This window comes from Treponema sp. R80B11-R83G3 (genome assembly GCF_054786115.1).
This window is the reverse complement of record NZ_BDHF01000609.1, coordinates 1-57,671: the sequence shown is the minus strand read 5'-3', so window position 1 is coordinate 57,671 and position 57,671 is coordinate 1. Positions and strand designations below refer to the sequence as shown.

Sequence of the window (57,671 nt, the reverse complement as noted above, 5' to 3'; positions counted from 1 at the left end):
GGAAGAAACTGTTGTTATCTGTCATTGTTTGGGCATTACGGATAAGGATATAGAAGACGCTTTTCATAACGGGGCGAGAAACTGGGAACAGCTTCAACAGGCGACAAAAATCGGCACTGTTTGCGGAAGCTGTAAAGAAAAAGCCGTGGATCTTCTCCACGGCTTTGAACACATTTATGGCAATTGAGGAAACCTCTAAAAACTGAAGTTTTTAAAGGTTTCCTTGTTATTTAGCCGCCGTTGCCGCCGGCGCCGCCGCATCTTTAGGTTTAAATTCCGTTAAATCCGCCGGGTTCAGTAATAAAGCAGAGCCGTCTTCACGCTCAGTTAAAAGCTGTCCCTGCTGGATTGTTACGGTACTTTCAGGATGCACTGCTACGCTTGATACTGCCTGTACTTCAAGATTTGAGTTAAAGCGCCCGATGTAGCATTTATTTTTTTCAAGATCAATTACTATCGCGTAAAGATCGTTTCCGTTTACCCATAACAGGCTTCCCGCTTTAATGTCGTCATTGCCCTGTCTTGCCATTTCAAGGCTTGATGGATTTATTTCGACAAGGCGTACCGCGCCCTGGCCTTTATTCTCACCTGCTATGGCGAGGACTCTTCCGCCTACAAACACGACCGATCTTGCATGAACTAAATTAAGAGGCGATCTTTTTATTTCTTTTCCGTCAGTTGGATTAATGCGGACAATACGCCCCATCGCAACCGGAGTTGTTCTTTCTATTGTTATGCCGTAAACGCCGCTTGTATCCTGGGCTATGGCAGCCTGTTGATCTTTTGCAATTTCCTGACGCTGTACTTGCGCTTCTTCAGTTTTCTTCTCGGCGACTTGTTCAAGTTTTGCAACTTCTTCTTTGCGCTGTTCAAGATCTTCTGTTTTCTTTTCTATCTTTTCTTCGGCTTGTTTTGCTTCTTCCTTGGTAATTAACCCCTGCTTTTGCTCTTCCTGTACTTTCTGTCTTTCCTGCAACAGTTGTTTTTCTTCTTCTTTAATTGATTCACGCTGTGTCTGCGCTTGCTGCTCGGCCTTTGCGGCTTCACGTTCCATCAGGTTGACCATGTCACGGCGCTGCGGAATGCTCTGATCATCTTCCTTTCTCATCTCTTCAACGACTTTTTGCTCTGTAAGGGTGCTTGTATCAACAGAGCTTAAACCGCCGATTCCCAACGGGATAACCATTAAGGTTCTGCCCGGCCACTCGTCGTAACGGATAGAAAGACCAACCTTCTCTTTTGTAAGATTACTCATTACCACAGCTTTATAGCGGTTTGTAAAATAATCCCAGTTTCCCCGGTATACGGCGTTGTAAATGGTTATATACTCGGCTAATAACGCGGCGTCTTTTTCTGAATATTCATATGCCGTTTGCAGATAGCCCTGAATAATAACGCGCAGGTTTCTGACATGATCTACGCCCGTATCAACGCCAAGGCCGAATACGTCAGCATCAATCTTATTTCCTTCCGCGCCTGATACGCAGTGAATTACAAAGTATCTATTTGCCGTTCCGGCATCAGTCTTACCGGAAATTTGCCGTCCCAAACCCACGCCAATCTGCCGTATCTCTTCCCGCGTATCCACACGGGCATGAGGCCCCTCATAATTGATAAAAACTACAGGTGGAAGATCCTGTAATTCATCCCTGTTAACCTGGGCGTAACCCATAACCGCAATTACTGTAAAAATGATTGCGGCAATTAATAACCTGCCTTTTTGCATTTTCATAATATCGATCACTCCTAATACTTAATTATAATATATATTTCTAGTTTTGGGAATAGTACAAAAAATCATGTTTTAATAGAAAATTAATAATATTTGATATTTGGCAGGTATACCCGTTTTCTATATATAATATGTAAAGAATGAACTTGCTTTGAAAATTAGCCAAAAATTATACAAAAAAACGACATCAGGGCTATAAATGCGAAATACGAGGCATAAAAGGAGCTTCCTTTGTCACTCATGGCGTGAAAGGGCGGCTTTTCGGATTGTTAGGAGTACCGCCGGCTTATTTATCAGCCGCCTAATTCCTGCAAAAGAACGTCTGCCATTGATACGGTTTCATCGTAATCTCCGATAAGTATGTTTTTCAATATAACCTTAACCGTGCCGCCAATGTCCGTGTCTTGCGTATAATCCTGTAATTTAGTTACAGCATCTTCTATCTTAAAATAATCAAAATCATCAACCGCTGTTTTTAGATTGGAAAGTTCCGCCTTTAGCAAATTTTTGTCTATATTGTTTTTTTGGCTTTCCTTTGCCTCTTCTATCAGCGCAATATTGATATTATTTAGAATCGTTTCTAAATTCGATACAAAGGCGGCGTTGTTGTCATTAATATAGGATAAGTTTTCTTTCTTTCCCGCCATCTCCAGTGCGGCTGCGGCTTCTGACAGTTCAATAGCTCCAATGCTCCTACAGGCGCTCTTTAACGCATGAACATAAGTGACATACAAATGTATGTTGTCAGTTTCAATGCATGTTTTTATTTCTTTTAGTTTTGAAGTCCCGTCCATGTGAAACGTGGAAAGCAGATTCAAGTAGCTTTTTATGTTTCCGCCGGTCGAGGCCATGCCTATATTCGTGTTTATCCCTTCAATTTCAATTTTTTTATGTTTTTCAGTTTCTTGGGAAACAGTATCTTCATAGTCATCTGTTGTCGGATTTTTCTGTTTTTCTTTAGGAATCCACTTCTCAAGAATTTCTGCCAGTTTGCCCGTATCAATAGGTTTTGATAAAAAATCATCGAAGCCGTTATTTAAAAGCATTTCCCGCGTGCCAAAAACAGCGTCGGCAGTGAGCGCTACAATAGGCACATTTTTATAATAAGCATCTTCACTTTTCAACGCTCTGATGTTTGCTACGGCTTCAATGCCGCCCATTTTAGGCATCATTTGATCCATGAATACTAAATCGTATTGTGTCAATATTATTTCTTCGATTGCTTCCATACCGCTATTACATGTTTTAATCTGTACTTTATAAGGCTGTAATAACCCCTTTGCCACTTCCAAATTTGTATTAATATCATCCACAACTAAAATTTTTGCTTCCGGCGCGATAATATTTAGGGTTGTTCTTTTTTTAAGATAGTCGGCATAAGAATCGGGGGTACCATTTAAAAAATTAGCGACCGGTATGGAATAAATCGGCATAATAATAGAACTGATATCCTTGTCAGTTATTACTTCGCCAAATTCGCAAATCACCGCAAATTTGACATTCGGCTTAAAGTTTTGATATTTCTCTCTGATTTCTTCATATAAAGCGGACGCAAAAAGAACAAATGAATAATCCTTGCTCAAAAGGCAGTCAAAAAAATCTGATGTATTTGACACAATCTTGCAGCTAACGCCAAGATTATCCATAGTTTTTACAATGGATGCGGCGTATATTTCGCGCCGCTCAAAAACAAGAGTCTTCTTATTTTCCGGCTCATTTATAACTGCCAGTTTTTCGTTATGGCGGATTTTTTGCGGCAGTGATACTGTAAAGATACTGCCTACGCCATAGTCAGACGCCACTTTAATTTGTCCGCCCATGGCTGTAACAAGACTTTGGCAAATAACAAGCCCAAGCCCCGTTCCCTCAATATTTTTATTTCTCTCCGTGTCAAATCTTGTAAACTCAATAAATAGTTTATTTATTTCTTCCTGCTTTATTCCCTTCCCGCTGTCAGCAACTTCTATAATAATGTTAACATAATCGTTCTCTATTGTTTCGTTTTTTATTGATAATGAGATAAATCCATTTTCAGTGTATTTAACGGCATTGCTTAAAAGATTTAACATTATCTGCCTGATTCTGGTTGGATCGCCGAACAACGTATCCGGAATGTTACTGTCTAAATATGCCACAAACCGCAAACGCGATTCAAAAACCCTTGTTTTAATTATATTGATAACGTCATTTGTCAAAAAAGAAAATGAATAGTCAATAGGAACGATATCCAGTTTTCCGGCTTCAATTTTTGAAAAATCAAGAATGTCATTTATAATGGATAATAGCGTAATTCCGGCATGTTTAATGGTAAGTATATGATTCTCTATGGCGTGCGGTAAATCCTCACGCAAGGCAAGCTCCGTCATGCCCATGATTGCGTTCATTGGCGTTCGGATTTCATGACTCATTTTAGCGAGGAAATTGGATTTGGAACGCGAAGATTGTTCCGCAAGTTCACGGGCATATTCGGCATTTAGACGCGCCCTAACGTTTTCCGTCATATCGAATAGAAACACTATTATGCCTTCAAAAGTTCCTATATTAAGCATAGGCGTTATTTGTATTTCAAAATATTTTGAATAATCAGTATCGTCAAAATCAATTTCTTGCACAGTTCTGAACAATCGTTTTTCAAGAACAGCTTTTGCGTATATGCCGCAGATATCATTTAGGGATTGCTCACTGACAACCGGCGCAAACAGATCACGAATCCCTTTTCCTAAAATTTTATCTTTCTCGCAATCATTAAAATGATTGAAGTATGAATCGCTTGCATAAGCCAATTCACCGCCGCTGTTAAACAGCAATATCGGATTCGGACTGTTCACCAGTATCAGGTGCATATACATTTCATACTTTGTTTTTTCGTCCATGATCGTTTTCCGCCTGTGTTCCAACTGTTCAACCATATCGTTAAACGCTGCGGAAAAATCACCCATAAAACTAACTCGTTGTTTGTAATCGCCCTTTGCAACCTGCTGGGTCTGCCATGCAATATGGCTGAGCGAAGAATGCAGCATTTTTAGCGGAGAAGCAATTTCATTGCTTGGCAGAGGCAAAGCGCAATGCAAGTTACCGGATGCCAATTCTTTAGCAAGAGTCCTTGTTTCACAAATGGCGGTTCCAATATGCTGTAATTCCCTGCAAAAATCGCCGAATGCCTCCGGCAGACTTTCTATATCAAGCGAAGCGGATGATGGCTTGTTGATCAGATCATTTAAATAGGAGAGTAGAGTATCTGCAATAGGTTTAAAAGCATCTTCACTTTTTTTTGAATTTTCAGACGATTCACTCATTATGTGGTTTTATTCCATCCCCGATCATCTTCGCGTGGCCGCAAGCCGCATGACGTTTTTTTTAATTCGTCCCGGCTGGTTCCCATTTTTCCTGCTTTTATTACATTTAAGCAAGCTGATATTAGTATAACTTTTTTTGGGAGTATGTCAATAAATAGGGTTATTATGCAGAAACGCCCATAAAGCATTAATTTTTATTTTTTCCGCTCTGGCAACTCATGACAGGTCAGTCTGTTATGTTTTTATTATGAATAGATAAAGAAAAAAAGAGCTAAAAATGTGCTTCATGAAAGGATAGCGGGCAAGCTGCCTATTAGGTAGAGGGGCAGGGAATATAAATCGTCCGCAATGCCGTATTTTTTTAGTGAGGCGCGGACTGCGCGGGCGGGAGCGTATTCTTTTCTGTACGTATTTAGACTTTCGGATTTAACGTTTTTGCCTGACTTTACTTCAATCGGGATAATTTTATTATCGTACTGTATGACAAATTCAATTTCGGCGGTATTTTTTTCAGCCGCCCAGTAGTAAATCGGCAGTTTATCATTAGTTGAAATAAGTTCCTGCAAAACAAATTGTTCGGAAATTCCTCCCTTATAGTGAGAAAAAGTCCTGTCATCGTCGTCAACATAGAGTTTAATATCAAGCCCGGCGCGAGATGAAAGAAGTCCTACGTCGTTCATAAAAAGTTTAAAAATCGCAGGTTCTTTATACCCAATCAATGGCATATTCGGCAAACTTACGCGGTACAGTTTATAAATCAATTTGGTATCCGTAAGCCAGTTAAGCGCCAGCTCATAATCGCGCCCACGGGAGCCTTCTTTCATGCCTGAATACAGAAAACGCTTGTTTTCCCTGCCAAGTTGGGTGGGAACTGAATTCCAAATATCACGCAGGCGCGCGATATAGGACGATGGAATATGTTTAGCAAAATCGGCGTAATAAGAATTAAGAATCATATTTTGCACATCACGCACTTCGTTAAAATCGCGTGTTTCGAGGTATTTTTTCACGGCAGCGGGCATTCCGCCGGTATAAAAATACTGTTTTAAAAGCCCCGTAATAGCGTCATGGAACGCTGAAATAGCGGAAAAATCAGGCGTTTTTAAAATTTGCACATAACGCGGCTCCACGGCTTCCAAAAATTCGTAAAACGACATGGGATAAATCGTTATCATGTCAACTTTACCCACCGGAAAACCAGTTCCTTCAAGCGTCATCACCCCGAGCAGGCTGCCTGCGGCAATAACATGGTACTCGGGCGCGTTATCGCAAAAATATCTTAACGATGTGAGCGCGCGCGGACATTCCTGAACTTCGTCAAAAATGATAAGGGTATCGGGCGTAATTTTTATGCCTGTCGCGACAGAAAGCTCATGAATAATGCGCGGAATACTTAAATCTTTTTCGAAAATGCCTTTAAAAATGGCTTCCAAATCAAAAGTGATATAAGCGGTGGTATCAAAATTCCTAGCTCCAAATTCCTTCATAAGCCAAGTCTTGCCAACCTGCCTCGCCCCATAAACAACCAACGGCTTACGGTTTTGGGAATTTTTCCATTTTTCAAGCTTTTCTATATTAGAACGATACACTTTTTCCTCTACACTTAGGATGTTTATATAAATTATAGTATAATAATGATTATTGTCAAGAATTTGGTGTTTGATTTGTCCGGAATTCCAAAGAATTTAGTGTCTTATTTGCACGGAATTCCAAAGAATTTGGTGTTTGATTTGCACTGAATTCCAAAGAATTTAGTGTTTTATTTACACTTAATTCCAAAGAATTTAGTGTATAATATGCACTGAATTCAAAGGTATTTAGTGTGCAATTTACACGTTTTTCCACTTAAACTCTTTCCTCAAAAAAAACATACAAAACAGGTAAATAAAGCGAAAAAAGCGGAAATTTATCGAATTTGAGATATAAATCCAGTATATGTTGCTATTTTCCATTTAGTGCGATATATTTATTAGTAATTATGAATAAAAAAATTATAATGATTTTTATATTCCTCATCTGCATTGGGAACATTCATGCCCAGGATGCTGAAGTTACAAATGAAAAAAATATTGAAAAACCAAATACGCAGAATACTGAAACTTCAAAAGATCATGGAATTGAAATTACAAATATGGAAACCGAATATTTCCTAATTTCAGATTTTAACAGGACTTTTAATTTTGTTGGCGGCTTTTCAGCGACAGGTAAAATCGAATTTAATGAACGGGTTGCGGTTAAGGAAGGAATTTATATTAACTATTTGCCTGAAGACGTAACCATTATAAAATTGTTTACCAACGCGACGTACCGTATTCTGGCTGATTTGCCGCTTGATGTAAAATTGGCATGGGTTTACAACGGATTACCTGATTATGAAACACATTCCCATGCTATAGTGCCGATTATTTCATGGGACGCAAAGTATTATGGAATAAGCGTCGGCTTTGGGTGGCGGTTTACTTCTTTCTTTGACGAAGGCCCCCAGCTTGAATATATGATGCCTATGGGATTATATGTCAATTTTATAAATAACGATAAACTCTGCGTGGGAATGAGCCTTGCGAATTACAATGATTTTCAGATAGACAGTTTTATCGCATTTGCGCTCGCGGCAAAAGTTACTATCAAGTTAGACAACACTTTTTCAATTAGCAATGAATTGGAATTCAGGCAAAGCGGCGTAGACGGGCTTACAGCTACTCCCCACGGAGTTGTCTGGAAAGGAGGGGCTAAATTAACATGGTAAAATCAACATCAAAAATATTTTTGATTCTTTCTCTTGTCATCGTAGGCCTTTTAATTGAATGTAACATTGATCTGCCTGGCCTTATTATATCTAACAATCTTGATGAACGTTTATTGGAAAAGAGCACATTCAATTACCTGACTGCCGAAAAAAGAAATATTACTTGTCCTGATGAATTTTCATTCATTGTAATGGCAGATAGTCATGTCGAAAACGGCGATATTGAAGATTTGAAGAAAATCGAAAAAGCGATAACTCCTGATGTCAAATTTATAACTAACCTTGGAGATATTAGCCAGTACGGCGCGGAAGAGGATATTGAAAAGGTAATGAATTTTTACAGTACCTTGAGCGTTCCCTGTTACCCTGTAATCGGCAACCACGATATTTATGCTCACGAGGGTGTTTGCAACTGGCCGGTGTGGAAAAAAAAGATCGGCTCGACCCGCTACCGGGTTGACGGAGGAAGTGTTACCCTTTTTGTTTTGGATTCAGCCAACGCGTATATCGGAAAAAGTCAGATTGACTGGCTTGAAAGAGAACTAAAAACCGTAGAGGGAACGGTTTTTGTTTTAACACATTCTGATTTCTTTGTTCAGGACAAAATAAAGATTCAGCAGATATACGACCCGGCTGAAAGGGCGCGAATCATGGCCTTATTGCGCAATAATAACGATAAATGTAAAATGTTGTTAACAGGACATTCGCACGAGCGGGTGGAAAAGGAATTTGGAGACGTTAAATATATCAGCATAGAAGATTATAAGAGTACGCAGGCCTATATGCTTGTCAAGGTTAAGAATGGCGTTGTTAGTTACGAATTTAAAAATGCTAATGATCTGTAACGGTATTCCGTTTCAGTAATTTTATTTAGGGGGTTTTTGTTTTGAAGAAAAAAGTGACCGTATTATTAATAACGGTAATGATCCTCATGGTTTCCGTTCCGGCTTCAGGCTCAGAACGCGAAGAATTCTTTTCCATGGAGGGAAAAAAGTTTTGGAGTATCGGGCTTAATTTAGGCTCGTCTTTCGCTACCCCTCTGTTGATTTTTAATGTTAACGCAACCATTGCGCCGTTACCGTATTCTTTTATTGATTTAGGCTACGAATTTGGGTCTGTTAACGGAATGGCGGGCGAGAATGTGGATATTGGCGGAGTTGAATACTCATCTAATTATTTTTATGCCCGCATTAATTTATTTTTACCCTATGGTAAAAGGACGTTTGATTCTTACGGCAAACCCCGTGAAGGCGGAGGATGGTATTTGGGTTTTGGATTGGGAATTATGAACGCGGAATACGATTTTGTCAGGAATTCCACGGAACGCAGCGTCGCTACGGTACAAACTCCTACTCTTGATGTGGCGAGCGGTTTTTATATAGGAAGCGGCCATGTATTGTTCAAAGCTGGGTACGCCGGGCGTTCTACAATGGACATGAAAAATTTAATAGGCGTTAATCACCGCCTGTTATTGGGTATTAATTACCGTATTTATTAGGAGGAATAACAAATGAGAAAAGCAGCTTTAATTATTTTTCCTGTAATTTTACTGTTAAGCGCCTGTGCGCTGGAAATCGCCAACGTTATCGGACCCGGCGGCGGATATGTGTACTATGACAAGGGTAACTATAAAGGCGGATGGCGTTATAAAGAATGTTCTCCGTTTGATATTGGCGAATTAAAGGATACAGGGCTTGACAGTTTAGAAAAAGCGGTGAAATTATGCATAGAGCAATCCGATGATTGGTACGCTTACAACTGGGAAATACCGGATGAAGCCGATATGAAAAAATTACTTGAGTGTTTTTCATACGGATTAACCAGATTTTCACCTGACTATTATTATTTGTCGGCAAATAAAACATCGCATTACGATCCAAGCGCGCCAAATTCATGGGATCCGAAAACATGGACGCCGGTTATTTTTCATAAAAGTTTTGAAAGTAAATTAAACGGCGAAGTTGAAAAAGTTGATGCAGTTCCTAAAGATTTTACTATTAGGATACGTCCAATAAGAAAATTTTAATATTATATACGGAGGTATTAAAATGAAAAAGATTTTAATCGTAGTTTGTTTAGCGTTCTTTATCGCGGGTTTCGCGGCAGCTCAAGTTGGCCCCAACGGAACATTGTATGTGGCGGTCAAAACCTTAGACTTGAAATCATTGGCCGGGAAAAAAGTGGCAACCTTAAGTTACGGTGACAAGGTTACAGTGACGCAGGTAAATGAAAAATCTGTGGAAGTTAAGAGCGCCACGGATCCCTCATTAATCGGTTGGGCGCCATCGGCAAATTTTTCCGCAAAGAAAATTGTTGTCGGAAGCGCGTCAACAACGTCGGCAAAAGAAGTCGCACTTGCGGGAAAAGGTTTTAATCAGGATATTGAAAACTCCTACAGTACGCAGGGAGAGGTTGACTTTGCCGATGTGGACAAAATAGAGGCGATAACTGCGGATGAAACCGTTCTTATGCGCTTTATTCAAGAAGGCCATCTGTCAGCCGGAAAATAGTCATGAATAAAAAAATTATGCTTGCTTTAGTGGTTATGATTTTTTTCATAACCGCTACATGCAAGCATATAGACTCACTCGCGCAGGCGGCGGCAAACGCTGATATTATCGATCATGGTACGGCAGACATGATCAGCCTTTCTGCGAGAGCTTTTGGCTCTGCGGCGGAAAACGCGACTCCCGAACAGGAGTATTTTATCGGACGCGCGGTAGCCGCCAATATTCTCTCCAATTACAAAATTTGGGATAAAAGTCCAGCACTTACCGCGTATCTTAACTATATTTGCGGCGCTATCGTTATAAATTCCCCTGAGCCTAATATTTTCAACGGCTACCATGTCGCCATACTTGACAGCAATGACATTAACGCTTTTACCACTTCAGGCGGACATATCTTTTTAACGCGCGGCCTCATTAAAATCGCCCAAACAGAAGATGCTCTTGCCGCAGTCGTCGCACATGAAGTCGCACACAATCAATTGAAGCACAGCCTTAAAGCAATTAAAACAAGCCGTGTTACTCAGGCGTTTTTAATAACCGCTACCGCCGGAGTTGGGGCGCTAACGGGCATGGATGCCAATGAATTTGCCGAAGCGTTAGATGAATCTGTCGGTGAAATAATGCAGACAATGGTAAACAGCGGCTATTCAAGAGAACAGGAATATGAAGCCGACATTGCGGCGATGTGCTTCATGGCCGCCGCCGGTTATCAGCCGTCGGGTCTTATTGATATGCTCAATGAATTGAAAGCCGTACATAGAATTGGTTTAGGCCTTAGCAAAACTCACCCTGCCCCCGGACAACGCATTTATTATGCTGAAAAAGCGCTTGGCAGATTCACTGTCGCGGATACCAGCCCCAGCAGACAGGAACGTTTCACCGAAGCGCTAAAAATAAATTAAACGCCTATTTTTTATTGATAATAGTCGGCATTTCCACATTGAAAGTTTTAAGTACGCAGGTTTTACCTTTGTTAAAAAGGCCGCTTTTAACGGCGGAAGCGCGGATTTTTTCTTCAGTTTCCGGAGTGGCGATAATGTCGCAGAGGTGGCGGGAGTTTGATTTCATGGCTTTTTCATGCGCAGCCATGAATGAACGCATCTCAACAGGATTAAATGTCGCGCCGCGAGCGCCGTTTTCTATTGCCTCTTTACGGAATAATTCAATTTCTTCCTCATTGCCGATAAAAAAAAGCCCTTTTGTGCTAACGGATTTTTTTTCACCGCTCTTGTACTCGTGTTTACGCGCTCCAAAACGGCGCCAATCGTTTGAACCGCGAACCTCGTCAAGCGCGGCAATAACCTGTTCCATAGTCGCGGCATGAAGGCGCTCTCTGTGCCTAATCCTTAAGTTTACAACTGGCGCGTGAACAAAGCACCGGTACAAAAAACCATTGCCGGGAACGTCAAGACTGGCGCGTGGAATTATGCTTTTTTCCACCAGTTCCGCATCGGAACGGGAAACAAGAAACCAGATGATTTCTTTTTCTACCGGAATGGTTATCCTCATAAGCCCTAATCTGTCCCTCAATCCCGCGCCTGTACCGAAAAAAACAACTGGCACTCCTATACCAAGTTCCAATATCACCTGAGCCAACGCGTCTCCTGACCCCCTTGAAACCGTACAAGTGATAAGGGCGTGTTCCTCATGAGAAAGCTCGTCCGTTTTTTTACAGAGCTTATTAAGTTTTTCCATGTCAAAAGAAAAAGGCGTACCCCTTAGAAGGTCGATATGCTGGGAAAAAATACTGCCGCGTCCGCCCATGCCAAGATCAGTCGCCTCAATAATACGGCGCATAACGCTTTCTTCGTACATCGCTGGAACGTAAATTCTGTAAATCAACGCGCGGCTTTCATCAAGTTTAGTAACGGAGCGCAATCCAAGTAAATCGCGTTTGTCCTGAAGAAATGTTTGTTTGGCGCGCTGGATAAAAACTTCGGGAAGAGCAAGCTCAGTAAGCACCTGATCCAGAGCGGGGACTATATTCATGTCGGCAATACAAATGATACAGGAAATAAAAGTTTCCATAATTCTCCCTACATATTATTTAATATGCGTTTCGATCTTGCCTTATCAATAATACCCGATATAAGAATTACAATAATCGGGAAAACGCTCGCCGTAGCCACAATGCCGAAAGCGCCGTCCGCGCGCAATGAATCGCGTCCGAGTCCAAGGCCCGTAGTTATAATGATGGGAACTGAGATGGGGCCGGTGGCAATGCCGGCTACATCCCACGCTATCGAAGAAAAATCTTCTGGCGCGAATATTGTCAGGATTAGGGCAAAAGCATAGCAAGGAGCCAGAATCCACGAAAGATGGATGCCTCCTACAGGCAACATATTACTGAACAGTACCCGCGCGAAACCAATCACCATGCCGCCGCCTACGCCTATAGCCGCGATTTTTATCAATTTTGAACGCCTAAATGTGCCGGTTGTCATCTCTTCTACGGTAACGGCAGTGACCGCAAGCCCTGGTTCCGCAAAAATCGCAAAAAATCCCAGAAAGAAAACTATGACAAGTATTACAAAATACGCGCCAATAATACCAAATCTTGAAGACATCGCGTCTTTAATAGGAATGTGGGTATAACTGTCGCCTGAAAGCCGTTGGGGAACAAATTTTTCAAGGGTTGGCCCGTTTCTCCCCTGCACCCAGATATAGGTTTCCGCTCCGTTTTCCCCCGGTACTGTAATGAGCGAATTGGTATCGACGCCGCGTACCGTTACGGTTTTGTTTTCATAGAGCGTTTCCGTGTAAGTCTGTTTAAGGGAATTTCCCGCCTGAGAACTTAGAACCGTAATGCCGCCCGTCATACCCAGATTAAGCGCGAACATTCCCAAAGTGGCGAATAATATTCCAAGCACGACAATATCGGCGTTAAAAATTCTGTCGCGTGCGATTAAACCAATGGCGATGATCAGGACTAACGCAAGGGGCAGCACCGAAAGAATGGCTGATTTGGCGTATCCAAAAAACGCTTTTGGAGCGAACAACGAAATCGCTTCATCTTCCCTGTCTTCACCTAACTGTTGTCCGGAAAAACAAATGTCAAATTCTTCGGCTGAGAGATCTCCTGCGTAAACCGCCTCTAACGCAATGTTATATAGCTCACTATCGCTGCCCGCCACATAGACCGCCTTTGCCCGCTGTTCCGGTTCAGAGGAAAAGAAAGACGACGCGTCACTTGGAGCCGGAACCTTGGGACCGAGCATGGCGGCCAGAAAAAGGACGCTTGCCACAGGCAGGGCGGACGCGAGCGTTACAAGGCCAAGCCCTGAAGCGTTGGAATTTTTGCCGCCAATTTTAACCACGCCCAAACCAAGAGCTAGGATAATCGGCACTGTAACCGCGCCAGTCGCCGCGCCTCCGGTATCCCAAGCAAGATTTACAAGCGGGCGCAGAATCGGATTTTCATCGAATATGCAGCTAACAACAAGGATAGACGGAATAATAATAAATACAGGCGGCTTAAAAGCCCAACCGAACATGAAGCGGTAAACGCCCAGTACTACGGAAAGCCCCACCCCGATAGCGATGGCGGCAACCAGCCACGACGTGCCTCGGTTTAAAAGAAGGTACAAAAGCGGCGCGTTCCATGCGGGGATAACGCTGCCCTGTTTTTGCAACACGGCGACGGCAGGTTCCGCCAGCGTCGCTGTAATTCCCACAATGATTGAGAAAACGGTAACCCCCGCAACTCCTATCTTTGACGGCAACCTCATTCCGCATTGTTCTCCAAGCGGCATGATCCCTAAAAAAAGCCCCTCAAGGAAAAATGACAGCCCCAAAATCGCAGCAGCTACGCAGATAACTACAGAAAACGCGTTTTTAAGAGGCGTTTCCAGCACAAAATATTGAACAGCCGCCAGAAAGACGCTTACCATTAACACCGCTTTAAACTGCGGCTTTATCTTGCCAAGCGCGTAAATCTTTATTAACGAAAATGTTTCCTTAAAAGATAAGGTTACCTTATCTTTTCGGCGGGGAAATAGATTATCTCGTAACTTCGTAAAAATGTTCACGTTATATATACATAATGAAGTTTTTTATTGTTTTTTACAAGTGGATACCGAAAAAACTTCTCACACAGAATACAAAAGGACAAAGAGGGAAGAGGGGTTCTTGTCCGAAGGCTATATGCTATCCTTCAATATTAAGTCTTTACTCAGTCCTTGTAATGTCCGCGCCGAGGGCGGAAAGCCTTTCCGCCAAATGCTCATAGCCGCGTTCAATTTGGTAGACATTGCGTATAACGCTTTTTCCTTCGGCGCACATGGCGGCAATCAGCATGGACATTCCGGCGCGCACGTCGGGGCTTATAAGCTCTGAGCCATGAAGTTTTGTCGGCCCCGAAATGACGGCGCGGTGCGGATCGCATAACACGATTCTCGCGCCCATGCCGATAAGTTTGTCTACGAAGAACATACGCGACTCGTACATTTTTTCGTGAACCAGCACCGTGCCTTTTATCTGGGTGGCGACAACGATTATTATGCTGATAAGATCGGGGGGGAATCCCGGCCAGGGGGCGTCGTCTATTTTTGGAATCATGCCGCCGAAGTCGTGGTTTACTTCCATGCTTTGGTTTTTTGGCACATGGATGATATTTTCCTCATGCGCCCATACGATGCCCAATTTTCCGAACGCTATTTTTGCGGGGCGCATTTCCTGGGGACGCGCTCCCTCTATATGCAGGTCGCCTCCCGTTACGGCGGCAAGACCGATAAAGGAGCCGACTTCCATAAAGTCGGAGCCAATTTCAAAATCACAGCCTGAAAGTTTATCCACTCCGGTAATTGTAAGTATGTTGGAGCCGATTCCCTCGATTTGAGCGCCCATTTCAACTAACATTCTGCATAGGTCCTGCACGTGAGGTTCGCTTGCGGCGTTAGTCAAAATTGTTTTTCCCTTTGCTAGAACTGCCGCCATAATAGCGTTTTCCGTAGCGGTAACAGACGCTTCGTCAAGAAAAATATCCGCGCCTGTTAAGTGTTTCGCGGTAAAAGTAAAATTATCGCCCACCTTTACCTTCGCTCCCAATTCCGTAAGCGCCAAAAAGTGCGTGTCAAGCCTTCTTCTTCCGATAACGTCGCCGCCAGGCGGCGGAAGAATAACTTTTCCAGTCCGCGCGAGGAGCGGTCCAGCGAAAAGTATCGACGCTCTGATTTTTTTCGCGTCTTCCTGCGGTATTTCCGCCTGTTTAATATCGCGCAGGGAAAGCGTAAAAACATTTGGCTGCGGCGTTTGCACTTCGCCTCCCAAAGCGGTGAACACGTCGAGCATTACCCGCACGTCTTCGATGTCTGGAATATTGCGCAGGGTGACAGGCTCATCGGTTAAAAGCGCCGCCGCAATGCAGGGCAGGGCTGCGTTCTTGTTGCCGCTGACCTTGATTGTCCCATTCAGCGGGACTCCGCCGTTGATTATATATTCGCTCATATATTGAATGTAACGGTTTAAATGGTTTTTGTAAATTGAGGGAAATATCCTTTTTTTGGGCATTGATAAAATCAGCTTTGTAAAAATAGGAAATAGTTATCTTGACATAATGTTACATCTGCTGAATAATTTTTTAATTACTGTACAGGCACGCTATTATAATAAAGCTCGTCCGGGCAAATATCTTGTCCGTGAAGCCATTCAATGCTTAATCCTGCAGGTTTTGCGGTATTGAACAATGTAATGTTTTTCAACTCGCTGAAAGGTTTAAAATCAAGATAAGGTTTAACATCAAACAAACGTTTTTCATTATTGTTAAATGTAACAAGCAAACAGTAATCCGCACAAGGTTTTACATCTATAGCCTTCGGACGTATCATAAATATTACCTCAACCCTTCGATCTTAATTATTTCTCCGCTTTCACTCCATGCAATCCAAGCTGCATTTAATTCATCTTCATGGAGCATAGCCCAAGCTTCTACAAGCTTTCTTTGTTTAAGCGGCAATTCGCCATCAATGAGATTAGCCTTGAAGTCAAACACTCCCTCAAATTCGGCATATTTGGCATGGAAATGCGGTATATGGTGTTTGCTGCCCAATTCTTTATAAATATAAATCAATATCCCATAAAATTGCGATATTAGCGGCATAAAACCTCCTATTTGGGCATCCCTTCCGTTTATATTTATAATAAGATTATAAATCAAAAAAATCAATGGAACAATATATATACTAATAGCAGGAAAAAGCCTAATCTTCTTTCTCATCCCTATTTTTCTTTAACACTTTTACAAAGTCGAGCGTTAGTTTTTGATCTTCGGGCGGAAGTTCGTCGAATATTTTTAATACTGAGCGTTTTTTGGGGTTGGATATAAAAACCTGATTTTTTTTGCTGCCGCTGTCTTCGCCGCTTACAAGATATTCTACAGTTACGCCAAGCGCCGAGGCGATTCTGGCGGCGACATCAGCGGGGGGCATGGAAGCCTGTTTGCCAAGATAACTGTCCAGCGCTCCTTTGGCTACAGAGGATTTTAAGGCGAGTTCCTTAACTGTCAAACCTTGATAATCCAGTTCTTCCCTCAATGTTTTTCTAAAAATCCACTCCATGCTATATACTGATATGGTAATTACCGTAAATACTTGACGTAATATAGTAATTATTGTATAATTTTATTTTAATGCAGAGATTACTATACGAGTGTATCTGCCTGTCAAATCTCTAAATTTGAAAAAAAGGGGTGTTTTTATGAAAATTACGATTAAAAGGTTAGGTATTGCGGCATTTACTGCAATGTTGATTTTCGCGCTGATAGCTTGTGAAGAGACTAAAATGTCTCCTGTGCCTACGCCGCCTCGTACTGTTATTAACATAGCTGCCATAAAAGGCGTTATAGTTCCGGCTTATGGCTTAACTCCGATTACAGCCATTACCGAAAATGAGCAGTACAGAGGAACCGTAACATGGAACGACAATCCTTCCACTTTTGGCGCTTTAACTTCATATACGGCAATCATTACGCTTACAGCAAAAGACGGCTTTACCCTGAAAGGAGTAGCCGCTAACTTTTTTACGGTTGTGGGGGCGACATCGGTAAGTAACGCCGCTGATTCCGGCGTTATTACCGCGATATTTCCGCCGACGGACTCAAAATTGGTGAACAGTATCGTGATTAAAACACAGCCTGATAAACTAATCTACACGTATGTAGACGCGCTTGATTTAGCGGGACTTGTAGTAACACTGACATACGATGATGGTACGAGAGTAGAAGTGATTGCCGAAAATCTACCGATTAAAAGCATAACTACCGATCCCGCGCAGGGTGATATGTTGAAATATTACGAGCACAATGGACAGCCTATTAAAATAAAGTACGGCAATATGACGTGTAATAGCGATAATTTGAGCATCCTTACTCCAACCTTTACAAGCATTGCCGATTTGGAAACATATTTACAAAGCATACCTGCCAATACTGCCGACAATCCCTACATTGTTGCGCTGAACGTGGATGATATTTCAACATTAAAAACAACGCTTGACAGAGCGTCAAAATACATCTACCTTGACCTTTCAGGAAGTACAATAAACTACATTCCAAATGCTGCTTTCTATACAGATACAGATACAGAAACTCCCACACTTACAGGCATAACAATACCGGACAGCGTGACTAGTATCGGCAATTATGCGTTCTCCGGTTGCACTGGCCTGACGAGCATCACTGTAACAAGCAGCAATACGGTATACCGAAGCGAAGGAAACTGCGTAATACAAATAAGCGACAATAAGTTAATACTGGGCATTAGAACCAGCATTATACCCGACAGCGTGACGAGCATAGGCGATTCTGCGTTCTCCGGTTGCAGCGGACTGACGAGCGTAACGATACCGGACAGCGTGACTAGCATCGGCAGTTACGCGTTCTCCGGTTGCAGCGGACTGACGAGCGTAACGATACCGGACAGCGTGGTGAGCATCGGCAGTAATGCGTTCCAATATTGCAGCGGTCTGACGAGCGTAACGATAGGGAACGGCGTGACGAGCATCGGCTATTATGCGTTCCAATATTGCAGCGGTCTGACGAGCGTAACGATAGGGAACGGCGTGACGAGCATCGGCAGTTATGCGTTCTACTATTGCAGCGGCCTGGCGAGTATCACTGTAGCAAGTGGCAATACGGTATACCGAAGTGAAGGAAACTGCGTAATACGAATAAGCGGCAATAACTTAATACTGGGCATTAGAACCAGCATTATACCGGACAGCGTGGTGAGCATCGACAATACTGCGTTCTACCATTGCAGTGGTCTGACGAGCGTAACGATACCGGACAGCGTGGTGAGCATCGGCCGTTATGCGTTCTCCTATTGCAGCGGTCTGACGAGCGTAACGATAGGGAACGGTGTGACGAGCATCGGCTATGAGGCGTTCTACGGTTGCGGTCTGACGAGCGTAACGATACCTGACAGCGTGACGAGCATCGGCGATAAGGCGTTCTGCGGTTGCAGCGGACTGACGAGCGTAACGATAGGGAACGGCGTGACGAGCATCGGTCTACAGGCGTTCTTAGATTGCAGCGGCCTGACGAACGTAACGATACCCGACAGCGTGACGAGCATCGGCAATTATGCGTTCTCCGGTTGCACTGGCCTGACGAGTATCACTGTAGCAAGTGGCAATACGGTATACCGAAGTGAAGGGAACTGCCTAATACGAATAAGCGACAATAACTTAATACTGGGCATTAGAACCAGCATTATACCCGACAGCGTGACGAGCATCGGCGAGGGTGCGTTCTTCTATTGCAGCGGACTGACGAACGTAACGATACCTGACAGCGTGACGAGCATCGGCTATGAGGCGTTCTGCGGTTGCAGCGGACTGACGAGCGTAACGATACCCGACAGCGTGACGAGCATCGGCTATCAAGCGTTCTCCGGTTGCAGCGGACTGACGAGCGTAACGTTTCAAGGGACGATTACTTCGGCAAATTTTAACACTAATGCTTTTAACACTGACTTGCGGGATAAGTACCTTGCTGGTGGCATAGGAACGTATACGAAGCAGACTGTGAGCGTCTACAGCAGTACGTGGACGAAGATTTAGGGGGAGGGAAGCGCAGTGTCGCAGAGGAGCGGCATTGCGCTTTTTTGGGGGAGTCTTGAGGTTGCATAATATTTTTTAAAAGGAGAAATAAAAATGGGAAAAGAAAAAAAGAAGGAAAAAGGAAATATCAAAAATGTCGCTAATTTTTTTGGAAAAATATTTGCTCCAGAAAACAGATGGGGAGTAATTACTGCTATAATAGTAGCCGTAATTGGAGGCATATCATATTTTTTACCAAAACCAATACAAATTATAGGTTATATTTTGCAAGCTGTAGCAGTAGTTATAATAAACGCTGTTTTTGATCATTATCAACGTCAAAAAAATCATTATCTACGCCAAACAATTGAATCAGCTGCCGAAGTATCAATAGAAAAGATTGAAGATAAATACAAAAATATTTTTTGTAATTCCACTAATCTTTTTAACATATTTCAACTAAATGACGGGGGAAATTTTTATAACATTGCTCATAATATCTTTTTCAATAAACTTATAGAATCTTATTCCAATAATGGTAAAAATAGGAAATATTATTTTCCAATTGATACATATTATGAAGTAATCAAAAGTTTTCTTGGTATAGGATACAAAGTAAAAATAATAAATGGATTACTGCTGCCTTTGTGGTATGTTCCAAAAGAAAAAGATGAAATATTAACACAATATATTGATTTCTGCAAGGAAAAAGCAGAACTATATGAAAGGGTTACATATTATCAAGATTATAATGGTGATAGTTGGAAAGATAACACTGTAAAAATGATATACCTTGATCTTTTGTACTCAGAAAAAAGCGATGATGTTGCAGTGAGATGGTTAATTACATTAATTGCAAAGATTAGTAAATTGAAAAAAGAATTTGGTAAAGATATAGAAAAAAAACTTGGTGAAGAACTAAAAGAAAATTTTAATTATTTACAATATGATAAAAAACAATTTAATGAAACGATTAATAACAATATAAAGACTATCGATGATTATTTAGATCAAGTATATAATAATACTACGATTTCTCGTAAAATGACTGAAATTATTAACGATTTGTTTTATAAAGAAATGAAGAAGAAAAATAACTTTGTAAAAAAAAGTGATATTCAAGCCAAATTCGACAAAAGTTTGATTAATTTTGAAGATGTAACAGAGGTTGGTTATTATTATAAAGAGAAAGATGGTAAAGAGTACGATCAATTTGTTATGCTTCTAAATGGCAGCAATACCGGCCCAAGTGTTGAAATAGAATTTATTACAGACAAAGAAAAAATCGCTAAAATACAAAAAATATTATCTGAGCTGTATTAAGAATTGCGTACCATTGTCCCACACCTAGCCTTCGGACAAAAATCCCTTCTTCCCCCTCTTCTTCGTGATCTTCTCTTCCTTTGTACTCTTTGTGTGAACTCTTCCGAATGTCCGGCAACCGGCATATCAACAAATTCTTGTAGGTTGCACCCCTGACTAAATGAGGCTAATAATTTTCTGTTTTTGTATTTTTTATACTGGACATAATGTCATAATTGGTATATAATAATTAATAGCTTGAAATTATTGATATTTAAAAATTATAAATTAACCAAGAGAAGGATAATTATTATGTGTTGCGAAACTGTTTGTGGAAAAGTTGAATTATTTGGCAAGATCAGAATTCGGCCGAATAGATTTGAACCAGTCGCTCTTCCAGAACTTAAATACATCATTATCCACGAAGAAGATGATTTTTTAAATTTACCATATCATGCTGTTTGCGTTGATTTAGAGGTTGAGGCAAGAGGAACGACTATTAATGAGGCACTTAATGAGCTTACAAGTTCATTAAATCACTATATAGATTTGGCAATACAAGACTTTGGCAGAGAAAAAGCCTATAATGTACTTCGAGATGAAAGAAAAGCTAGGCTTTTACCTGAGAATATTGCATTTGTCTCATATTACCAAGCAGAAGAGCATAGGTTTAATGAAATTAATAGTAAAAAAAGAATAAATGAACATAATAAATTACTTGCCGAACAATACTATTCAGATATGATTCAAAAGTTCTTTTATTTTGCTCATTTATCAAAAATTTATGCATCAAGAGTTGAAGCATTGTGAAGAGTACTTATTATAATTTTAACTCGGTAAGAGACCAAGTTATTCTTGCAGAGAAAAATGGGTTATGTACTTATAAAATCTACCCCAAAGATCCCCAAAGATCCCAAAAGAAATACATCTATAAATGCCGACTGGACAACTAATTGTAAAAGTTATCCTTGCACAAGCGGATGGTGTCAAATAATTCTTGATATTAACATTAAGGGTGATCGAACAAGGGCAATAACAATAATATATAAACGTGATGATAAATTTGCGTATGTATGGTTATTTGGTACACCTTTTGATAAATTACAAAAAGCTAAAATATTAAATCTTACATCCAAAGATAAATTGCCGCTTGATGAACGCTTTGCTGAAACTATCCAAAATAGCTAATGGCGCAAATATCAAATAAGAAAATCAATAAAAGTCCCCTCTGAATTGGGTTTTAAATATTCTCATCCATTCAAAACAATCTTCTTATAAATCTCAAAATTCTCCCGCTCAAAGCAAACAAAAATAACACTCTCAACAGATGTTTTATTATTGTTAAGAAAATCCGCTACAACAGAAACGGCAATTTTAGCAGCTTGCTCTTTTGGAAAACCGAATATTCCCGTGCTAATATTCGGGAAAGCGACAGTCTTAATCCCATTCTCGGCTGCCAACCGTAAAGAACTCAAATACGCGCTTGATAACAATTCAGCCTCGTGTTGTTTCCCGCCATGCCAAACGGGGCCAACAGTATGAATAACAAATTTCGCCGGTAAATTACCTCCGGTTGTAATAACAGCGTCGCCTGTTTTACATCCGCCTTTTTCCTCATGGATTTTTCGGCAAGCCAATTCTAATTCTCTGCCTGCCGCGGAATGGATTGCGCCGTCCACGCCCCCTCCGCCAAGCAATGATTCATTAGCGGCATTGACGATAGCGTCAACCGCTTGCCGGGTAATGTCTCCCAAAATAACTTGTATTTTTTCCATATTACATTTTACCATAAATTTCTCACACGCTCAATAAATGCACGGCGTAGCCGTGTGGATCAATAATGCCGCATAGCGTAGCACCAATAAATGCCGCTGTCTGTAATTAAGGCAAGGCGGCCTTTAGGCTGCCGCCAGTGCGCAGATCACGAAGGGACAAAGATCACAAAGGGGGAATAAAGGTTTATTGTCCGAAATCTAAGCGTGGACTTTACGATAAGATTTCGGACAAAAACCCCCTCTTCCTCTTCTTTGTGATCTTCTCTTCCTTTGTGTTCTTAGTGAGAAATTTTAACATATAATCCACTTGACATAATTTTAAAAAAAGTCATAAATTCAAATATTGGAGGTAAAAAAATGAAAAAACTATTAATTGTTTTTATCGTCGTTTTTTTATTGTTTGCCTGCGGGGAACTGGCTGGAAAATATCACGTAAATTATTACGCCAATTTTGCTCCATCGGAAGGATCAGGATACCCGCCTACTGACAGAAACGAGTACACGTCAGGAGAATATGCAATTGTTCTTGATAAAAATAACCTGAGAAAAAATGGACATGAATTTGACGGTTGGAATACCAGACAGGACTATTCGGGAACACATTATAAAGTCGGAGACCAAATAGAGATAAAAAATTTTAATGTCTTTCTTTTTGCCGTTTGGAATTAAGATAACGGACATTACGATAAGATAACGGACAACAACCCCTTTCCCCTCTTTGTGATCTTTGTACCTTTGTGTTCTTTGTGTGAGGTTTTTGGGATAAGTCTTTGGAATAAAACTACTTAAAGGAGTACAGCCATGTTCGGGCTTAACATTTTAAAATCACGATTAGGCCCCTGGTCGTTTTACAAAGAAGCGTTGGCAATCGCCCTGCCCGTTATGCTTCAACAGTTAATTATGAGCATGGTCTCGCTAATCGACAACTTTATGGTTGCCGGGTTAGGTGATGTCAGCATGGCTTCCGTCAATGTTACCAATCATCTTGTTTTTGTTTTCTTTGTAATTGTAAATACGATATGCCAGGCTGGAGGCATTTACATAGCGCAATTTAACGGCGCGAATGACCGCGAAGGAATGAAGAACGCTTACAGTTTTAAATTGCTGTTTGGCGTTTGCGTCGCTATCCTTTATTTTGCGGTTTGCCGCGTTATTCCACATTTTTTGCTTGGCATTCTTACAACGAACAATACAGCGCAGGCGGAAATTGTTACAGTCGGCTCCGATTACCTGCGGATCGTGTCATGGTCATTTATTCCAATGGCAATATCAATTGCTATCGCGACAAGTTTCCGTGAAATAGCGAAGCCTAAAATACCGCTGATTATTTCCGCGTCTACTACCGTGATTAATACTGTCGGAAACTGGATTTTAATTTACGGTAATCTCGGCTCTCCGCGCTTAGAAGTTAAAGGCGCGGCTTACGCTACAATCATAGCGCGATTTGTCGAGGTCACTGCTTTTATTATTTACGCTGCGGTTTCCAACGCGCCCTTTTTCGCGAATCTTAAAAGGCTTTTTATTATAAAGAAAAAATTTATAGTCGAAATATTCGGCAAATCCGCCATGATATTCGCCTCTGAAATATCGTGGATTGTATCTGAAACATTGATGATCGCAATGTACAACAGGAGAGGCGGCGCGGAAGTTGTCGCCGGAATGTCCGCCGGTTGGACTATAGCGAATATTTTCTTTCTAGTGTTAGGGGGATTGTGGACGGTGTCATACGTTTTTGTCGGAGGGGCGCTTGGCGGCGGTAAACTTGACGAAGCGCGGGATCGCGCCAAGTGGCTTAAATGGGGCGGGGCGGCGGCTGGGCTGTTTTTTGCGGTGCCGGGATTTTTCATAACTTCCGCGTTGGTTCCGCTTGTGTTTCACAACCTGAGCGTAGAGGCGAGAGCAAACTGCCTTGGGCTTGTTTTTGTCATTCTTGCTTATTTGCCGTTATGGTGTTATTTGAACGTTCAATTTGCTGTTTCACGCGCCGGAGGAGACACCGCAATGGGAATGTATACGGACATATCCGTCAATACATTACTTTTCGCGCCGGGTTCCGTTCTTCTTTCGCTATTTACAAATCTTGCCCCCGTGCCGATGTTCGCGATTCTTAAACTCACCGACGTTCTAAAGGTTTTAATAGCGAGGCATCTTTTGCGCAAAGAAAAATGGGTGCGTAATTTGACAGTTACAGGCGAATGATGGCATATATTGAATATTAATGAAAAATGCGTTATATAAGTATTATGAAGAAAATAAAATTTTTAATTATTGGAGTTATATTAATTTTGAGCGGTACAGAAACAATTAACGCCCAGAATCTGGGCGACGGGCTTTTTGCGCAAATTACAACCAACCGAGGTGACATCATTGTAAAACTTGAATACCAGCGCGTCCCTCTTACGGTTTGTAATTTTGTCGCTTTGGCGGAAGGTAAAATGGATAACCTGAGAGGCAAGCGTTTTTATGACGGACTGACTTTTCACCGCGTTATTTCAAAAGCAAACGGGGACGCGCAGGACTTTATGATACAGGGCGGATGTCCGCAGGGTAACGGCAGGGGAGGGCCGGGTTATGAGTTTCCCGATGAAATAGTTCCGGCTTTAAAGCATGACAGACCCGGCGTTTTAAGCATGGCAAACGCGGGTCCCGGAACGAACGGCAGTCAGTTTTTTATCACTATTGTTCCCACTCCCCATTTGGACGGAAAACATACGGTTTTTGGTTATGTCGTTCAGGGGCAAAATATCGTAAACACGACAAAGCAGGGCGATAAAATTCAGAAAATTACCATAATACGCAATGGGGCGGACGCTATCGCGTTTAAGGCAGATCAGGAAAATTTTGACAGATTGCTCAAACAGATTAAGTCGGCGGAAGAGGGCAAATTGAAAAATCAACGTCAAAGCGATATCGCTAAAATAAAAAAAGACTATCCCAACGCCCAGCAAACAAAATCTGGCATTTATTACATTATTCAAAAACAGGGGACGGGCGAAAAACCGACACGCGGTAAAACGGTAAGAGTCCATTATACGGGCAAACTGCTTAGCGGGACTGTTTTTGACGATTCTACTCTAAGGGGCCAGCCTTTGGAATTTGCCGCAGGGACGGGCAAAGTTATTCCCGGTTGGGATGAGACTGTTCTTGATATGAAGGTTGGCGAGAAGCGGCTTGTAGTTATTCCTCCCGAACTCGCTTATGGAGACAGGGCGGTAGGCGGCGTAATTCCGGCAAACAGCTTTTTGATTTTTGAGATGGAACTTTTGGGCATTCGCTGACGGCTTGTATATTTTTTTACTTTACTTTATTCTTATCTTATGAGCGATAAAAAGGTTCAATCCGGCTCTAAACCGGAAAAAAAAGATGAAGTAAAATCCGCGGATGCCGGTAAAGAAAAAAATGTTCAGTCTGAATCTGTACCGGAAAAGAAAGATGAAGTAAAACCAGCGGATGCCGGTAAAGATGAAAGTACCCAATCTGAATCTACAGCGGAACAGAAGGCTGAAAGCGCTCAAGGCGAATCCGCGCCGGAAAAGAAAGTTGAAGTAATTAATACGGAAATTGTCGGTAAAAAGGTGTTTTTCCTCTGTCCGTCCGTACAAATGCAAAACCAAATAATGGATGAACTGACGCAGTTGGAATTTGAAATATATGCCGTAAAGGATTCCGCTCGTCTGACGCGCGTTTTAAAGAAATATAACGATTCTATTGTTTATGTTAATCTTGACGATAACGCGTACAAAAGTGAATTGGAAAAATGGATTGAAGTGATACATACCTCCGTGCCGACAGTTAAATTAGGAGTTTTTTCTTCCAATACCGATGAAGAATATAAAAATAAATTTGTTAACAAGCTTAATGTTACATGCGGCTTTATTAATTTAAAACTGGACATGAACAGGGCCGCCCAAAAAATCAGCGAAACCCTTGATAGTTTGAATGTGAAAGGCAGAAGAAAATATCTTCGAGCTTCAACCGAACATGAAACTACCGCAACTATAAATTTGCCGCATGACGGAAATTTTATTAAAGGTACTATTAAAGATGTCAGCGTTGTCGGCATATCATGTGTTTTTAACAATGACCCTGGTTTAAAAGCTAAAACTCTTTATAAAGACATACAAATCAGACTGCAGAGCATGCTCCTTAAAGCGGAAGCGGTAGTTTTTGGTTCCCGTACTGATGGCGATAAAATTTATGTGTTGATATTTAATACGCAGAGAATATCTCCCGACGTCCGCGCAAAAATCAGAAAATATATTCAGCAGAATCTGCAGCATAGGATGGATTCTGAGCTTAAATAATCTCCCAAGCTTCCTTTGAGTGAAATTCTTGCATTATAATGACTCAGTTACAACACGCTAACTTATTTTGTATTGGTTTGAAGTAAATCTTTTTTTTGTATAATGAACGGATCTTCATCCGAGAAAATTTCCATTGTTTCGGCATTACAATAATCCATCAGTTCCGACGCAAATTTATTGGCGGCTGCCGCGCTTCTGCCGTCATTTTGTTCATCTTCATAATGGAAAAACGCAGACCAATGTCCTTCGTCTTTGATGGCGACGCCGCGAACAATAAATTCAAAATCTTCGGCGCTGATCCCCAAACTTTTGGCCCATTCTTCATGTGAGGTGTAGTTTCTTCTAAACATTATTTTGTCATCATAAATCATGAAAATAACTTTTTCGACAGCCATAATAGTTAATATACAACTTATTTATAAATAGTACAACCGTCATGTTCGTGTTCTTTCCGGATAATGAACGGTTCCTCATCTGACAAAATTTCCAAAGAGTTGGTTTTGCAATATTTCATAATTGCAGGCGCGAATTTGCGCGCGGCTGCGGCGCACCGGCCGTCTTCTCTGTCATAGTTATAATAAAAATTAGCGTACCATTTCCCGTCTGTTTTTGCGCATGTCCCGCGTACCATATTATTAAATTCATCTTCGACAATACCCAAACTTTCTGCCCAATCCTTGTGTTGTAAAAAAACCGAATAGTCATTAAACAATAATTCATCGCCGTTAATTATAAACATAAATTCATTATCAGATATCATCTACAGCGCCTCCATGGTGTAGTATACGGCACAATATACAAACTGTCAAAGCTGAGATTACTTTATAGATCCAATACGCATACCGCCGAATCTATATTCGTTTTTGTTTTAGAAGTTTTAATAATAATTTAAAAGAAAAACGCCAAGAGTTATTTTTTTGCTTTTGATGTTTTTCCTGCTTGAACAGGTTTTTTGGCTTCTACCCGATCAAGCGCGCTTGCCGGGAAAGTACCCTCTTGATACGCATTTGTATCAGAAAACCAAGATGTTGTTATTATTTTAGTTTCTTCATTGATAGCCTTGACTACCATTTGGGGACTTTTCGCAAGCGCGGTCACGATAACCGCATCGCCAATAAGCCTTTCTGTAGCTCTTACACTCATATTTACTCCTAAATTATTATACCATATATTTGTGATAATGACAATATATTGTGGAGTTGTTAAGGAAATTTTGGTAGTTGCTGTCATTACGTAGCCGCTATACGATGTATGCTCAAAGAATTTCTTCTGTGCAGACTGCCCGACTGCACAGAAGAGCGTTTAAATGTATACATTTGTCCTTGTTCATATCAGTTCGCGGCATTAAACCCCGAACAATTTAATCCCCTCACCGGGAAATTTTTCCTTCACCTTTACAATCGCCCGCTTTATGCCCTGCGCTTCCTCTTCCTCGCACCAGACGATAAGCGCGAAATTTTCTTCCGGCCAAACCGCGTCCCCCATGCGGGGACCGCAGGCGCCTGTTCCCAACACGTTGGGAATCTTTGTGTAATATTTAGCAACCCCTTCTTTGGCAAGGGCTTCAAGAATATTTTCCTCTACAGAACGATTTGCTACTATCTCTACCCGAATCATAATTCCTCCTTATCTGCATCTGCGGATATTTTAGTTTTTGCGCGTCCTTCGCCTGCGGCGATTTTTTCGCGTTTTTCCTGAGCTAGCGCGGCGCGTCTGTCTGAATGTTTGTTTATTATGGCGTAAACGACGGGCATCAGGAATAATGTCATTAACGTGCCGAATGAAAGGCCGCCAAGAACGGTTTTGCCGATTGGCGCGACAAGTTCCGTGCCTTCGCCGGGGAAGAATGCCATCGGCAAAAGGCCAAGCACTGTAGTAAGCGTCGTCATCAATATCGGGCGAAGCCTGTTTCCGGCGGCTTCGATACACGCGTCATTAAGCGAGTAGCCCCTCTTGCGCAGAAGGTTTGTGTAATCAACCAGTACGATTCCGTTATTTACAATTACACCTAACAACACGAGAAGCCCTACTGCGGTCAATACGTTAAAGATTGTATTGGTTATAAGGTAAATAGCGACAATTCCTATCATTGAAAGCGGAATTGTCAGGATTATGATGAATGGATCCCTGAATGATTCAAAGAGGCTCGCCATAACGCCGAAAACCAGGAAAACGGCTACGATACAGATCAATATAAATCGCCCGAATAATTTAACCATTTCGGCGTTTGCGCCGCCGTACTCTATAATTACGTCGTCTTCAATAGGAATTTCACTTCTGACAATATCTTCTACAAGCTCTTGTATAAGATTTGTTTTTACTCCGGGCTTGCCGCCCGCCGTTACGTGAATAACGCGGCTTTGGTTTTCACGGTTAATTGTTAATGGGCCTGTTCCCTGCTTGTAATGAACAAAACTGGAAAGAGGAACCCTGCCCGCCATCTGGCTGTTGATAAAAATTTTATCAAGAGCAGGCAACGCGTTGCGATCCGCTTCCGCAAGAATTAAAACTACGTCGTAATCCTTGCCGCCCGACTTGTATCTGGTCGCGGTAATGCCGTCAACCGCAGCTTTAATTTCATTGCCTACCGTGTAGGTGTTAAGCCCAAGCGCGTACATTTTTTCGCGGTCAAGAACAATTTCATACTGCGGCAGTCCGTCCTTTAAATCGACTTGCGGTTCTTTAACATAATCGGAAAGCCTTTCCTTTAGCAATGCGGAAATTTTTTCCCCGATTACCTTGCCTTTTTCCAAATTGTCCGTCCGTAAAGTTATGTCTACCACATTGCTGCTGCCCATCATTCCGCCGCCCATGCCGCCGCTGCTAAACGAAAAAAATACGCCGGGGAACTGATTAAAATAAGGCCGCATTATATCTTTTATTTCATTGGCGGTCTCTATTCTTTCAGAGAATTTTTTTAAATTGATACGCAGTGAACCGGTATTGCTGTTGGTTCCGCCCATACCCATCATAGAACTGCCGCCGGCGCGAAGAATTATTCTTTCGTAACTTTTGACTTCTTTTTCTACAATCAATTGGAGTTGTTGTAAAACCGCTTCTGTTTCCGCCAAAGGAGTTCCCATCGGCAGAGTCGCCGATATGCTTACATTGTCCTCTTCCTGCTGGGGCATAAATTCCCAGCCGATACTTGGAATTAAAACCATGCTTATCGCGAATAAAACGAGCAGGAAAATTATAACAACTAATTTGTGGTTAAGCACTTTTTTTACGGCGCCCCGGTATTTATTTTCCAGCCATATAAAAAAACGCTCGAACTTTGAGTCGATCTTAGAGAAAAAACCCGTTAGCGGTTTTTGTTTGCGCGTAACAAGCGGCAGGTAATGGCTTGACAGTATGGGAACAAGGAAAATTGCGGTGAAAAGGGAAATACCCAGCGATATGACGACTGTAAAAGCGAGGCCTGCAAAAAGTTCGCCAGCCATTTCCAAAAGCCCCTTAAACATGACAAGGGGGGCGAAAACGCAGATAGTGGTAATTGTAGAGGCTGTGATTGCGACAATCATTTCCGAAGAGCCGATTACTGCGGCGGTTTTTAACTTTGCGCCTTTTTCCCTGTAATGGTAAATATTTTCCAGAATAACGATTGAGTTGTCAACTAACATTCCTATTCCAAGAACAAGGCCCGCCATTGTCATCAGGTTGAGGGTAAGATGAAAAAAGTACATTAACATCATAGTGATTATAACGGATACGGGTATGCTTATTCCGATGATTAATGTCGGTTTTATCGAGCGCAGGAAGATAAAAAGTATCAATACGGCGAGCAATGCCCCGCTAAACGCGCTTGACGTTACCTGATTAAGAGAATTCTCCACCGTATCCGTAGTGTTAAAAATTTCAGTTATTTTTATGTCAGGCGGAAGTTCTTTAACCATTCTATCCAGTCTTGCGCGAAGGTTCTTCGCGGTTTGAACGGAGTTTTTTCCGCTTTGTTTCTGTACCGAAAGCATTACCGCCGCCCTGCCGTTTACATAGACAAGGCTTGTCTCATCGCGGTAACCGTCAAACACATTGGCAAGGTCGCGCAGGTATATTTGCTTTGGCATTTCTACCTGTCCGCCTGAATAGCCTCCGCCCTTGTAGGAGATAACGGTGTTTCTGATTTCTTCTAACGATTTATATTCTCCCATTGTCGTAAGAATATATGAAAGCCCCCCTTCTGTGATGGTTCCGGCGGCCGTCTGCATATTCTGTACGGTGAGCATCTGCTGGATTTGCGTTACTGTCAGCCCGTAGGCTTCAAGGCGGCTTTGCGGAATTTCTACGCGGACAATTCTTTCTCTGCCGCCGTTTACGGAAGCTGTCGCCACTCCCTGCGTCTGCTCAATGCGCGGGACTATCGTGTCTTCGGCGATTTCACGTAACTCTTCGGGAGTGCGTTTGTCCGAGGTGACCATAAGCCCCATGATTGGGATCATGGACGGATCAAATTTAAAGATCATCGGCGTGTCCGCGTCCGTCGGCATATAGTTTCTGACGCGCTCAAGCAGGTCGCGGATAGAGTTGGAAGCGTCCGACATGTCCGTCCCGTATGTAAACTCCATAATTGCGACGCTTGAACCTTTGCTGGATATGGTAGTCATTTTTTCAAGCCCGGACGCGCTGGATAGGGCAGCTTCCAGTATGCGCGTAACGGAGCGTTCGACTTCTTCAGGCCCCGCGCCGGTATAGGTGGTAAACACCGCTAAAATGGGGGGATTTATTTCCGGATACAGATCAATTGGAAGATTGGCCATCGCGAAAAAACCAAGCCCGATAAGCAGGGCAAAAATTATTAAAAATGTCGTTGGCCGTGATACGACCGTTTTAACCATACTCATATTTATTCTCCCAGCGGCGTCATCCGCTCGATAATATTGACCCTTGAACCGTCGTCTAACAGCGTCTGCCCTTTGATAACTATTTCATTATCAGGCTCAAGCCCTTTTTGAATTTCCATTACATCGTCAATTAAAATGCCTGGGGTCACTATTGTTTTTTTTACGATGTTAATATCCGGGTTTTCTTCGTCTTTCGCTATTACATAAACAAACTGTTCTCCGAATCTGCTAATTACGGCTTGTGCCGGAATTTTTAGAACATTGTTTTTCCGTTCCGTAACAACCCGTACCTTTGCGAACATTCCCGGTTTTAATTTGGAACTTGAGTCCCTTATGTTTACCCGCGCTTCCATTGTACGCGACGCCAAATCGACGGTGGGTGATACTTCGCTTATGCTCCCTCGGAAAACGTCGCCAGGCCACGCGTCAAGCGTAATTTCGCAGGACTGGTTCATCGCTATTCTTGAAATAAATCGTTCCGCTATGCTTAGCTTTATTTCAAGCGCTCCTCCGCCTGATATTCGCGCAAGCGGCACCGCCTGACTTACGGTCATTCCCACCTGGGCTGGGATCATGACGACAGTTCCGCTAATTGGAGAAGTCGCTATATTTTGACGGAATGTCATTCCGGGACGCGAAGGATCGACGGAAGCGATTCTGCCGCCCCTGCTTACCCTGTCGCCGACTGAGACAAAAACCTCCGTCACTTTTCCCGCCGCTTCGGGATAAACGTCTATTGTAGAACCTGCTACAATGTCGCCTGAAAATGTCAGGTAATCCTGTATTTGCCCTTTAACCGCGAGAGTGGTATTGACGGCGAATACCGGCACTTCTCTTGCCCTTTCCGCCGCCTTTTTATCTTTTTTGCAGCCGGAAAAGGCTAACGCCAGCATTAATAACAGAATTACTCCGCAGATTCCGTATAATTTTTTGTTACGTGAAATATTAGTTTTCATTATTTGCTCCTTCCTGAAAGAGTTCCAAACGGAACCCCAATTGAATATTCAAGATCGATAAGACCGTTAAGATAATTAAATTGCTGTTCAAGCAGTTGAACCCGCGCCTGCCGCATGGATTGTTCCGCGTTTTGAACCTGAAAATAATCCTGCAAGCCCGCCCTGTACGCCTCTTCCGTCAGTCGGTACGATTGCTCGGAAAGCCTGACCGTTTCCGCCTGCGCCTGCGTGTTTATCCGCGTTTTTTCAAGAGAAAGCACGGTGTTGTAAACTTCAATTTCCGTCCCGTTGATCATCTGCGCAAGGCCGATTGTCGCGGTTTTGATCTGATCGTCAAGATTTTTTATGCCTTGAAAATCACCGCTGTAAGGAATTAAACTGTGCAGGCGTACCGCGAAAGTCAAGGAAAAAGAACCTGATTTTCGCCAGTCGTCGCTTGAGTCGAACCACGCGTCTTTCCACGGATCTTTTATAAACGCCGAAGTGGTGTTCCAGCTTAAAGTTAAACTTGGGGTGAGGGAATAAACCTGCGCCCTGCGCGCGCTTTGCATCATCAGTATTGTATGCCTTAGTTCCTGAATGTCAGGTTTTTCTTTTGACGCTTTAGAAATCATTTCTGAAACGTCAAGCGGCACAAAATTTGTGTTTTCCGGCATTGGTATCAGTTCAAAATTAGCGTTGTAATCCATGCCCAGAAACATGGCAAACTGCGCCATTGCAAGTTTCATCCCGTTTTCCACCTGATCGATAACAGGCCGCATATTTTCCCTCGCCACCCGCGCCTGAAGCAATGTCAGTTCGGGAGCAAGACCCGCGTTGTAATTCGCCTGCGCCATTTGCACCTGACGCTCTGCGTTCGCGTAACTGCCGCGCATAAGGGCGATGTTTTCCTGTAACAGAAGAATATTATGATACGCCTTGCGAACGTCGCGTTCCAACTGCGATTTGGCTTTTTCATAACTTAAAAGTCCGCCCTCGTAATCAATGCGAAGACGCTTTATGTTTTCAAACATTGCCGCGCTGATTGTAAGAGACGCCTGAATGTTAGCCGCGATATGCCATTGTGAGACATCAATAGGATTGCTTATAAAAAATCCGGCTAAAGGGACAACATTGCCGGAAATTCCGTTTATGGTTTGTGGTGTTCCTGCTCCTGCCGGAATAGGGAAAGTAACGGTAGTTGGATCGCTTTTCTCATTATCCATGGATAAAATTCCCGCAACTGTTATATTGGGAATAAATTGATTCCATGAAAATTCCGAGGCGCGTTTTTTAGTCGCAAGACTTGAACGCGAAGATTCAAGGCTCAGGTTGTTTTTTAAGGCAAGATTAACAGCCTCATCGGGAGATAACTTCATGGGAGAAGCTCCCGCCTCCTGCGCCTGTAAATTTGCACATAACAACAGGATAATTACAAGACAGAACGGATATTTTAATCCGCCTGCATACCGTTTTTTAAGGTTCATACATTGACTCCTTCCTTTGGCCCGCTTAAAGCGCGGCCTTTAATAATCCACGGAATACAAAGTAAAAGTTTGCCTTGTATTCCAAGGCGGCACATACATTCGCTCCGCCTGATATTGCGATTAATCGCAATGTAATGTTTTTTTCTCATTTTGTAAAGCCCCCAAGCCCTTGAGTTATAAATTTATATAACATCCTAATATCATTATTTTGCACTTTTAAATTATCAATTTTGATCATTTTTTCCCGCTTAGCGGAAAATATCGGAGTCGGATGCACTAAAATATTTATCAATAAAAAACAAATCATGTGGGATATGCGCTGTTTGTAATCTTCCGCCGCGCCGCGAATCGATTCAATATCAACGTCTTCAAAAAGCCTGAAAATTTCAAGGTTTTTATCCGGCTTGCCAAGATCCAGTTTTCGCGTGCGAAACCAATTCATCGCAATAAGTATTTCCGGCCTTGCCCTAAGATAAACCGCTATTGAAAAAATCCCTAAGTACAACTGTTCTTCCGCTTTCACGGACAAACTAATTCCCTGATGCGCATATTCAATAATGCGCCTGAACTCGGTAAGGAAAAGACGGCGTAGCATATCCTTTTTATTTTTAAAATGTCCGTACAAACTGCTTTTGGAAAGCCCTAATTTTTTAGCGACCATCTCCATTGACACGTCCCACGGGCCTACTTCGGCTACGGCTTCGGCTACAGCCTTAAAAAACGGTTCAATCTCAGCGTTAAGCGCCATTTTGTCAATCTTCTTTTCCAAATCTTCAAAATCAGGCGATGACTTTTGCGGAGGAAGATTAAAGCCGTTTTTAATCGTCATATTTATCAATTCAGTTATATTTTTAATATCTTCAACGGTAGGCGGATTTTCTATTGTATTTTTTGTTTTATGAAAATAAGACATTAAAAATGTGAGGGCGGCAAAAACAAGCCGTACTGTTTTTTGATCGCATTTATATTTTTTTTCTATTACGCATTCAAGCGTGCCCATGTCCACGCCCCGGGATTTAAGCCTGTCCGCTATGGAATCAACTTCAAGATTGCGCTCATAAATATTTGTTATGGAAAAAATGAGCGCGTAAACGTTACGTGCAAAATAGTCGGTTATGCTTTGAATAATTATAAAAATGCCGTCGTCCGCGTCATTTATTTGCAAAGCTCTTTCAAAATCCGGGCGGACAAAATTCGCGAAATCATCTATGAACCGCTCCGTCATGGCGGCGGTAAGCGCCTGTTTGCTCACGAAATGGCGGTACAGGGCCGGCTTGCTTACGCCCAATTCTTTTGCAAGCTGCGAGAGACTGGTTTTCCTGTAAAAGTTACGGCCCCAAACGCGGAACGCCGCATCCTCAATTTCCGTCTTTGTCAATTTAACCTCAGTTACCGACCGTTCGTTAACATAACTATAACCAACAGAAAATAAAAAAGCAACAATGTTTTTAATAAAATTTCTTGATTTTTCTTTTTTTCTTTTTTATATTGATAAAATAAGAGGAAATATGGGCATGAAATCAAGGTGTTTTATAATATTATTTGCCATTTTTGTCATTTTTTACGGATGTAAAAATGCTGATGATATTGTAAGCAAGCATTATCAAAGCGAGAGGAGCCTTCACGGGACATTCACCGCCGAGTTTGATATTCGCATTGAAAACGTCGGTTATTCCAAAAAGAAAGCGAAACTGGTGGAAAGGCTTGTTTATCAGGGAAAAAATTTTGACGAGTATTTTGCCTACGCGGAAGAAAAATTTATTAAAACAATAGATGATAAAGATTTTCTGCCAATAATCGGAGAAGACGGGAATAAATATTACAATCAATCTTATTTTAATGAAAGTTATAATATTCTGCACTATAACGATTCATATATAATAATTGAGTATAATAAATATTATGTTTTTTCTTCCGCCGCCCATTCATATATTTGGACTGAATATTTTATTATTGATATTGCGCAAGAGCGCCTTCTTGGCATAAATGATATTGCGACTCCGCTTCCCGATGATTTTTTAAATGAAATGATTAAGGAAGATTACAATGTTGATCTATTTTTAAGAGACAATATATGGCCGCCTGACACAATCAATATAAATCATGATAGTGTTGAACTTATTTGGAATGTTTATACCATAACGCCTTATTCGGACGGGATTATTAGTATTGCATTACAGAACGATTCATTTCTGACAAAAAAAGGCAGGGCGATAAAGGCAAAGATACCCTAAAAACCGCTTAACAAAAATATTTATTAGTGATATAATGCTAGTGTTTATATAAAATAATTATTTTTAAAGGAGTGTTTTTATGGAACCGAATATTTTTTTGTCTGAACCAAAATTTTTTTTCTTGATTGTGCTTGGAGTTGTGTCGCTTATTTACATTATTACTCTGTTTTTTAAAGAAAGTGTTTTTCAATTTATTTTGAAAAGCTGCCTTGTCCCATTTATTCTTGCCGTGTATATTTCCGGCCCGAATAAAAGTCTTACAACAATTGTTCTGGCCCTTGTTTTCGCGTGGCTTGGCGACGTTTTACTGATAAAAATAAATAATCCGGTTTTTTTCAGGTTTGGTCTTGCAAGTTTTTTAATCGGACACATTTTTTATATTATAACGATGTTTACTTACGCTATGCCGCTTCACGTTCCTGTTTTGATTATCAGCGTTGCCGCCGCCGTCTGTTATGGGATCATTGCGTTCAAAGCGGTCAAACCGTCACCCGAAATGAAAATACCCGTTATCGCTTACGAGACAATAATCCTGATAATGGTTATTTCCGCGTTACAACTTTTCCTTGCGCACGGATCATGGTTTGGCGTTCTTATATTCGCCGGCAGCCTCTGTTTCCTCGCTTCCGATACAATGTTGGCGCTTGTAACTTTCCGCAAGAAGCCGCTTTATGTTTACGTGATGATCACTTATATCGCTGCGCAATTGCTTATTGCTTTGGGATTTTGTTTGTTGGGGTAATGGGGGAGAATAGCCAAATAATCGAAAATATGTTATTATTAAACTATGCCTTTGTCATGGAATGAAATTAAAACCAGAGCCGCAGCTTTTGTTCTTGAATGGAAAGATAATCGCGCTGTCAAGGAAAAAGCCGAAGCTCAGACATTTGAGACTGAATTCTTAAAAATATTTGGTGTGGACAGGAAAAAAGTCGCTCTTTTTGAACACGAAGTCCGTTTTGGTGACGAGCAAGCTTATTTATTTGATCAAGCCGGTAGTGGGGAGCGTGGTTATATCGATCTTTTTTGGAAAGGCCATATCATCATCGAGATGAAAACTCCGGGCAAAGATTTGGATAAAGCTTATGAACAAGCGAAAGCATACGCTCTTGCCTTACCGCAAAAAGACATACCTAAAGGTATACTGACTTGTGATTTTATCAACTTTCAGTATTATGATTTGGAAGACGCGCCGGACGGCGTTGCGACATGCCACAGTTTTTGTCTTGAGGAGTTACCTGCTCATGTAGAACTGTTTAGTCATTTAGCGGGATACAAAGAGATCGACCCATTCAAACGTTGGGACCCGGTAAACATCGAAGCCGCTGTTAAAATGGGTGAACTCCACAACCGCCTCAAAGATATTGGCTATTCAGGGCATCAGCTTGAATTGTACCTTGTCCGCCTTATGTTCTGCCTGTTCGCCGACGACACAGGCATATTCGAGCCGCCTAATCTGTTCAACAAATACATTCTTGAACGCACTAGCGAAGACGGGAGCGACTTTGCGTTGCATATTCAAAAAATATTTGAAACGCTGAATACCGATAAAAAAGATCGATTAAAAACATTAGACATACAATTAGACCAATTTCCTTATGTCAACGGGCATTTGTTCGAGGAACAACTAAAAACTGCCGATTTTGACCGCCCTATGCGTGACACGCTAATTGAATGTTGCACCCTTGACTGGAGCAAAATATCTCCCGCCATTTTCGGGGCAATGTTTCAAAGTGTTATGTATGACGAAGAACGGCATGATCTGGGGGCGCATTATACCAGCGAGGAAAATATTCTCAAACTTATCCGTCCGTTGTTTCTTGACAAATTTTACGAAGAATTTAACAATATTAAGAAAGTTATAATATCACCCCCCCATTACATCGGGAGAAATTGCTTATGTTTCATAAGAAATTAGCATCCCTAAAGTTTCTTGACCCGGCATGCGGATGCGGGAATTTTTTGGTTATTTGTTACCGCGAATTACGTCTTTTGGAACTGGAAGTATTGGAATTACTGCTTGGAAAAGAGCAAGTCCTTGACGTGCATAGCGAAATCAAAGTCAACGTAAACCAGTTTTACGGCATAGAGATAGAGGAGTTTCCCGCTCAAATAGCGCAGGTCGCCTTATGGCTAGTAGACCACCAGATGAACCTGCTTGTCCGTGAGCGTTTTGGGACTTATTTTATCCGCATCCCGCTTACTGCCGCCGCTTCGATTCACCACGCCAATGCGCTTACTCTTGATTGGGAAAGCGTTATTTCGAAAAACGAATTGTCTTATATTCTTGGTAATCCTCCGTTTTTAGGTAAAAAAGAACAGTCAACGCAACAAAAACATGAACTCGAAACTATTTACCACAATCTGAAAGGTTGCAGGGTTTTGGATTATGTTACTTGCTGGTATAAGAAAGCCGCGCAATATATTCAGGGAACTGAAATTGAATGTGCCTTTGTTTCAACTAACAGTATTTGTCAAGGCGAGCAGGTTCCTGTTCTTTGGCCTGAATTAATGAATAAACATGGTATAAAGCTCAATTTTGCCCATCAAACGTTTAAGTGGAGCAACGAAGCACGGGGTAAGGCCGCTGTTCATTGTGTTATAATCGGTTTTAGTTTGAATGAACGTAATATAAAAAAAATATATCATTATACTGATGTTGCGGGGCTGCCTACAGAAACAAACGTCAATCAGATAAACGCTTATCTGGTTGACGGCCCAACCGTTTTTATAGATTCACGATCAGAGCCAATATGTAAAGTTCCGGTAATGGCTTACGGCAGTATGCCGATTGACGATGGGCATTTGATTTTAAGCGAAGAAGAAGCTGACATTTTGATAAAAAACGAGCCATATATGCAAGAAATGATACGTCCCTATTATGGTGGTGAAGAATTTATCAATAATAAAAAACGTTTCTGTTTATGGTTAGTTGATATTTCTCCTAATATAATAAACAAATCAAAAATCTTGAAAGATCGGATTGAACAAACAAGGATGTTCAGAAAGACAAGCAAGAGGGAAGCGACCAATAAACTGGCCGCTACGCCTTCCCTGTTTGGTGAAATCCGGCAACCGGAAAAAGATTATCTGCTTATCCCGAAAGTATCATCGGAAAATCGTCCCTATATCCCCATTGGTTTTATGAAACCGGAAAACATTACCAATGGCAGCGCCCTAATAATTCCAAACGCCGGACTGTACGAATTCGGCATACTGACTTCTGTAATGCACATGGCATGGATGCGTTATGTTTGCGGGAGACTTGAATTGCGTTATCAATATTCGGCTTCTCTCGTGTATAATAATTTTCCCTGGCCCAATCCAAGTGAAAAGAAAAAAAGTGCTATTATAGAAGTTGCCCAAGCAATATTGGATACTCGCTCCTTATTTCCAGACAGTACCCTTGCGGAATTGTATAATCCCGCAACCATGCCGCCTAAGTTGGTAAAAGCCCACAAAAAACTTGACAAAGCCGTAGAATCAGCCTATGGCCGCTCTTTTGACGATGACAGCCAGCGGGTGGCGTATCTGTTTGAACTGTACCAAAAGCTATGTGGGGAGTTGTTTGTGGAGGTGAGGAAGAAGGGGAAGGGGATGAATGGTAGATGAATTTAAGCAACTCACTTTTTAAGATTTTCTTCATATTTTTATATGCAACTTCCATAATGTAATTTAGTAAAAAAGACAGCTTGTGTTTTTATAATGATAATATTATAATGAAGTTTGTTAGGAGATATAGAGATGCTTAAAATTGATGAGTTAGAACTCGGTTCAAATGATGCTGAAGATTACAAAAGAAAAGATTTAAAAGAATTTTTTAAAACAGTATTTTGCAAAAATATTTATTTAGACAGATTGCTTACAATGAATACTTTTTTTCTTATTGGTGAAAAGGGAACAGGTAAAACCGCTTATGCCGTTTTTTTATCAAATGACGAGTATAAAGAAACACGGTCAATAATAAAATATATCCGTGAAACACAATACCAGAAATTTGTAAACCTTAAGGCAGAAAAACACCTTTTATTGTCCGATTATGTTTCTATATGGCGTGTGATAATCTTAGTTTTAATAGCCTCGAGTATAAAAAAAGAAAATATCTTAGACTTGTTTTCCAAGAGTGAAAAATTAGAAAGAATTAAAGATGCTATAGATGAATATTTTAATAATGCTTTTTCACCTGAAATAGCCACGGCAATGCAAATTATAGAAAATTCCAAAGAGATAGCCAGTTTAATATTTAAAGCGATAAATTATCAAGAGGATGATTCAAAACAATTAACATTTACCGAAACTAAATTTCAGACAAATTTACAGTTCATTGAAAGAAATTTACTAAATTCAATCATGAGTCTAAAAATGAAAAACAATCAATTTTTATTTATTGACGGAATTGATATACGTCCTGCTGGAATTGATTATAAAGAATATTTATCTTGCGTAAAGGGATTGGCAGAAGCTATCTGGGCTTTAAATAATGATGATTTTTCTGTGTCAAACGGTTCAAAAGGAAGATTTAAAGTCATTTTATTAATTCGTCCGGATATATTTCAATCTATTGGACTTCAAAATTCAACAAATAAGATAATGAATAACTCTGTGTATCTTGATTGGCGAACAACTTATAACGACTATCGAAATTCAGAATTATTTACAATAGGAGAAAAGTTACTTTCCTATAAGCAAGATTGTCATAGAGAACACGGCGAAATATGGGATTACTATTTTAACTGGGCAAAGCCGTCCACTAATGAAAGGAGAGAATTTGATACTCCATTTATTCAATTCTTAAGAATTTCTTATTCACGTCCAAGGGATATTGTAACTATTGTACAATATATGCAAAGAATTCAGCAGCAAAAACGATCGGGGACCGAAGTATTTCTTCCTGAAATTTTTGAAAGCAATGAATTTAAAGATGCTTACTCTGAATATTTAATGGGAGGTATAAAAGATCAGCTTGCTTTTTATTATACCGATACAGATTATCAATTATTAATGTACTTTTTGTCCTTATTTAAAAATAATTCTCGATTTAATTATGATTTTTATGTTGAGAAATATAAACACTTCATAGATCATGTTTTAAAAAAAATCAACGATAATAATTTACCTGAATTCATAGATACGGAAGAAATGTTTTTGCAATTCCTATATGAAACTAATATTATCTGTTATATTGATGAAGGTGAGAGAGAACCTTTATTTCGTTATTGTTATAGAGAAAGAAATATGTCTAATTTAACACCAAAAGTTGAATTCGGTAAAAAATATGAATTTCATTATGGGTTAATAAAAGCTTTAAACTTAGCGTCATATAAATAACCAAGCAATAGATTATTTTTGTTTAACAAGTTTCATGTATTTTTAAGACAATCTATTGGAAACCGATAAATCTTAATTATCGATGATTTCTTAGTAACTGTCTCTTATGAGAAACCGACCAAATATTCTTACAAATTTGTAATTCTTTTTTTAATAAAAAACTTTATAAACAGTGCTCTTACGCCAGCCTCTCCCCCAACGCATCCTGCAATACCCTGGACAGGCTCAAACCGGACTGAATTACCTTGTCATCCATCCATTTTGAAATACTAACCGTCCGTTTGACCGCTTTAGCGTCTCTTACCTCGGCGCAAATGAGATTAACAAAGTCGCCATTTTTAATCTTTATTTTTTGGGCAGGTGAGGCACTGGGTATTTTTTGTTTTTTGTCTGCCAGATAACCTATCCATTGAGTTAAAGCGGATTGCGCCATATACATGGCATTCCCAAGAGTTTTTCCTTCGCTAATACAGCCAGGCAAATCGGGATATGTAATCGTATAGCTTTCATCTTTATTCCGGTGAAAAATTGCGGGATAGACGTATTCCATAATGTTCTCCTATGCGATACCAGCCACTTTTAAGATGGCTTTTGCGGTATTTTCGTTAATTTCACGGTGATTCGGGACTTGAATCAGACGGCTTCCCGGTTTTTCATAAATTGGATGATCGCCGGTTCATCCAACCGGTAACCGTTAGCTTCTAGTTTTTTTATCAAGTCCTTACGCTTCTTGATATTTATTGCGGAGTTGGTATTTATGACAATGGGAAAATGGGGAGCCCATTATTAACGATAGATACTATTAGAAAGATCAGAACAGAAATGAGTAATGGCGGAAAATCCACAACACCGATTTCTCTATTGGTTAATGACAATGACGCTCAAAAATTGGAAAATGTAAAAGATAAAATAAATTTTCAAGATATTGATAATTTTAATATTGAGTATTATAATAAAGATGCAAATGAAATGTTAGATATTGTTGCGAATCGACTTTTAAAATACCCAAAAGATAACCGTAATTTAATTTTTATTGATCCTTATGGGTATTCAGACATAAATAAAGAAAAAATCATTAATCTATTAAGAAACAATTGTACCGAAATAATATTGTTTCTACCTGTTATGCAAATGTATCAATTCACGGAAACAGCTTTCCTTTATGATGAAAAACCACATTATGAAAATCTTCGTAAATTTATTATATCATTTTTTAATAGTCCAATAGATTTAAACAATGATTCAATATTTACATTTATTCAATCAATAAAGAAATCGCTTTCTATAAATGATACATACTATACATGTTCACATTATATCGAAAGAGGAAAAGGCAGTTATTATGCTATATTTTTTGTTAGTTCAAATATTTATGGATTGGAAAAAATGCTTGAAACAAAGTGGAAACTAGACCCGGGACAAGGTAAAGGATTCAAGCAAAATGAAAATCCAATGCAATTTTCCATGTTTGATGATGAAATAAAAACATTTGATACTTTGCAAAGTATTTCTACACTTGAAAATATAATTTATCAAGAAATAACACAGAAAGGCATGCTAACAAATGTAGAATTATATGAAATAACGTTAAAAAATGAATTTTTACCAAAACACTCAACAATTGTGTTAGATAATTTAATCAAGAAGAAAAAACTACGAAAAATCAATAGCTCAAAAGGATATGGGATAAGTTATGCTAATTATAAAAATAAAATTGTTGTTTCAAAGTTCGAGGTATTATGAAAACCACAAAAATTGAATGGACTGAAGCTACATGGAACCCTTCGATTGGCTGTTCAAAAGTAACGGAAGGCTGCAAAAATTGCTATGCGGAAGTAATGGCAAGAAGATTACAGGCAATGGGAGTGTCTTGTTATGAAGATGGGTTCAAATTTAAAACATTACCTGAAAGATTAACTCAACCTATGAATGTTAAGAAACCAACTAAATTTTTTGTTAATTCAATGAGTGATTTGTTTCATAAAAATATGCCTTTTGAATTTTTAGATAATATATTTGAAGTGGTAGAAAATACTCCACAACACAATTATCAAATATTAACAAAGAGAGAAAATACGCTTCAAAAATATTTTCTTAATAGGACTGTTCCGAAAAATGTATGGTTGGGAGTTACTGTAGAAAATGAACAAACTAAAAACAGAATAGATGTATTAAGAGTTATTCCGGCTGCTATTCGTTTTATATCTATGGAACCTTTGATTAGTGATGTTGGAAAATTAAATTTAAAAGGGATTCATTGGGTAATAGTTGGCGGAGAAAGCGGAGTAAGCGCACGACCTATGAGTCCTGAATGGGCAGTAAACATACAAAATCAATGCTCTAAACAAAATATAGCCTTTTTAAACAATGGGGAACATGGGGAGAAGATGGCATAAAAAGAAATAAAAAAGAAAACGGCAGTTTATTATTAGGTAAACAATGGAAAGAAGAACCAGTGGTTTAACCAGCTATTATATTTAGAGAAATTGCTTAATGAGAAGAATTGCCAATGCCACCTAACCCCCTGCAAATCCGTAACAGCACCGCCGAGTTTCTCATATTCACCAAGCAAGCAGGTGAAAGCGGCATATCCAACGAAAGCTTGATAGAAGTCCGCGTACAAGACGGAACAATCTGGCTCAGCCAAAAACTTATGGCTGCCCTGTTTGACTGCTCCATAGATAACATTTCTTTGCACTTGAAAAATATATTTGCCGAAGGGGAAATGGACGAATTTTCAGTTACCGAGGATTTCTCGGTAACTGCCTCCGATGGCAAAAATTACCATACAAAGCATTACAACCTTGATGCCATAATCGCCGTAGGCTACCGTTATACTCAACCGAGCCCGAAAGGCGAAGGTTCCCCTCTTGATTAACACCAAGCGGGCAACCGCTTTCCGGCAATGAAGATATGGCGATTCTTAAGATATTGTTAGAAAATCACGGCAATCGTCTAAACATACTATTTCACTAGGTATAGTAAAATAGTTTCTAAAATCTATTGACATGTAAAATGTTTTAATTCATACTATTTATTTATAAAGTTTATTAAGGGAGTTTCCCTATTTATAAATAAATTTAAAGGATGGATTATTATGAAAGAGAAAGAAAGAGTAAAAGAGATGGATGGATTAATTGAGATGGAAAGAGCTGAAGAAGCTAAACGTGAACAAGAAATAAATGGAGTTGAGGAAGTTGTTAAAAAAGATGAAGAAAAATATGATGCTAAGATAAATGAACTTGAAAATGAACTATTAGAAGAACAAGATAGAGTAGGAGCTCTTAAAAATACAAGTTCAAAAAAATAATATTTTAAAAACTGGTTGTTTTTATCGCTTCCCTTGCAGTTTTCCCGCCCTAAGGGGCAAAATTTACGTTTCTATTAACAGCGTGAAACTCCTAATGTCAACATCTTTACGTATGTATAGTATAAAATAACCTAATCATGATAATAAGCGCGAGCAGAAGAACTGATATTCCTTCATATTACTCGGAATGGTTTTTTAACCGAATAAAGGAAAAAATTGTTTATATAAGAAATCCTTTTAATATACGCCAAATTAGCGCAATAAATCTTGATTCTGAATTTGTTGATTGTATTGTTTTCTGGAGTAAGAATCCAAAGCCAATGATTGATAATCTTAATTTATTAAAAGATTATAAGTTTTATTTTCAATTTACCCTTACTCCATATGAACCTGATATTGAAGCAAGATTACCGCCTAAACTTGAAATAATTGAAACTTTTAAAAAATTATCTGACATAATTGGCCCGCAAAAAGTTATTTGGCGTTATGATCCGATTTTAATTAATAACAAATATAGTGCCGCATATCATATTGATAAATTTGAAAAATTAGCGGGCGTTCTTAAAGGGTATACGGAAAAAGTAACAATTAGTTTTATTGATTTCTATAAAAAAATAGCGGAAAATATTAAATTGTTAGAGATTACTGAAATATCACCAGAAGAAAAGAATATTATTGCCCAAAATTTTTCTGAAATCGCGAGAAATAATAATTTTTCAATTGATACATGCGCGGAAAATATTGATCTTTCAGGATACGGAATTACTCATGCCCGCTGTATAGACGACAGGTTAATCTCTAAAATAACAGGAAATAATTTACAAATTGAAAAAGACAAAAATCAACGGCTTGAATGCGGTTGCGTAAAAAGTATTGATATAGGCGAATATAATTCATGCTCTAACGGCTGCGTTTATTGTTATGCAAATCATAACAATATTATTGTTAAAAATAATATTAAAAAACATATTCCGTTATCACCGTTATTGCTCGGCGATATTTGTCCTGATGACATTGTAAAGGAACGTAAAATAACAAGTGAAAAAATAATTCAACAGTTTAACTACAATTGAAGCCTTACTTCCCAGCGACAAACATCTTCTTCTCAACCCCGCACATAGGACACTTGTAATCATCGGGAAGCTTTTCAAACTCTTCCTTAGTGCCTTTGTACTCGTATCCGCAGACGCTGCACTTGTACGAGTAAGAGGAAACGGCATCCGCAGCATTGGTTTTCTCTTCTACGTAAGTAGGCGCGTTTTTAGGCGCTTTCCCTTTTATCACTTTATGATAATACTCATAAGTCAGAGACGGGTCACTCGATAAATTTTCGGCTTCCTGAACTTCCGCGATAAAAATCGTGTGGGTATAATTATCTGTAAAGTTGAGCACTTTACATTGAATGTATCCTGTTGCGCCTTCTTTTAAGTACGGCATACCGGAGGGCGTTAGGCCAAAAGGAATTTCAGAAAACTTATCTTTTTCCCTGCTGGTTGAAAAGCCAAAAAGCCCTATCGTGCTTTCCTTTATTTTTTCCGATAGAATCGACACGGAAAATTCGTTTGCTTTTTTTATGCAGGCGTTTGTATAATTATCCTTATTGATGCAGACCGTCAGCGTTACAGGCTTGGATGTCGCCTGAACCACAGTGTTTACAACGCAGCCCGCAAATCCTGTTTGCGATTTTTTTTCATCGTCCTTTGTGCCGATGACATATAAGCCTGAAGACAGCTTAAATAAAGTTGATCTGTCCATGAAATACCTCTTTTTTCATTATAAACTTAAAATTTTTGTATGGCAACATCCGTCAAATTTATCTTGACATTATTAACAAATTACTATAAATTATAAGGAATTCAACAATTTTAAGGGGTAAATAAATGAGAAAGATTGCAGTTGTTTTTTCTGTTTTGGCTATTGTTGCGGTTTTATTTGTCGGCTGTAAAAAAGATTCGGGCAGTATGACGATTAAAAAGGGCGTTTTAATGGTCGGTATGGAGATTGGTTATCCTCCAATGGAATATATGGCGGATGACGGCGTTACTCCAATTGGTTTTGACGTAAGCTTTAGTAAGGCTCTTGCGCAAAAAATGGGGCTTGATGTCCAGTTTGTGGATACGGCATGGGACGGTATTTTTGCCGCAGTTAATACAAAGAAATTTGACTGTATTATCTCCTCGGTAACAATCACTCCTGCGAGGCAGACGGCGCATAATTTCAGCAAGCCTTACATTCAAAATACTCTTGCTATTGTTATGCCGAAAGTTTCAAAATATCAGGTGCGCTCTCCTAATGACCTTGCTGGGCTTGGCGTATCTTATCAGGAAGAAACAACGTCCGACAGTTACATGACGGAGCTTGCGGAAAACGGGTTGATGTTTACTCCTTATGAATATGACAAAGTAATGTACTGTTTTGACGAACTGCGCCTTGGACGCGTGGATGCCATTATGACCGATCTTCTGGTCGCTTATGAATATGTGGCGCGTTCTGATTTCTTTGAAATTGTCTGGCAGGGCGGAGAAGAAGAGTTCGGCGTTTGCATGAGGAAGGGAAACGACGCTTTAACCCAGGCGATAGACAAGGCTCTGGATGAACTTTTTAATGACGGAACCATGCTGAAAATATCAAAAGACATTTTTAATGGAATGGATCTTGTTTCACCGGTACGGCGATAAAGGTTAATGGAAACTTTTAGAACTATTGTTGTTTCATGGACGCCCCAGCTTCTAAGAGGCGCGAGAGTAACTATCGCGCTGACGGTATCGGCTGTCAGCGCCGGGTTAATTCTCAGCCTCTTTTTGGCATTGGGGAAAATGTCAAAGAATATAGTAATAAACAAAATTTGCAGCGCATATGTGTTCTTTTTCAGGGGGACGCCGCTTTTAATGCAGCTTTATTTTGTTTATTACGCTCTTCCTATGATTCTTCCGGCACTGACAATTAACAGCCGCTTTCTTGCGGCATTTATCGCCTACTCGCTCAACGCCGGCGCTTACTGCGCGGAAATAATCAGGGCGGCGATTCAAAGCATTGATAAAGGGCAATTTGAAGCTTCCCGCGCCCTGGGATTATCTTACGCGCAAACAATGCGCCTTGTAATCATCCCCCAGTCCATCCGCAGGTTAATTCCCCCGGTCGGCAATGAATTTATCATGATGTTAAAAGACGCGTCTTTAGTTTCCATGATTGCGTTAGTTGACATTACAAAGGCTACAAGGAATATCGAAGGCTCAACAAGATCGGCTCTTGTATACATTCCCGCCATGATCCTGTATCTGATCATTACGGCGGTATTCTCTTATGTTTTCCGCAAAGCGGAAAATAAATATTCGGTATATGAGTGAGTTTCCATTATGTCAATGATTAAAACCGTAGAAATAAGCAAAACTTTTCATGGCAGCAACGGGCGCGGGCCTCTTGAGGTGTTAAAAAATGTTTCACTAACGGTTGAACAAAGCGAAGTTGTGTGCATAATCGGACCTTCCGGCGCTGGTAAATCGACGTATCTTCGCACCCTTAACCGGCTTGAAACTATTGACGAAGGGCAAATATTTATCGAAGACAATTTGCTTTTTGACTGCCATAACGGGGTCAACAGCGTAAAAATGCACAATGACGAGCGGAATAAAATTCTTTTAGAAGTGGGAATGGTTTTTCAGCGTTTTAATCTTTTCCCGCACAGAACCGCTTTGGAAAATGTGATGCTAGCTCCTCACAATGTCCGCAAATTGCCTCTCTCTCAGGCGCGGGCAAAATCCGAGCAAATACTTGAGCGGGTTGGTTTAAGCGATAAAATTAACGCGTACCCTTCGCAGCTTTCAGGCGGCCAACAGCAGCGAGTCGCGATTGCCCGCGCTCTTGCCATGGAGCCGCGTATTATGCTCTTTGACGAACCGACATCCGCCCTTGATCCTGAGCTTGTCGGCGAAGTGCTTGCCGTAATGAAACAGCTTGCAGCAGGCGGCATGACAATGCTTGTTGTTTCCCACGAAATGGGCTTTGCGCGTGAAGTGGCCAATAGGGTAGTGTTCATGTTTGAAGGCTCCATACTGGAAGTCGGCACTCCCGAGCATTTATTTACCAATCCCTCAAACGACCGTACAAGGCAATTTTTACAAAGCGTTTTGTAATTCATTCTTGCCTGAAATATTAATATAGTTTATAATAATAGCGTGAATATAGCTCTTTTTAGCGATTGTTATACTCCTCAAGTTAACGGGGTAGTTACGGTTGTCAGGACGCTTAAGACGGAATTGGAAAAACAAGGGCATAATGTCTATGTGTTTACAGTCCACAATCCTGACGCGGCTGAAGAAAAAAATGTTTATCGAACAAGCTCGTCAATTCAATTTAAAAATGAACCGCAGCATCGTATAGGTTTTTTTATCGCGGAGCAGATGATAAAACAAGTCCGCTCCCTTAACATTGACATTATTCACGCGCATACTGAATTCAGCCTGTATCTTGCATCCCGTATTGTAAGCCGAAAACTTAAAATCCCTTCGATTCATACCATGCACACTTTTTATAAGGATTACTTAAATTACACGCCGTTCCTTTTGGAGCTTTATTTTAGAAAAAATTTGGGCGCTTATTTTCGCCAAATTTTACGCAGTCAAAAATGCATAATAGCGCCTTCAAGAAAAATAAAAAATTTTCTTGAAGAAATAAAACTGCCTATGCCTATACATATAGTTCCAAATGGAATTGATCTTTCGCTTTTTTATGAACATTCAGACAGCATTAACAAGGATTCAATTAATTTTCGCAAGACGCATAATGTTTCAGATGATAATGAATTGATTGTCTTTGTAGGGCGGTTGGGAAGTGAAAAGAATGTTGTAACGCTAATTGAAAATTTTAAGGAGCTTCATTCGCGCAGAAATAAAGTTAAATTGATGCTTGTAGGCGATGGTCCCGATAAAAAATCATTGCAGGAAATGTGTTATGAAATGGGTCTTGCGAATTCCGTCGTGTTTACCGGGTATCTTCGCTGGCCTGATGAAATACGCCAGGTTTACACTGCTGCTGATATTTTTATGAGCGCCTCTCACAGCGAAGTTCACCCTATTACATTTATTGAGGCGATGGCTGCGGGGCTTCCAGTTGTCGCCGCCGCCGATCCAAGCATTGAAGGAATGGTTGTAAACGGCGATAACGGCTGGGCTGTGGAAAATGATAAGATGATGTGGGAGAAGGCCATTGATATTTTATCGGATAAGGATAAAAAAGCGAAAATGGGGCATCGATCCGAAGAAATATCAAGAACTTATTCGGTTGATAATTTTATCAGAAGAATGATTGACGTTTATGAAGAATACCGGAAACGATAATTGACAAATACTGTTATATTTTGTAAAATAATTCCATTCAATAAAATTATGGGGTAATTATGGATTTTGAAAAATTAAAAGAAAAAATTGATTCTACTGAGATTGTAGAAGAATTGGTTATTTTATCAGAGAAAGTTTTTAATAAAAGCAATGATGACGCGAAAAAAGTTATTGAAATGTTTATTGCAAAGTCATATTTATTGGGGAAGAAAAATATGATAAAAACAATTAATGACTAACAAGCCTTATTATATGCCGTACTTCTGTTTTTTCAGTTCGGCTTTCTTTAATGAATCGCTTATTCTGTTTAGTAAAATTGCTTGCTCACAAGGTTTTTTAATGTAATCAAATGCTCCAAGCTCATACGCCTTTTCTTTTGCGCTCTCCTCCTCTAATGACGTATAAAACATTATTGGAGTGAATTTTAAAGCCGCAATATCACTAATTCTATCGAATACTATCCAGCCGTCCATCACTGGCATTAAAATATCAAGCATTATTAAATCTGGAATTATTTGGCTTTTATTTAAAAATTCTAACGCTTCTTCACCTGATTTTATTAAAAATACATCGTATTCATCTTTTAATGATAGTTCAGTGATGGAAAGATGTATCTCGTCATCATCAACTAAGAGGATTTTTTTACGCGAATTAATGTCGTTAGTCATTTTATAACTCCTAAATTAAAGCCTTAATATACATATAATTTACAGAATTATTATCATTTTGTCAATATAATTGTAATTTTGTTTTATGCTATATATATGTATAGTTAAAAACCCGAAAAATTTAATTTTTTGATATAATTTTTTATTAAAATATTTAAATATTATTAAAATTACAACGTTTTAGGAAAATTTTAAAGAATTATTGGATTTATCTTGTATTTTACTTATATCATTATAAATCTGCGTAATTATCTCCTCCATTGGCAGTTCTTTTACCGCAATGTCTGAAAGTGCAAATTTACTTGATAAAAATTTGATAAAGTCGCCAATTGCAATTTTAGAAACGTCAACTTCCAGAGTTATTTCCAGCGGCGATTTTTGTTCAAGTACTCTTACGCTTTCGGGAAGCGCAGCCTCAATGTCAAACGGCTGTTCCAGAGTAAGCTCTACAATTTTTTTCTCTCCAAGATTTAGTTGCAATTTTTGTAAAGAGTCATCAAAGACCTTTTTCCCGTGATTTATAACGATTATCTTGTCGGCAAGTTGTTTTACGTCTTCCAAATCGTGGGTGGTAAGGATAAAAGTCGTGCCTGTCTTGTTCATGTTTAAAATAAACTCTCGTATTTTCGCCTTCGCTATAACGTCAAGCCCGATTGTAGGCTCGTCTAAAAAGACAATTTTCGGCTTGTGGAGCATTGCCATTATAAATTCACACTTCATGCGCTCGCCGAGAGACAACACTCTTGTCGGTTTGTGCATAACTTCTATAACTTCAAACATTTCAGCTAACTCATCAAGACGGGATTTATAATCCGCCTGCGTTATCCCGTAAATGGCGCGGTTCATGTTAAAACTGTCAATCGGCGGAATGTCCCAAATTAACTGCGAACGTTGTCCGAATACGGCGCCGATTTCCCGCACATACTTTTTACGTTCCTTGCTTGGCGAGTATCCCATAACGTCAATTTCCCCTGAAGTAGGGTAGAGCGCCCCGCAGAGCATTTTTATCGTGGTGGATTTGCCCGCCCCGTTTGGACCTAACATTCCGCAGATAGCGCCTTCTTTAACTGTAAACGTAATATCGTCAACAGCATTAATAATTACTTTTTCACGCTTAAAGAAACTTTGCAAAGTTTCCTTCATGCCGCTTCCTCGCTTGAAAGTGGTATAAGTTTTAACAAGATTAGTAACTTTTATTATACTCATATCAGCCGCCGACTCCTTCGTATTCTTTGATCATACATTGATACAGCCATATCCCGAAGCATAAGAACAATACGCACGGAATAACAGCGATTAACGCAAACGGCTCAAGCCGTCCCAATAACGCGCTTGCCGGAAAAAACCCAATCATGCCTACAGGGATAATAAATGACGCAAGCGTTTTTATCGTCCGTGGAAAAATCGACAGCGGATATTTCCCAAATCCCAGTATGCTGTCTAAAATGTCGGGTAAGCGTGAATTTCCCACCCATTTGAATGATGTCGCCGCCATAATCATTTGAAACCCGCTCATTACGGCAAATCCCCCTGCGAATAACAGTAAAAATTGACCGATAGCGGCAAGAGAAACAAAACCCGTATGCGCTATCGCTATGCCGAACATTACGCCTCCTCCGATTATCAATCCGATGCTTCCAGTGTCAAAATTGGTCGCAATTAAAAAGAAAAGCGGGTTCATTGGGCGCAAAAGGACAACTTCAAAACTGCCTTCCCGTATGTATTGCATTGTTGACCATAACACATTATTGAATATGACGCATGCAAGCCCCATCGACAAAGTAAAAATTGATTGTATTAATAACACTTCGTAAAAACTCCAGCCGGGAAAACTTGCGCCCGAATTGTAAATAAGTATTGTTGTTAAGGGAAATAACAAGTTATAACACAACGAAATTAACATTGAAAGCACAAAATTAAGCCTGTAGCTTAACGCCCTAGACATTGCCGTTGTTATACAAGTTTTATAAATACTTAAAAATCTTTTCATTCCTAATTCCTCATTACTCATTGTTAATTGCTAATTGCTAATTACCTACGCTCCTACCGCCGTGAACTTTTTCATTGCCAAACTGTACAAAAACTCGGATACAAGGAAAAGGCATAAAAGCGCTAAAGCCTGTATTCCCACTATCGCAGGAATTGATAATTCAATGTCACCTAACGTATATTTCCCGATAAACGCCATTGCAGGAACATAAGACGTGTACTGAAATGGCAGAAAAAATTGAATAATTTGCAACGGTTTTGGGAAAAAAGTAAGCGGAATAAACGCGCCTGAAAACACTCCCGAAAGAATATTGTAAAAATGGCGTAACCCCTGTGAATCAACAATCCAAAACGACGCTATGCCGATGATGTAACTTACATAAAAGAAAATAAAATAAGCAATAAGTATCGAAAGCGCAGTCCATGGTATGCTGGACGGCATCATATCAACTTTGAAAAGGAAAATAAATATTACGGAGCAGGGTAGCGCTTCTAAAAGAGTGCCAAGCACCCGGTGTCCTATTTTTTGAGAGAGGGCGAAAAAGGGGTGATGAATCGGGCGGAGAGCGAATGTTAAAAATTTGCCCGTGCGTATTAACATTGACAAATTCCAGTCAGCGGAATCCCATGTCATGTAACCAATCAGCGTCATTATGCCAAAGTAGCGGATCATCTGCAAATACTCGATTCCTCTTATTACTCCTTCGCCGCCGTAAACGGCAGTCCAAGTAAAGTACTGCACGATAAAGTAAACAGGACCTACAAAGATCGATATCATCATGTGAGAACGATAAACTAAATACTCTTTAATGGTGGCAAACGCTATTGATTTGCACACATCGAGTTTTTGCTTGAATTTGTTCACTTAACGTTCCTTATTCTATATCAATCCCGACCAAATAATATTTTGCACGTTGTAAAGCGCCCGTGAGAACCAGCCTTCTTTCGCGAATGGGACAATCCACGCCGCGACAAGTTCTTCTTTGGGATCAATGTACAGGGAACACGCTCCCGAACCTTCATGCATGAAAGTGCCTTGGGAGAATGTAAAAGCGGGACCGTTTCGCATATCAAAACCTACGCCGTAGTACCGCTCTTTTTCCTTTGCGTTCCAAGTGTAATTCGGAAGAGCACTGGCAATGTTTGTCATTTTTTCCATAGCTTTTCTGCCGAGTATACGCACGCCGTTTAAGGTACCGCCAAAAAGCGCCATGTTTCCAAAACGGCTTAAATCGTAAACTGTCGAATTCAAACCGCCTCCGGTATCGGGAATTTTGAGCTTTTCCCCAATCCATTGAGGCTCATAAGTTCCATTTATCGTGTTGTTTACATGTTTTTCAAGCTCTTCATCTGAAACGATATACCGCTTTGCCATTTCCACTGTTATGTCAAAAGAAGTGTCCTTCATGCCCAATGGTTTGCAAATATTGTCCTCAATAAATTTGTGAGCTGACATTCCGGTTATTTTTTCGATAACCGCTCCAAGAACGGTAAAACCAAAACTGCAATATGCCCACTCGGTATCGGGTTTTACTCTAAAGCCGTTGCCAATTGTGCTTAAAGCGGCTGTTAGCCAGTCAAAATCTTTTTTCTTGGCAGGCTTGCAAAGATTGTATGCGTCTTCTATCAATTTCCAGTAATTGCTCTGGTATTTGTTTTCAAAACAGCCGCCGTCCGCATGCAAACCGGAAGTGTGGGTTAAAAGTTGAAACAGCGTAACGCTGTTATAAGATGGCGTATTGAACTGCGGCAGAATTTCGCCTACAGGAACATCAAGCCGCGTATAGCCGTCTTCGACCAGTTTCATTATCGCTACCGCCGTGAATACTTTGGTAATAGAGGCTACATATCTGGTAGAATCAGGCTGAACCGGAGTATTATCGTCCTTTCGGAATGACTTTTTCCCCACTCCGCCATGAGCGAAAACCTTGCCTTTTCGGGATATGCAGTAGGTAGCGCATTGTATCTCGCCGTCATCAATGACGCGCTGCAAGTGGCTGTTCAGCACGTCAAGCCGTTTTTCATTATAGCCAACATCGCTTGGCTTACAATCTGTTTTTCCCTGTGTGTATAGCATTTTATTACTCCTTAATAGGAGTTTAACAAATTTCAATATTTAATAATGAACATTTTTAATCATTTTTTACTATACTATTATTTCTTTTTACAATATAACATATAATTTAACGGGAACTTTTTCATGTTCTTTGGCGGGTCCGCATTGTTTGGCGTTTTTAAGTTATACTCTTTAATTTCTTCTATTTCCAAACCATTACTAAAAATCGAATTTAATATGTCGGAAAATTTATGCATATACCAACAACATTCTTTGGCCTCATAATTTGTTTGTCCGACATAATCCAACCCGCTTTTATAGGAATAAGGGCCTTTTTCAAAATATGAAATAAAATCATCTAATGTGATTTCTTTGCCATAATCATCTATTTGTTCAAAGAAATAAGCAAATGGGTGTATTTCATATATCAATAATTCTCCATTTTGCTTTAGTAAGTTTGAAATTATTTTAAAATAATCAGCCAATGAAGAAAACCATTGTAAAGAACCTTCTGAAATATAAATAAAATCAATAGAATTATTTAATGAATCATCTATATCTAAAATATTCGTCCTAAAGAATTCCACGTTCAATTTTGATATTGACGCTAATTCTTTTGCTTCTGAAATTGCAACATCGGAAATATCAAAGCCAATTCCCTTTTTTGCGCCGAATTTTACAAGTGATAATAATTCATGCCCGTTAATACATGGTAATTGCGCTATTACTTTATCCTGTAAATTTATTTCCTTTACTTTTTCGATTAGAAATTCTCTGTTAAAAGCGGTAAAATTAGGATCCTTAAATCCTTCCTGAAGAGAATTATTCCTTGCTTTTTGATGATAACCTAACGCTTCGTTCCATGCTTCACGGTTCTTTTCAATTATTTCATTGTGCATAAATTCCTCTTAATATTTATTCAATTTATATTTAATTACAATAATTATATTTTGTAAAGCTCTTTCGATCCATATCTCAAAAAGATTACGAAAAATGTTTCAGAGGGAGCCAAGCCGCCGTAATGCAACAAAGTGTAAACATTCCTGTTGCCGTTCTCCTTTACCATGTTGTTACCATATTTCTGCCATATTCTTTTGCCTTATATAACGCCTTATCCGCATCATCAAGTAATTGTGTTTGAGAATTATGATCATCAGGAATTATGTTTGCCATGCCTATGCTTACGGTTATATATTTTGATATTTCGCTCTTTGGGTGGGGTATTTCCATGTTTTCAATTTTTTGAACTAAATTTTTTGCTACATTTAGCGCGTCTTCTTTTTCAAGAAATGGAAGAAGGCAAACAAACTCCTCGCCGCCAAATCTGGCTACAAAATCAGAATCTCTTTTTATTTGATCTTTCAAGCATTTTGCAATGGCAACAAGAGCCTTATCGCCTTCCAAATGACCCATAGAATCATTATATTTTTTAAAGTAATCAACGTCTATCATTAATACGTTTACAGGCGTAATTAAACGCCGACTTATCGTCCATATCGTATCCATATATTCTAAAAATGAGCGTCGGTTATTGAGCTTTGTAAGTTCGTCCGTCATTGATAGAGCTATTAATTTTTCATTTAATGCGCTAATTCTGAATATATTGATAAATGTTTTAACCTTGTAATTATAATAAAGTATTCTGATTATTAAGGCAATTAAAAAGATATTGAGGACGAATATTTGAAGTCCGCCAAATGAGTGGTTTTCGTATGCGAACAAACCGATTAATGCAAAATACCATAACACCAAAAAACTTATAAATATTTTAGGCTTAAAATCAGGCACAAATGTATACAAAAAAGCAGAAGTAAAGAAAACTTGCAGAACTAGAAAAACATCAACAACGGTATATACCGATAAAAGAAAATATAATGATAAGAAAAAATGTAATAATATAAATAAATAGCATATAAACCATAGCATAGGATGTTTTTCTTTTTTTGAAAAATAACCTGTCAATAGGCAAAATAATAACATTATGGAAAGGTGGCACAAGTCTGTGAAGAATAATTTACTCCATAGTATTTGGCTGATTTCATCTGCTCGGTTAGTTAATAAAAGTAAATTCAATGTATTAAAAATAATTCCAATAGCGCCTAATATTTTAAGGCTATGCAGATTATTTTTCATTTGCATTTGGTCGAATTGTTCTTTCATTTCTGACGGGACAACCGCAAGTACTTTTTTTAACCGTATTTGTTTCAGTTTATCAACAAGAGAATAAATACCTCCAAAAAATATTTTCAATTTCAAATCCATTTCTACCAATAACAATCCCCCGTTAATTTTTATTGACTGATCCTAATTATTACGGAGAAAACATATTAAAATATATTACCCTTTGGGGTTATTGAGGGGTGATTTTGGGGTTATTTGGCGAATATCCGCTAAAAAGAACAGTAATGGCGGTCATACAAAACAGTCCAAAAGTTGTAGAATTGCCTACTTCATTGACGAACGGAGCAAGATTGCGTCTGTGCTTGTACGGACATGATCAAGCGAATAAGGAACCATCGAACCGAAGGTTCACAACCAGTGAAGCGTAAACAGACCCATTATATGCAGTTGCGCCTTACTTTATAATTCAATTTTCATTCTTATTTCATTTTCATTGAATTTTTCTTCTGATTTTGTTTTTCCATCAATTTTAAACCCCATTTTTTCATAAAATTGTATTGAATTTATATTTTTTTCAAAAACCCATACTACAATTTCTTTTTTCCCATTATCTTTTGCTTCTTTTATACAATATTTTACCAATTGTGCTCCTATGTGTTGTTTTT

General features: G+C 39.9%; 58 protein-coding genes and 2 pseudogenes (1 of these 60 running past the window's edge). 30 read left to right on the top strand and 30 right to left on the bottom strand.

Annotated features, from left to right (window positions below):
• On the top strand, positions 1-187 hold the 3' portion of the coding sequence (locus tag ACYVRH_RS16330; protein ID WP_461257904.1) for an iron-sulfur cluster assembly scaffold protein. Its footprint begins 407 nt before the window's first position; the window shows 187 of its 594 coding nt (coding positions 408-594); its start codon lies off the left edge, out of view; the stop codon is at positions 185-187.
• Positions 188-226: 39 nt separating this feature from the next.
• Here ACYVRH_RS16330 and ACYVRH_RS16325 read toward each other — a convergent pair whose 3' ends face one another.
• The 3 genes from ACYVRH_RS16325 to ACYVRH_RS16315 form a co-directional block, all read right to left on the bottom strand.
• On the bottom strand, positions 227-1,732 hold the full coding sequence (locus ACYVRH_RS16325; RefSeq protein WP_461257903.1) for a P83/100 family protein: 1,506 nt from the start codon (positions 1,730-1,732) through the stop codon (positions 227-229).
• Between the two features lie 293 nt (positions 1,733-2,025).
• A complete protein-coding gene (locus ACYVRH_RS16320; protein WP_461257902.1) occupies positions 2,026-5,028 on the bottom strand; it encodes an ATP-binding protein in 3,003 nt (1,000 codons plus the stop codon).
• Positions 5,029-5,312: 284 nt separating this feature from the next.
• Positions 5,313-6,617 (bottom strand): ATP-binding protein, encoded by a 1,305-nt coding sequence (locus ACYVRH_RS16315; RefSeq protein ID WP_461257901.1) that lies wholly within the window; start codon positions 6,615-6,617, stop codon positions 5,313-5,315.
• 389 nt (positions 6,618-7,006) lie between these two features.
• Between ACYVRH_RS16315 and ACYVRH_RS16310 the strand changes: the two genes are divergently transcribed.
• From ACYVRH_RS16310 to ACYVRH_RS16285, 6 genes are read left to right on the top strand one after another with little or no spacing between them, the layout of a single operon-like run.
• Positions 7,007-7,774: a hypothetical protein gene (locus ACYVRH_RS16310; RefSeq protein ID WP_461257900.1), complete on the top strand. Its 768-nt coding sequence runs from the start codon at positions 7,007-7,009 to the stop codon at positions 7,772-7,774.
• Complete coding sequence (locus ACYVRH_RS16305; protein ID WP_461257899.1) at positions 7,768-8,619, top strand: metallophosphoesterase family protein; 852 nt, start codon at positions 7,768-7,770, stop codon at positions 8,617-8,619. The genes ACYVRH_RS16310 and ACYVRH_RS16305 overlap by 7 nt, the downstream gene beginning before the upstream one ends.
• A gap of 41 nt (positions 8,620-8,660) precedes the next feature.
• Positions 8,661-9,272 carry a hypothetical protein gene (locus tag ACYVRH_RS16300; protein WP_461257898.1) on the top strand — a complete coding sequence of 204 codons (612 nt, stop codon included), beginning with the start codon at positions 8,661-8,663 and terminating at the stop codon, positions 9,270-9,272.
• Positions 9,273-9,284: 12 nt separating this feature from the next.
• Positions 9,285-9,800, top strand: coding sequence for a hypothetical protein (locus tag ACYVRH_RS16295; RefSeq protein ID WP_461257897.1), 516 nt, complete (start codon positions 9,285-9,287; stop codon positions 9,798-9,800).
• Positions 9,801-9,822: 22 nt separating this feature from the next.
• Positions 9,823-10,284, top strand: a complete 462-nt coding sequence (locus ACYVRH_RS16290; RefSeq protein WP_461257896.1) for a hypothetical protein — start codon at positions 9,823-9,825, stop codon at positions 10,282-10,284.
• Positions 10,285-10,286: 2 nt separating this feature from the next.
• Entirely contained in the window at positions 10,287-11,186 is a 900-nt protein-coding gene (locus ACYVRH_RS16285) for a M48 family metalloprotease (protein WP_461257895.1), read from the top strand.
• A gap of 4 nt (positions 11,187-11,190) precedes the next feature.
• On the opposite strand, the gene ACYVRH_RS16280 is transcribed toward ACYVRH_RS16285, so the two are convergent.
• From ACYVRH_RS16280 to ACYVRH_RS16255, 6 genes are all read right to left on the bottom strand, one after another.
• Positions 11,191-12,312 (bottom strand): hypothetical protein, encoded by a 1,122-nt coding sequence (locus ACYVRH_RS16280; RefSeq protein WP_461257894.1) that lies wholly within the window; start codon positions 12,310-12,312, stop codon positions 11,191-11,193.
• 8 nt (positions 12,313-12,320) lie between these two features.
• A complete protein-coding gene (locus ACYVRH_RS16275; RefSeq protein ID WP_461257893.1) occupies positions 12,321-14,312 on the bottom strand; it encodes a DUF1538 family protein in 1,992 nt (663 codons plus the stop codon).
• A gap of 139 nt (positions 14,313-14,451) precedes the next feature.
• Entirely contained in the window at positions 14,452-15,729 is a 1,278-nt protein-coding gene (murA, locus tag ACYVRH_RS16270) for a UDP-N-acetylglucosamine 1-carboxyvinyltransferase (protein ID WP_461257992.1), read from the bottom strand.
• Positions 15,730-15,866: 137 nt separating this feature from the next.
• The gene (locus ACYVRH_RS16265; protein ID WP_461257892.1) at positions 15,867-16,109 is read right to left on the bottom strand and encodes a DUF2442 domain-containing protein; all 243 of its coding nucleotides are present in this window, start codon (positions 16,107-16,109) and stop codon (positions 15,867-15,869) included.
• Positions 16,110-16,114: 5 nt separating this feature from the next.
• Positions 16,115-16,498 carry a DUF4160 domain-containing protein gene (locus ACYVRH_RS16260; protein WP_461257891.1) on the bottom strand — a complete coding sequence of 128 codons (384 nt, stop codon included), beginning with the start codon at positions 16,496-16,498 and terminating at the stop codon, positions 16,115-16,117.
• Positions 16,482-16,838, bottom strand: coding sequence for a helix-turn-helix domain-containing protein (locus tag ACYVRH_RS16255; RefSeq protein ID WP_461257890.1), 357 nt, complete (start codon positions 16,836-16,838; stop codon positions 16,482-16,484). Before ACYVRH_RS16255 ends, ACYVRH_RS16260 begins: the two co-directional genes overlap by 17 nt.
• 139 nt (positions 16,839-16,977) lie before the next feature.
• On the opposite strand from ACYVRH_RS16255, the gene ACYVRH_RS16250 reads away from it, so the two are divergent.
• The 4 genes from ACYVRH_RS16250 to ACYVRH_RS16235 all read left to right on the top strand — a co-directional run bounded on the left by ACYVRH_RS16250 (position 16,978) and on the right by ACYVRH_RS16235 (position 21,810).
• Entirely contained in the window at positions 16,978-19,341 is a 2,364-nt protein-coding gene (locus tag ACYVRH_RS16250) for a leucine-rich repeat domain-containing protein (RefSeq protein ID WP_461257889.1), read from the top strand.
• Positions 19,342-19,434: 93 nt separating this feature from the next.
• Positions 19,435-20,643 carry a hypothetical protein gene (locus tag ACYVRH_RS16245; protein WP_461257888.1) on the top strand — a complete coding sequence of 403 codons (1,209 nt, stop codon included), beginning with the start codon at positions 19,435-19,437 and terminating at the stop codon, positions 20,641-20,643.
• A 291-nt stretch (positions 20,644-20,934) separates the two neighbouring features.
• Positions 20,935-21,432, top strand: a complete 498-nt coding sequence (locus ACYVRH_RS16240) for a hypothetical protein (RefSeq protein ID WP_461257887.1) — start codon at positions 20,935-20,937, stop codon at positions 21,430-21,432.
• A gap of 57 nt (positions 21,433-21,489) precedes the next feature.
• Complete coding sequence (locus ACYVRH_RS16235) at positions 21,490-21,810, top strand: hypothetical protein (RefSeq protein ID WP_461257886.1); 321 nt, start codon at positions 21,490-21,492, stop codon at positions 21,808-21,810.
• A 62-nt stretch (positions 21,811-21,872) separates the two neighbouring features.
• Here ACYVRH_RS16235 and ACYVRH_RS16230 read toward each other — a convergent pair whose 3' ends face one another.
• A complete protein-coding gene (locus tag ACYVRH_RS16230) occupies positions 21,873-22,412 on the bottom strand; it encodes an O-acetyl-ADP-ribose deacetylase (RefSeq protein ID WP_461257885.1) in 540 nt (179 codons plus the stop codon).
• A gap of 342 nt (positions 22,413-22,754) precedes the next feature.
• Here ACYVRH_RS16230 and ACYVRH_RS16225 point away from each other — a divergent pair, with 342 nt between their 5' ends.
• The 4 genes from ACYVRH_RS16225 (at position 22,755) to ACYVRH_RS16210 (ending at position 26,701) form a co-directional block, all read left to right on the top strand.
• Positions 22,755-23,066, top strand: a complete 312-nt coding sequence (locus ACYVRH_RS16225) for a hypothetical protein (RefSeq protein WP_461257884.1) — start codon at positions 22,755-22,757, stop codon at positions 23,064-23,066.
• A 132-nt stretch (positions 23,067-23,198) separates the two neighbouring features.
• A complete protein-coding gene (locus ACYVRH_RS16220) occupies positions 23,199-24,596 on the top strand; it encodes an MATE family efflux transporter (RefSeq protein ID WP_461257883.1) in 1,398 nt (465 codons plus the stop codon).
• A 44-nt stretch (positions 24,597-24,640) separates the two neighbouring features.
• Positions 24,641-25,675, top strand: coding sequence for a peptidylprolyl isomerase (locus ACYVRH_RS16215; protein ID WP_461257882.1), 1,035 nt, complete (start codon positions 24,641-24,643; stop codon positions 25,673-25,675).
• A 39-nt stretch (positions 25,676-25,714) separates the two neighbouring features.
• Positions 25,715-26,701: a PilZ domain-containing protein gene (locus ACYVRH_RS16210; RefSeq protein WP_461257881.1), complete on the top strand. Its 987-nt coding sequence runs from the start codon at positions 25,715-25,717 to the stop codon at positions 26,699-26,701.
• 62 nt (positions 26,702-26,763) lie between these two features.
• On the opposite strand, the gene ACYVRH_RS16205 is transcribed toward ACYVRH_RS16210, so the two are convergent.
• From ACYVRH_RS16205 to ACYVRH_RS16165, 9 genes are all read right to left on the bottom strand, one after another.
• Positions 26,764-27,096 carry a hypothetical protein gene (locus ACYVRH_RS16205; RefSeq protein ID WP_461257880.1) on the bottom strand — a complete coding sequence of 111 codons (333 nt, stop codon included), beginning with the start codon at positions 27,094-27,096 and terminating at the stop codon, positions 26,764-26,766.
• A 17-nt stretch (positions 27,097-27,113) separates the two neighbouring features.
• Positions 27,114-27,461, bottom strand: coding sequence for a hypothetical protein (locus ACYVRH_RS16200; RefSeq protein WP_461257879.1), 348 nt, complete (start codon positions 27,459-27,461; stop codon positions 27,114-27,116).
• A gap of 149 nt (positions 27,462-27,610) precedes the next feature.
• Positions 27,611-27,931, bottom strand: coding sequence for a hypothetical protein (locus ACYVRH_RS16195; RefSeq protein ID WP_461257878.1), 321 nt, complete (start codon positions 27,929-27,931; stop codon positions 27,611-27,613).
• Positions 27,932-28,045: 114 nt separating this feature from the next.
• Positions 28,046-28,318, bottom strand: a complete 273-nt coding sequence (locus ACYVRH_RS16190) for a PG0541 family transporter-associated protein (protein ID WP_461257877.1) — start codon at positions 28,316-28,318, stop codon at positions 28,046-28,048.
• Positions 28,315-31,542, bottom strand: a complete 3,228-nt coding sequence (locus tag ACYVRH_RS16185; RefSeq protein ID WP_461257876.1) for an efflux RND transporter permease subunit — start codon at positions 31,540-31,542, stop codon at positions 28,315-28,317. Before ACYVRH_RS16185 ends, ACYVRH_RS16190 begins: the two co-directional genes overlap by 4 nt.
• Before the next feature lie 2 nt (positions 31,543-31,544).
• Complete coding sequence (locus tag ACYVRH_RS16180; protein ID WP_461257875.1) at positions 31,545-32,498, bottom strand: efflux RND transporter periplasmic adaptor subunit; 954 nt, start codon at positions 32,496-32,498, stop codon at positions 31,545-31,547.
• Positions 32,498-33,964: a TolC family protein gene (locus tag ACYVRH_RS16175; RefSeq protein ID WP_461257874.1), complete on the bottom strand. Its 1,467-nt coding sequence runs from the start codon at positions 33,962-33,964 to the stop codon at positions 32,498-32,500. Before ACYVRH_RS16175 ends, ACYVRH_RS16180 begins: the two co-directional genes overlap by 1 nt.
• On the bottom strand, positions 33,961-34,113 hold the full coding sequence (locus ACYVRH_RS16170) for a hypothetical protein (RefSeq protein WP_461257873.1): 153 nt from the start codon (positions 34,111-34,113) through the stop codon (positions 33,961-33,963). The genes ACYVRH_RS16175 and ACYVRH_RS16170 overlap by 4 nt, the downstream gene beginning before the upstream one ends.
• Entirely contained in the window at positions 34,110-35,342 is a 1,233-nt protein-coding gene (locus tag ACYVRH_RS16165) for a TetR/AcrR family transcriptional regulator (protein ID WP_461257872.1), read from the bottom strand. The genes ACYVRH_RS16170 and ACYVRH_RS16165 overlap by 4 nt, the downstream gene beginning before the upstream one ends.
• Positions 35,343-35,478: 136 nt before the next feature.
• Here ACYVRH_RS16165 and ACYVRH_RS16160 point away from each other — a divergent pair, with 136 nt between their 5' ends.
• The 5 genes from ACYVRH_RS16160 to ACYVRH_RS16140 all read left to right on the top strand — a co-directional run bounded on the left by ACYVRH_RS16160 (position 35,479) and on the right by ACYVRH_RS16140 (position 41,526).
• Positions 35,479-36,198 carry a hypothetical protein gene (locus ACYVRH_RS16160; RefSeq protein WP_461257871.1) on the top strand — a complete coding sequence of 240 codons (720 nt, stop codon included), beginning with the start codon at positions 35,479-35,481 and terminating at the stop codon, positions 36,196-36,198.
• A gap of 79 nt (positions 36,199-36,277) precedes the next feature.
• The gene (locus ACYVRH_RS16155) at positions 36,278-36,940 is read left to right on the top strand and encodes a lysoplasmalogenase (RefSeq protein ID WP_461257870.1); all 663 of its coding nucleotides are present in this window, start codon (positions 36,278-36,280) and stop codon (positions 36,938-36,940) included.
• A gap of 45 nt (positions 36,941-36,985) precedes the next feature.
• Positions 36,986-38,116, top strand: a complete 1,131-nt coding sequence (locus ACYVRH_RS16150; protein WP_461257869.1) for a type IIL restriction-modification enzyme MmeI — start codon at positions 36,986-36,988, stop codon at positions 38,114-38,116.
• Positions 38,098-39,810, top strand: a complete 1,713-nt coding sequence (locus tag ACYVRH_RS16145; protein WP_461257868.1) for a class I SAM-dependent DNA methyltransferase — start codon at positions 38,098-38,100, stop codon at positions 39,808-39,810. The genes ACYVRH_RS16150 and ACYVRH_RS16145 overlap by 19 nt, the downstream gene beginning before the upstream one ends.
• Before the next feature lie 132 nt (positions 39,811-39,942).
• Positions 39,943-41,526, top strand: coding sequence for a P-loop ATPase, Sll1717 family (locus tag ACYVRH_RS16140; RefSeq protein WP_461257867.1), 1,584 nt, complete (start codon positions 39,943-39,945; stop codon positions 41,524-41,526).
• 178 nt (positions 41,527-41,704) lie between these two features.
• Here the strand turns inward: ACYVRH_RS16140 and ACYVRH_RS16135 are convergent, their stop codons facing one another.
• Together ACYVRH_RS16135 and ACYVRH_RS16130 are read right to left on the bottom strand one after the other, a co-directional pair.
• Complete coding sequence (locus ACYVRH_RS16135) at positions 41,705-42,076, bottom strand: type II toxin-antitoxin system HicB family antitoxin (protein ID WP_461257866.1); 372 nt, start codon at positions 42,074-42,076, stop codon at positions 41,705-41,707.
• 9 nt (positions 42,077-42,085) lie between these two features.
• A pseudogene (locus ACYVRH_RS16130) lies at positions 42,086-42,190 on the bottom strand (type II toxin-antitoxin system HicA family toxin); the annotation flags it as partial.
• A 65-nt stretch (positions 42,191-42,255) separates the two neighbouring features.
• Between ACYVRH_RS16130 and tcmP the strand changes: the two are divergent.
• The 5 genes and pseudogenes from tcmP to ACYVRH_RS16105 form a co-directional block, all read left to right on the top strand.
• A pseudogene (gene tcmP, locus ACYVRH_RS16125) lies at positions 42,256-43,269 on the top strand (three-Cys-motif partner protein TcmP); the annotation flags it as partial.
• Positions 43,266-43,922: a DUF5131 family protein gene (locus ACYVRH_RS16120; protein WP_461257865.1), complete on the top strand. Its 657-nt coding sequence runs from the start codon at positions 43,266-43,268 to the stop codon at positions 43,920-43,922. The pseudogene tcmP and the gene ACYVRH_RS16120, both read left to right, overlap by 4 nt.
• A gap of 113 nt (positions 43,923-44,035) precedes the next feature.
• Positions 44,036-44,404 (top strand): cell filamentation protein Fic, encoded by a 369-nt coding sequence (locus tag ACYVRH_RS16115; RefSeq protein WP_461257864.1) that lies wholly within the window; start codon positions 44,036-44,038, stop codon positions 44,402-44,404.
• A 219-nt stretch (positions 44,405-44,623) separates the two neighbouring features.
• Entirely contained in the window at positions 44,624-44,836 is a 213-nt protein-coding gene (locus ACYVRH_RS16110) for a hypothetical protein (RefSeq protein WP_461257863.1), read from the top strand.
• A gap of 137 nt (positions 44,837-44,973) precedes the next feature.
• Positions 44,974-45,909 (top strand): DUF1848 domain-containing protein, encoded by a 936-nt coding sequence (locus ACYVRH_RS16105; protein WP_461257862.1) that lies wholly within the window; start codon positions 44,974-44,976, stop codon positions 45,907-45,909.
• A 4-nt stretch (positions 45,910-45,913) separates the two neighbouring features.
• Here ACYVRH_RS16105 and ACYVRH_RS16100 read toward each other — a convergent pair whose 3' ends face one another.
• Positions 45,914-46,591 carry a flavin reductase gene (locus tag ACYVRH_RS16100; protein ID WP_461257861.1) on the bottom strand — a complete coding sequence of 226 codons (678 nt, stop codon included), beginning with the start codon at positions 46,589-46,591 and terminating at the stop codon, positions 45,914-45,916.
• A gap of 125 nt (positions 46,592-46,716) precedes the next feature.
• Between ACYVRH_RS16100 and ACYVRH_RS16095 the strand changes: the two genes are divergently transcribed.
• Genes ACYVRH_RS16095 through ACYVRH_RS16075 form a run of 5 tightly spaced genes read left to right on the top strand, consistent with a single transcriptional unit; the run spans position 46,717 to position 50,411 of the window.
• Positions 46,717-47,514 carry a transporter substrate-binding domain-containing protein gene (locus tag ACYVRH_RS16095; protein ID WP_461257860.1) on the top strand — a complete coding sequence of 266 codons (798 nt, stop codon included), beginning with the start codon at positions 46,717-46,719 and terminating at the stop codon, positions 47,512-47,514.
• Positions 47,515-47,520: 6 nt separating this feature from the next.
• Positions 47,521-48,183, top strand: coding sequence for an amino acid ABC transporter permease (locus ACYVRH_RS16090; RefSeq protein WP_461257859.1), 663 nt, complete (start codon positions 47,521-47,523; stop codon positions 48,181-48,183).
• 9 nt (positions 48,184-48,192) lie between these two features.
• The gene (locus ACYVRH_RS16085; protein WP_461257858.1) at positions 48,193-48,969 is read left to right on the top strand and encodes an amino acid ABC transporter ATP-binding protein; all 777 of its coding nucleotides are present in this window, start codon (positions 48,193-48,195) and stop codon (positions 48,967-48,969) included.
• 42 nt (positions 48,970-49,011) lie between these two features.
• Positions 49,012-50,172 (top strand): glycosyltransferase, encoded by a 1,161-nt coding sequence (locus ACYVRH_RS16080; RefSeq protein WP_461257857.1) that lies wholly within the window; start codon positions 49,012-49,014, stop codon positions 50,170-50,172.
• Positions 50,173-50,231: 59 nt separating this feature from the next.
• On the top strand, positions 50,232-50,411 hold the full coding sequence (locus ACYVRH_RS16075) for a hypothetical protein (RefSeq protein WP_461257856.1): 180 nt from the start codon (positions 50,232-50,234) through the stop codon (positions 50,409-50,411).
• 9 nt (positions 50,412-50,420) lie between these two features.
• Here ACYVRH_RS16075 and ACYVRH_RS16070 read toward each other — a convergent pair whose 3' ends face one another.
• The 8 genes from ACYVRH_RS16070 to ACYVRH_RS16035 form a co-directional block, all read right to left on the bottom strand.
• Complete coding sequence (locus tag ACYVRH_RS16070) at positions 50,421-50,840, bottom strand: response regulator (protein ID WP_461257855.1); 420 nt, start codon at positions 50,838-50,840, stop codon at positions 50,421-50,423.
• Positions 50,841-51,020: 180 nt separating this feature from the next.
• Positions 51,021-52,046, bottom strand: a complete 1,026-nt coding sequence (locus ACYVRH_RS16065; RefSeq protein ID WP_461257854.1) for an ABC transporter ATP-binding protein — start codon at positions 52,044-52,046, stop codon at positions 51,021-51,023.
• 1 nt (position 52,047) lies between these two features.
• Entirely contained in the window at positions 52,048-52,830 is a 783-nt protein-coding gene (locus ACYVRH_RS16060) for an ABC transporter permease (protein WP_461257853.1), read from the bottom strand.
• Positions 52,831-52,875: 45 nt separating this feature from the next.
• Positions 52,876-53,694, bottom strand: coding sequence for an ABC transporter permease (locus ACYVRH_RS16055; protein WP_461257852.1), 819 nt, complete (start codon positions 53,692-53,694; stop codon positions 52,876-52,878).
• 15 nt (positions 53,695-53,709) lie between these two features.
• The gene (locus ACYVRH_RS16050) at positions 53,710-54,906 is read right to left on the bottom strand and encodes a serine hydrolase domain-containing protein (RefSeq protein ID WP_461257851.1); all 1,197 of its coding nucleotides are present in this window, start codon (positions 54,904-54,906) and stop codon (positions 53,710-53,712) included.
• A 77-nt stretch (positions 54,907-54,983) separates the two neighbouring features.
• On the bottom strand, positions 54,984-55,784 hold the full coding sequence (locus ACYVRH_RS16045; RefSeq protein WP_461257850.1) for a class I SAM-dependent methyltransferase: 801 nt from the start codon (positions 55,782-55,784) through the stop codon (positions 54,984-54,986).
• A 160-nt stretch (positions 55,785-55,944) separates the two neighbouring features.
• Positions 55,945-57,135, bottom strand: coding sequence for a GGDEF domain-containing protein (locus tag ACYVRH_RS16040; protein ID WP_461257849.1), 1,191 nt, complete (start codon positions 57,133-57,135; stop codon positions 55,945-55,947).
• Positions 57,136-57,465: 330 nt separating this feature from the next.
• Positions 57,466-57,671, bottom strand: a 206-nt coding sequence (locus ACYVRH_RS16035) for a GNAT family N-acetyltransferase (RefSeq protein ID WP_461257848.1), incomplete at its 5' end; no start/stop codon positions are given.

Excerpts from the sequence above, each read along its gene's own strand:
- ACYVRH_RS16325 (WP_461257903.1), bottom strand. The coding sequence starts at position 1,732 with ATGAAAATGCAAAAAGGCAGGTTATTAATTGCCGCAATCATTTTTACA.
- ACYVRH_RS16320 (WP_461257902.1), bottom strand. The coding sequence starts at position 5,028 with ATGAGTGAATCGTCTGAAAATTCAAAAAAAAGTGAAGATGCTTTTAAA.
- ACYVRH_RS16310 (WP_461257900.1), top strand. The coding sequence starts at position 7,007 with ATGAATAAAAAAATTATAATGATTTTTATATTCCTCATCTGCATTGGG.
- ACYVRH_RS16305 (WP_461257899.1), top strand. The coding sequence starts at position 7,768 with ATGGTAAAATCAACATCAAAAATATTTTTGATTCTTTCTCTTGTCATC.
- ACYVRH_RS16295 (WP_461257897.1), top strand. The coding sequence starts at position 9,285 with ATGAGAAAAGCAGCTTTAATTATTTTTCCTGTAATTTTACTGTTAAGC.
- ACYVRH_RS16290 (WP_461257896.1), top strand. The coding sequence starts at position 9,823 with ATGAAAAAGATTTTAATCGTAGTTTGTTTAGCGTTCTTTATCGCGGGT.
- ACYVRH_RS16285 (WP_461257895.1), top strand. The coding sequence starts at position 10,287 with ATGAATAAAAAAATTATGCTTGCTTTAGTGGTTATGATTTTTTTCATA.
- ACYVRH_RS16280 (WP_461257894.1), bottom strand. The coding sequence starts at position 12,312 with ATGGAAACTTTTATTTCCTGTATCATTTGTATTGCCGACATGAATATA.
- murA (WP_461257992.1), bottom strand. The coding sequence starts at position 15,729 with ATGAGCGAATATATAATCAACGGCGGAGTCCCGCTGAATGGGACAATC.
- ACYVRH_RS16265 (WP_461257892.1), bottom strand. The coding sequence starts at position 16,109 with ATGATACGTCCGAAGGCTATAGATGTAAAACCTTGTGCGGATTACTGT.
- ACYVRH_RS16260 (WP_461257891.1), bottom strand. The coding sequence starts at position 16,498 with ATGAGAAAGAAGATTAGGCTTTTTCCTGCTATTAGTATATATATTGTT.
- ACYVRH_RS16255 (WP_461257890.1), bottom strand. The coding sequence starts at position 16,838 with ATGGAGTGGATTTTTAGAAAAACATTGAGGGAAGAACTGGATTATCAA.
- ACYVRH_RS16250 (WP_461257889.1), top strand. The coding sequence starts at position 16,978 with ATGAAAATTACGATTAAAAGGTTAGGTATTGCGGCATTTACTGCAATG.
- ACYVRH_RS16245 (WP_461257888.1), top strand. The coding sequence starts at position 19,435 with ATGGGAAAAGAAAAAAAGAAGGAAAAAGGAAATATCAAAAATGTCGCT.
- ACYVRH_RS16240 (WP_461257887.1), top strand. The coding sequence starts at position 20,935 with ATGTGTTGCGAAACTGTTTGTGGAAAAGTTGAATTATTTGGCAAGATC.
- ACYVRH_RS16235 (WP_461257886.1), top strand. The coding sequence starts at position 21,490 with ATGGGTTATGTACTTATAAAATCTACCCCAAAGATCCCCAAAGATCCC.
- ACYVRH_RS16230 (WP_461257885.1), bottom strand. The coding sequence starts at position 22,412 with ATGGTAAAATGTAATATGGAAAAAATACAAGTTATTTTGGGAGACATT.
- ACYVRH_RS16225 (WP_461257884.1), top strand. The coding sequence starts at position 22,755 with ATGAAAAAACTATTAATTGTTTTTATCGTCGTTTTTTTATTGTTTGCC.
- ACYVRH_RS16220 (WP_461257883.1), top strand. The coding sequence starts at position 23,199 with ATGTTCGGGCTTAACATTTTAAAATCACGATTAGGCCCCTGGTCGTTT.
- ACYVRH_RS16215 (WP_461257882.1), top strand. The coding sequence starts at position 24,641 with ATGAAGAAAATAAAATTTTTAATTATTGGAGTTATATTAATTTTGAGC.
- ACYVRH_RS16210 (WP_461257881.1), top strand. The coding sequence starts at position 25,715 with ATGAGCGATAAAAAGGTTCAATCCGGCTCTAAACCGGAAAAAAAAGAT.
- ACYVRH_RS16205 (WP_461257880.1), bottom strand. The coding sequence starts at position 27,096 with ATGGCTGTCGAAAAAGTTATTTTCATGATTTATGATGACAAAATAATG.
- ACYVRH_RS16200 (WP_461257879.1), bottom strand. The coding sequence starts at position 27,461 with ATGATATCTGATAATGAATTTATGTTTATAATTAACGGCGATGAATTA.
- ACYVRH_RS16195 (WP_461257878.1), bottom strand. The coding sequence starts at position 27,931 with ATGACAGCAACTACCAAAATTTCCTTAACAACTCCACAATATATTGTC.
- ACYVRH_RS16190 (WP_461257877.1), bottom strand. The coding sequence starts at position 28,318 with ATGATTCGGGTAGAGATAGTAGCAAATCGTTCTGTAGAGGAAAATATT.
- ACYVRH_RS16185 (WP_461257876.1), bottom strand. The coding sequence starts at position 31,542 with ATGAGTATGGTTAAAACGGTCGTATCACGGCCAACGACATTTTTAATA.
- ACYVRH_RS16180 (WP_461257875.1), bottom strand. The coding sequence starts at position 32,498 with ATGAAAACTAATATTTCACGTAACAAAAAATTATACGGAATCTGCGGA.
- ACYVRH_RS16175 (WP_461257874.1), bottom strand. The coding sequence starts at position 33,964 with ATGAACCTTAAAAAACGGTATGCAGGCGGATTAAAATATCCGTTCTGT.
- ACYVRH_RS16170 (WP_461257873.1), bottom strand. The coding sequence starts at position 34,113 with ATGAGAAAAAAACATTACATTGCGATTAATCGCAATATCAGGCGGAGC.
- ACYVRH_RS16160 (WP_461257871.1), top strand. The coding sequence starts at position 35,479 with ATGAAATCAAGGTGTTTTATAATATTATTTGCCATTTTTGTCATTTTT.
- ACYVRH_RS16155 (WP_461257870.1), top strand. The coding sequence starts at position 36,278 with ATGGAACCGAATATTTTTTTGTCTGAACCAAAATTTTTTTTCTTGATT.
- ACYVRH_RS16150 (WP_461257869.1), top strand. The coding sequence starts at position 36,986 with ATGCCTTTGTCATGGAATGAAATTAAAACCAGAGCCGCAGCTTTTGTT.
- ACYVRH_RS16145 (WP_461257868.1), top strand. The coding sequence starts at position 38,098 with ATGTTTCATAAGAAATTAGCATCCCTAAAGTTTCTTGACCCGGCATGC.
- ACYVRH_RS16140 (WP_461257867.1), top strand. The coding sequence starts at position 39,943 with ATGCTTAAAATTGATGAGTTAGAACTCGGTTCAAATGATGCTGAAGAT.
- ACYVRH_RS16135 (WP_461257866.1), bottom strand. The coding sequence starts at position 42,076 with ATGGAATACGTCTATCCCGCAATTTTTCACCGGAATAAAGATGAAAGC.
- ACYVRH_RS16120 (WP_461257865.1), top strand. The coding sequence starts at position 43,266 with ATGAAAACCACAAAAATTGAATGGACTGAAGCTACATGGAACCCTTCG.
- ACYVRH_RS16115 (WP_461257864.1), top strand. The coding sequence starts at position 44,036 with ATGCCACCTAACCCCCTGCAAATCCGTAACAGCACCGCCGAGTTTCTC.
- ACYVRH_RS16110 (WP_461257863.1), top strand. The coding sequence starts at position 44,624 with ATGAAAGAGAAAGAAAGAGTAAAAGAGATGGATGGATTAATTGAGATG.
- ACYVRH_RS16105 (WP_461257862.1), top strand. The coding sequence starts at position 44,974 with ATGATAATAAGCGCGAGCAGAAGAACTGATATTCCTTCATATTACTCG.
- ACYVRH_RS16100 (WP_461257861.1), bottom strand. The coding sequence starts at position 46,591 with ATGGACAGATCAACTTTATTTAAGCTGTCTTCAGGCTTATATGTCATC.
- ACYVRH_RS16095 (WP_461257860.1), top strand. The coding sequence starts at position 46,717 with ATGAGAAAGATTGCAGTTGTTTTTTCTGTTTTGGCTATTGTTGCGGTT.
- ACYVRH_RS16090 (WP_461257859.1), top strand. The coding sequence starts at position 47,521 with ATGGAAACTTTTAGAACTATTGTTGTTTCATGGACGCCCCAGCTTCTA.
- ACYVRH_RS16085 (WP_461257858.1), top strand. The coding sequence starts at position 48,193 with ATGTCAATGATTAAAACCGTAGAAATAAGCAAAACTTTTCATGGCAGC.
- ACYVRH_RS16075 (WP_461257856.1), top strand. The coding sequence starts at position 50,232 with ATGGATTTTGAAAAATTAAAAGAAAAAATTGATTCTACTGAGATTGTA.
- ACYVRH_RS16070 (WP_461257855.1), bottom strand. The coding sequence starts at position 50,840 with ATGACTAACGACATTAATTCGCGTAAAAAAATCCTCTTAGTTGATGAT.
- ACYVRH_RS16065 (WP_461257854.1), bottom strand. The coding sequence starts at position 52,046 with ATGAGTATAATAAAAGTTACTAATCTTGTTAAAACTTATACCACTTTC.
- ACYVRH_RS16060 (WP_461257853.1), bottom strand. The coding sequence starts at position 52,830 with ATGAAAAGATTTTTAAGTATTTATAAAACTTGTATAACAACGGCAATG.
- ACYVRH_RS16050 (WP_461257851.1), bottom strand. The coding sequence starts at position 54,906 with ATGCTATACACACAGGGAAAAACAGATTGTAAGCCAAGCGATGTTGGC.
- ACYVRH_RS16045 (WP_461257850.1), bottom strand. The coding sequence starts at position 55,784 with ATGCACAATGAAATAATTGAAAAGAACCGTGAAGCATGGAACGAAGCG.